This window comes from Lactobacillus sp. UBA5813 (genome assembly GCF_002417895.1).
Classification (GTDB): Bacteria; Bacillota; Bacilli; order Lactobacillales; family Lactobacillaceae; genus Lactobacillus; species Lactobacillus amylolyticus.
In genome coordinates this window covers 57672-115342 of record NZ_DICZ01000044.1, presented here as the reverse complement: position 1 = coordinate 115342, position 57671 = coordinate 57672, and the positions used below count along the sequence as shown (strand labels likewise).

52 protein-coding genes (2 of these 52 cut by a window edge) are annotated in these 57671 nt (G+C 38.3%); 11 read left to right on the top strand and 41 right to left on the bottom strand.

The window, feature by feature from the left end:
- From uvrB to B2008_RS07930, 11 genes are all read right to left on the bottom strand, one after another.
- Window positions 1-1808, bottom strand: partial view of an excinuclease ABC subunit UvrB gene (gene uvrB / locus B2008_RS07980; protein ID WP_281829844.1) — the 5' portion only. Its footprint begins 238 nt before the window's first position; only the first 1808 of its 2046 coding nucleotides appear in the window; it begins with the start codon at window positions 1806-1808; its stop codon lies beyond the left edge, outside the window.
- 104 nt (window positions 1809-1912) lie between these two features.
- On the bottom strand, window positions 1913-3637 hold the full coding sequence (locus B2008_RS07975) for a phospho-sugar mutase (RefSeq protein ID WP_281829845.1): 1725 nt from the start codon (window positions 3635-3637) through the stop codon (window positions 1913-1915).
- A 97-nt stretch (window positions 3638-3734) separates the two neighbouring features.
- Window positions 3735-4661 (bottom strand): thioredoxin-disulfide reductase, encoded by a 927-nt coding sequence (gene trxB / locus B2008_RS07970; RefSeq protein ID WP_006351855.1) that lies wholly within the window; start codon window positions 4659-4661, stop codon window positions 3735-3737.
- Window positions 4662-4793: 132 nt separating this feature from the next.
- Window positions 4794-5813: an NAD(P)H-dependent glycerol-3-phosphate dehydrogenase gene (locus B2008_RS07965; protein ID WP_281829846.1), complete on the bottom strand. Its 1020-nt coding sequence runs from the start codon at window positions 5811-5813 to the stop codon at window positions 4794-4796.
- Between the two features lie 32 nt (window positions 5814-5845).
- Window positions 5846-6682, bottom strand: coding sequence for a prolipoprotein diacylglyceryl transferase (gene lgt, locus B2008_RS07960; protein WP_281829847.1), 837 nt, complete (start codon window positions 6680-6682; stop codon window positions 5846-5848).
- Entirely contained in the window at window positions 6679-7644 is a 966-nt protein-coding gene (hprK, locus tag B2008_RS07955) for an HPr(Ser) kinase/phosphatase (protein ID WP_281829849.1), read from the bottom strand. The genes lgt and hprK overlap by 4 nt, the downstream gene beginning before the upstream one ends.
- Before the next feature lie 30 nt (window positions 7645-7674).
- Window positions 7675-8791 (bottom strand): peptide chain release factor 2 gene (gene prfB, locus B2008_RS07950; RefSeq protein WP_281829851.1). Its coding sequence is split into 2 segments (ribosomal slippage): window positions 7675-8718 and window positions 8720-8791, totalling 1116 coding nucleotides; the frame shifts between segments, so codons are not numbered across the junction.
- A 53-nt stretch (window positions 8792-8844) separates the two neighbouring features.
- Complete coding sequence (secA, locus tag B2008_RS07945; RefSeq protein ID WP_281829852.1) at window positions 8845-11250, bottom strand: preprotein translocase subunit SecA; 2406 nt, start codon at window positions 11248-11250, stop codon at window positions 8845-8847.
- A gap of 149 nt (window positions 11251-11399) precedes the next feature.
- Window positions 11400-11945: a ribosome hibernation-promoting factor, HPF/YfiA family gene (gene hpf / locus B2008_RS07940; protein ID WP_281829854.1), complete on the bottom strand. Its 546-nt coding sequence runs from the start codon at window positions 11943-11945 to the stop codon at window positions 11400-11402.
- Between the two features lie 93 nt (window positions 11946-12038).
- Window positions 12039-12734, bottom strand: a complete 696-nt coding sequence (locus tag B2008_RS07935) for a ComF family protein (RefSeq protein WP_281829856.1) — start codon at window positions 12732-12734, stop codon at window positions 12039-12041.
- On the bottom strand, window positions 12731-14017 hold the full coding sequence (locus B2008_RS07930; RefSeq protein WP_281829857.1) for a DEAD/DEAH box helicase: 1287 nt from the start codon (window positions 14015-14017) through the stop codon (window positions 12731-12733). The genes B2008_RS07935 and B2008_RS07930 overlap by 4 nt, the downstream gene beginning before the upstream one ends.
- A 44-nt stretch (window positions 14018-14061) precedes the next feature.
- Here B2008_RS07930 and B2008_RS07925 point away from each other — a divergent pair, with 44 nt between their 5' ends.
- Window positions 14062-14724: a YigZ family protein gene (locus tag B2008_RS07925; RefSeq protein ID WP_281829858.1), complete on the top strand. Its 663-nt coding sequence runs from the start codon at window positions 14062-14064 to the stop codon at window positions 14722-14724.
- A gap of 40 nt (window positions 14725-14764) precedes the next feature.
- Here the strand turns inward: B2008_RS07925 and B2008_RS07920 are convergent, their stop codons facing one another.
- From B2008_RS07920 to B2008_RS07855, 14 genes are all read right to left on the bottom strand, one after another.
- Window positions 14765-15949, bottom strand: a complete 1185-nt coding sequence (locus B2008_RS07920) for a glycosyltransferase family 4 protein (RefSeq protein ID WP_281829860.1) — start codon at window positions 15947-15949, stop codon at window positions 14765-14767.
- 105 nt (window positions 15950-16054) lie between these two features.
- Window positions 16055-17689 carry a ribonuclease Y gene (rny, locus tag B2008_RS07915; RefSeq protein WP_414672003.1) on the bottom strand — a complete coding sequence of 545 codons (1635 nt, stop codon included), beginning with the start codon at window positions 17687-17689 and terminating at the stop codon, window positions 16055-16057.
- Window positions 17690-17811: 122 nt separating this feature from the next.
- A complete protein-coding gene (gene recA, locus B2008_RS07910) occupies window positions 17812-18924 on the bottom strand; it encodes a recombinase RecA (RefSeq protein ID WP_281829861.1) in 1113 nt (370 codons plus the stop codon).
- A gap of 192 nt (window positions 18925-19116) precedes the next feature.
- Window positions 19117-19695: a CDP-diacylglycerol--glycerol-3-phosphate 3-phosphatidyltransferase gene (gene pgsA, locus B2008_RS07905; protein ID WP_281829862.1), complete on the bottom strand. Its 579-nt coding sequence runs from the start codon at window positions 19693-19695 to the stop codon at window positions 19117-19119.
- 33 nt (window positions 19696-19728) lie between these two features.
- Window positions 19729-20820, bottom strand: a complete 1092-nt coding sequence (locus B2008_RS07900; protein WP_281829863.1) for a helix-turn-helix domain-containing protein — start codon at window positions 20818-20820, stop codon at window positions 19729-19731.
- 67 nt (window positions 20821-20887) lie between these two features.
- Window positions 20888-21616, bottom strand: coding sequence for an elongation factor P 5-aminopentanone reductase (gene ymfI, locus B2008_RS07895; protein WP_281829864.1), 729 nt, complete (start codon window positions 21614-21616; stop codon window positions 20888-20890).
- Window positions 21613-22863: a M16 family metallopeptidase gene (locus B2008_RS07890; protein ID WP_281829865.1), complete on the bottom strand. Its 1251-nt coding sequence runs from the start codon at window positions 22861-22863 to the stop codon at window positions 21613-21615. The genes ymfI and B2008_RS07890 overlap by 4 nt, the downstream gene beginning before the upstream one ends.
- Window positions 22860-24074, bottom strand: a complete 1215-nt coding sequence (locus B2008_RS07885) for a M16 family metallopeptidase (RefSeq protein WP_281829866.1) — start codon at window positions 24072-24074, stop codon at window positions 22860-22862. Before B2008_RS07885 ends, B2008_RS07890 begins: the two co-directional genes overlap by 4 nt.
- Complete coding sequence (locus B2008_RS07880; protein ID WP_281829867.1) at window positions 24061-26556, bottom strand: DNA translocase FtsK; 2496 nt, start codon at window positions 26554-26556, stop codon at window positions 24061-24063. The genes B2008_RS07885 and B2008_RS07880 overlap by 14 nt, the downstream gene beginning before the upstream one ends.
- A 16-nt stretch (window positions 26557-26572) precedes the next feature.
- A complete protein-coding gene (locus B2008_RS07875; RefSeq protein WP_281829868.1) occupies window positions 26573-26965 on the bottom strand; it encodes a DUF1149 family protein in 393 nt (130 codons plus the stop codon).
- Between the two features lie 2 nt (window positions 26966-26967).
- Window positions 26968-27528 (bottom strand): tRNA (cytidine(34)-2'-O)-methyltransferase, encoded by a 561-nt coding sequence (locus B2008_RS07870; protein ID WP_006352645.1) that lies wholly within the window; start codon window positions 27526-27528, stop codon window positions 26968-26970.
- A 48-nt stretch (window positions 27529-27576) separates the two neighbouring features.
- The gene (locus tag B2008_RS07865; RefSeq protein WP_281829871.1) at window positions 27577-28791 is read right to left on the bottom strand and encodes an AI-2E family transporter; all 1215 of its coding nucleotides are present in this window, start codon (window positions 28789-28791) and stop codon (window positions 27577-27579) included.
- A 12-nt stretch (window positions 28792-28803) separates the two neighbouring features.
- A complete protein-coding gene (locus B2008_RS07860; protein ID WP_281829873.1) occupies window positions 28804-29184 on the bottom strand; it encodes a PTS glucitol/sorbitol transporter subunit IIA in 381 nt (126 codons plus the stop codon).
- Window positions 29185-29251: 67 nt separating this feature from the next.
- Window positions 29252-32011 (bottom strand): cation-translocating P-type ATPase, encoded by a 2760-nt coding sequence (locus tag B2008_RS07855; protein ID WP_281829875.1) that lies wholly within the window; start codon window positions 32009-32011, stop codon window positions 29252-29254.
- A 147-nt stretch (window positions 32012-32158) separates the two neighbouring features.
- Between B2008_RS07855 and B2008_RS07850 the strand changes: the two genes are divergently transcribed.
- The gene (locus B2008_RS07850) at window positions 32159-33190 is read left to right on the top strand and encodes a lactonase family protein (RefSeq protein ID WP_281829876.1); all 1032 of its coding nucleotides are present in this window, start codon (window positions 32159-32161) and stop codon (window positions 33188-33190) included.
- Between the two features lie 95 nt (window positions 33191-33285).
- Window positions 33286-33975 (top strand): TVP38/TMEM64 family protein, encoded by a 690-nt coding sequence (locus tag B2008_RS07845; protein ID WP_281829878.1) that lies wholly within the window; start codon window positions 33286-33288, stop codon window positions 33973-33975.
- 35 nt (window positions 33976-34010) lie between these two features.
- Here the strand turns inward: B2008_RS07845 and B2008_RS07840 are convergent, their stop codons facing one another.
- From B2008_RS07840 to B2008_RS07820, 5 genes are all read right to left on the bottom strand, one after another.
- On the bottom strand, window positions 34011-36299 hold the full coding sequence (locus tag B2008_RS07840) for a glycoside hydrolase family 31 protein (protein ID WP_281829880.1): 2289 nt from the start codon (window positions 36297-36299) through the stop codon (window positions 34011-34013).
- Window positions 36300-36422: 123 nt separating this feature from the next.
- The gene (locus B2008_RS07835) at window positions 36423-38198 is read right to left on the bottom strand and encodes an oleate hydratase (RefSeq protein ID WP_281829881.1); all 1776 of its coding nucleotides are present in this window, start codon (window positions 38196-38198) and stop codon (window positions 36423-36425) included.
- A gap of 142 nt (window positions 38199-38340) precedes the next feature.
- On the bottom strand, window positions 38341-39225 hold the full coding sequence (locus tag B2008_RS07830; protein ID WP_281829883.1) for an RluA family pseudouridine synthase: 885 nt from the start codon (window positions 39223-39225) through the stop codon (window positions 38341-38343).
- On the bottom strand, window positions 39218-40015 hold the full coding sequence (locus tag B2008_RS07825) for an NAD kinase (protein WP_281829884.1): 798 nt from the start codon (window positions 40013-40015) through the stop codon (window positions 39218-39220). Before B2008_RS07825 ends, B2008_RS07830 begins: the two co-directional genes overlap by 8 nt.
- Window positions 40012-40644, bottom strand: a complete 633-nt coding sequence (locus B2008_RS07820) for a GTP pyrophosphokinase (protein WP_281829886.1) — start codon at window positions 40642-40644, stop codon at window positions 40012-40014. The genes B2008_RS07825 and B2008_RS07820 overlap by 4 nt, the downstream gene beginning before the upstream one ends.
- Before the next feature lie 75 nt (window positions 40645-40719).
- On the opposite strand from B2008_RS07820, the gene B2008_RS07815 reads away from it, so the two are divergent.
- Window positions 40720-41340, top strand: coding sequence for a CYTH domain-containing protein (locus tag B2008_RS07815; RefSeq protein WP_281829888.1), 621 nt, complete (start codon window positions 40720-40722; stop codon window positions 41338-41340).
- Between the two features lie 88 nt (window positions 41341-41428).
- Window positions 41429-42058 (top strand): DsbA family protein, encoded by a 630-nt coding sequence (locus B2008_RS07810; protein WP_281829890.1) that lies wholly within the window; start codon window positions 41429-41431, stop codon window positions 42056-42058.
- On the opposite strand, the gene B2008_RS07805 is transcribed toward B2008_RS07810, so the two are convergent.
- The 6 genes from B2008_RS07805 to B2008_RS07780 form a co-directional block, all read right to left on the bottom strand.
- Window positions 42050-42916 carry a competence protein CoiA family protein gene (locus tag B2008_RS07805; RefSeq protein ID WP_281829892.1) on the bottom strand — a complete coding sequence of 289 codons (867 nt, stop codon included), beginning with the start codon at window positions 42914-42916 and terminating at the stop codon, window positions 42050-42052. The genes B2008_RS07810 and B2008_RS07805 overlap by 9 nt on opposite strands.
- Before the next feature lie 78 nt (window positions 42917-42994).
- Window positions 42995-43732 (bottom strand): adaptor protein MecA, encoded by a 738-nt coding sequence (locus B2008_RS07800; RefSeq protein WP_281829894.1) that lies wholly within the window; start codon window positions 43730-43732, stop codon window positions 42995-42997.
- A gap of 99 nt (window positions 43733-43831) precedes the next feature.
- Window positions 43832-44230, bottom strand: a complete 399-nt coding sequence (gene spxA / locus B2008_RS07795; protein WP_281829896.1) for a transcriptional regulator SpxA — start codon at window positions 44228-44230, stop codon at window positions 43832-43834.
- Window positions 44231-44470: 240 nt separating this feature from the next.
- A complete protein-coding gene (ptsP, locus tag B2008_RS07790) occupies window positions 44471-46204 on the bottom strand; it encodes a phosphoenolpyruvate--protein phosphotransferase (RefSeq protein WP_281829898.1) in 1734 nt (577 codons plus the stop codon).
- Entirely contained in the window at window positions 46204-46470 is a 267-nt protein-coding gene (locus tag B2008_RS07785; RefSeq protein ID WP_056939460.1) for a phosphocarrier protein HPr, read from the bottom strand. Before B2008_RS07785 ends, ptsP begins: the two co-directional genes overlap by 1 nt.
- A 113-nt stretch (window positions 46471-46583) precedes the next feature.
- Window positions 46584-46766, bottom strand: a complete 183-nt coding sequence (locus tag B2008_RS07780; protein WP_281829901.1) for a hypothetical protein — start codon at window positions 46764-46766, stop codon at window positions 46584-46586.
- A 223-nt stretch (window positions 46767-46989) separates the two neighbouring features.
- Here B2008_RS07780 and B2008_RS07775 point away from each other — a divergent pair, with 223 nt between their 5' ends.
- Both B2008_RS07775 and B2008_RS07770 read left to right on the top strand, forming a co-directional pair.
- On the top strand, window positions 46990-49203 hold the full coding sequence (locus B2008_RS07775) for an ATP-dependent Clp protease ATP-binding subunit (protein ID WP_281829903.1): 2214 nt from the start codon (window positions 46990-46992) through the stop codon (window positions 49201-49203).
- Between the two features lie 129 nt (window positions 49204-49332).
- On the top strand, window positions 49333-49614 hold the full coding sequence (locus tag B2008_RS07770; protein ID WP_281829905.1) for a DUF1827 family protein: 282 nt from the start codon (window positions 49333-49335) through the stop codon (window positions 49612-49614).
- 41 nt (window positions 49615-49655) lie between these two features.
- Here the strand turns inward: B2008_RS07770 and B2008_RS07765 are convergent, their stop codons facing one another.
- The gene (locus B2008_RS07765) at window positions 49656-51227 is read right to left on the bottom strand and encodes a peptide chain release factor 3 (RefSeq protein WP_281829906.1); all 1572 of its coding nucleotides are present in this window, start codon (window positions 51225-51227) and stop codon (window positions 49656-49658) included.
- Window positions 51227-52099: a hemolysin family protein gene (locus B2008_RS07760; protein WP_281829907.1), complete on the bottom strand. Its 873-nt coding sequence runs from the start codon at window positions 52097-52099 to the stop codon at window positions 51227-51229. The genes B2008_RS07765 and B2008_RS07760 overlap by 1 nt, the downstream gene beginning before the upstream one ends.
- A gap of 102 nt (window positions 52100-52201) precedes the next feature.
- On the opposite strand from B2008_RS07760, the gene B2008_RS07755 reads away from it, so the two are divergent.
- Window positions 52202-52663, top strand: a complete 462-nt coding sequence (locus B2008_RS07755) for a hypothetical protein (protein ID WP_281829908.1) — start codon at window positions 52202-52204, stop codon at window positions 52661-52663.
- 38 nt (window positions 52664-52701) lie between these two features.
- On the opposite strand, the gene B2008_RS07750 is transcribed toward B2008_RS07755, so the two are convergent.
- Both B2008_RS07750 and recX read right to left on the bottom strand, forming a co-directional pair.
- Window positions 52702-53178, bottom strand: coding sequence for a hypothetical protein (locus B2008_RS07750; RefSeq protein WP_281829909.1), 477 nt, complete (start codon window positions 53176-53178; stop codon window positions 52702-52704).
- Between the two features lie 9 nt (window positions 53179-53187).
- Window positions 53188-54003 (bottom strand): recombination regulator RecX, encoded by an 816-nt coding sequence (recX, locus tag B2008_RS07745; protein WP_281829910.1) that lies wholly within the window; start codon window positions 54001-54003, stop codon window positions 53188-53190.
- A 134-nt stretch (window positions 54004-54137) separates the two neighbouring features.
- Between recX and rlmD the strand changes: the two genes are divergently transcribed.
- Window positions 54138-55523, top strand: coding sequence for a 23S rRNA (uracil(1939)-C(5))-methyltransferase RlmD (rlmD, locus tag B2008_RS07740; RefSeq protein ID WP_281829911.1), 1386 nt, complete (start codon window positions 54138-54140; stop codon window positions 55521-55523).
- Between the two features lie 381 nt (window positions 55524-55904).
- Here rlmD and B2008_RS07735 read toward each other — a convergent pair whose 3' ends face one another.
- Entirely contained in the window at window positions 55905-56855 is a 951-nt protein-coding gene (locus tag B2008_RS07735; protein ID WP_281830076.1) for an alpha/beta hydrolase, read from the bottom strand.
- 72 nt (window positions 56856-56927) lie between these two features.
- Here B2008_RS07735 and B2008_RS07730 point away from each other — a divergent pair, with 72 nt between their 5' ends.
- Both B2008_RS07730 and yjeM read left to right on the top strand, forming a co-directional pair.
- Window positions 56928-57212: a hypothetical protein gene (locus tag B2008_RS07730; RefSeq protein ID WP_080881595.1), complete on the top strand. Its 285-nt coding sequence runs from the start codon at window positions 56928-56930 to the stop codon at window positions 57210-57212.
- Between the two features lie 76 nt (window positions 57213-57288).
- Window positions 57289-57671 carry the beginning of a glutamate/gamma-aminobutyrate family transporter YjeM gene (gene yjeM / locus B2008_RS07725; RefSeq protein ID WP_281829912.1) on the top strand. It continues 1117 nt past the right edge of the window, so the window shows 383 of its 1500 coding nt (coding positions 1-383); the start codon lies at window positions 57289-57291; the stop codon falls past the right edge of the window.

Sequence of the window (57671 nt, the reverse complement as noted above, 5' to 3'; positions counted from 1 at the left end):
GCTGAAATTGCTTGCCGAATTGGCTTGATAATTGTTTTTGGCGTTATGCCATGTTCTTTATTGAATTCCATCTGAATCTTGCGCCGACGGTTAGTTGCATCGATCGCTTCGCGCATTGAGTCGGTAATTGAATCAGCATACATGATTACTTCACCGTGAGCGTTACGAGCAGCCCGACCCATGGTCTGAACTAATGGCCGATATGCTCTTAAGAACCCCTCTTTATCCGCATCCAGAATTGCAACCAACGAAACTTCAGGAACGTCAATTCCTTCACGCAAAAGGTTAATTCCAATCAAAACGTCAAACTTGCCCAGTCGCAAATCGCGTAAAATTTGCATTCGTTCCAGCGTTTTAATATCGGAGTGAAGATAGCGAACCTTTATCCCAAGATCCTTCAAATAATCGGTTAAATCTTCAGCCATCTTTTTAGTAAGCGTAGTTACAAAAACACGCTCATTTCGTTCAATGCGTTTGTTGATTTCACCAACCAGATCATCGATCTGCCCTTCAATTGGGCGAACTTCTACTTTAGGATCCAGCAATCCGGTTGGTCGGATAATTTGTTCAACCTTATGATTGGTCCGTTCTAATTCATAATCTCCGGGTGTAGCGGAGACATATAAAATCTGGTTGACATGTTTTTCAAATTCAGAAAGCTTAAGTGGACGATTATCCAAAGCAGATGGCAAACGGAAACCATAATCAATCAACGTTTTCTTACGATTACGGTCACCATTGTACATCGCTCTTAATTCCGGCATTGTAGCATGGGATTCGTCGATTAAAATCAAAAAGTCATCTGGGAAGAAATCAAGCAAAGTATATGGTGGTTCACCGGCCTTCCGCCCTTCCATATGGCGAGAATAGTTTTCAATACCGTTAGTGTAGCCAACTTCACTCATCATTTCCATATCATAAGTCGTTCGCTGCTTAATCCTTTGCGCTTCAAGCAACTTGCCTTCGCCTTCGAATTTTTTGACTTGAACGTTCATTTCCTGAGAAATAGCTTGCAATGCACGCCGCATCTGTTCATCGTTAGTCATGAAGTGCGTAGCTGGGAATAATGAAATACTTTCCCGTTCACCAAAAATTTTACCAGTCAGAGAGTCGATTTCGACAATACGATCAATTTCATCGCCAAAAAATTCAATCCGATAAGCATGTTTGGAATTACCGGCTGGGAAGACTTCAACAACATCGCCTCGAACGCGGAAACGACCACGTCCAAAGTCGATATCGTTACGATCATATTGAATGTTGACGAGATCCCGCAATAAGACGTTTCGCTCAATCTCATCACCTTCATGCAAAGTCAAAACGCTTCTTGCGTATTCCCGTGGATCACCTAATCCATAAATACATGAAACAGAAGCCACGACAATAACATCGTTTCTTTCCATCAAGGCTGAGGTGGCAGCGTGACGAAGCTGATCGATTTCATCATTGATCGCAGAATCTTTTTCAATGTAAGTATCTGACTGCGGAACATAAGCTTCCGGCTGATAATAGTCATAGTAGGATACAAAATATTCAACAGCATTATGCGGAAAAAAGCTCTTAAATTCGCCATATAGTTGTCCAACCAAAGTTTTATTGTGCGATATTACCAAAGTTGGCTTATTTAATTTAGCAATGATATTGGCCATTGTGAAAGTTTTACCCGTTCCCGTGGCACCTTCAAGAATCTGTTCTTTATATTCTTTTTTAAAACCAGCGGTAAGTTTATCAATTGCTTGTTGCTGGTCACCAGCAGGACTGTATTTAGAAACTAGTTCGAATTTGCGATTTTCTTGTCGTTTAATCATTTGCCAAAGACTCCTCGTAAAAAAAGTTGGACTAAAAGCCCAACTTTCTTATTTTAACGTCTTCAATTTTACTACATCGAACGTGCTTTCGCACTAAATTTGCATTATTTTAACAGTTTTGACAAAGCATCTTGATAATCTTCAGCAGCTTTTTCTGCAGTTTCAATATCCTTCCGGTTAACGCCAACATATGCCTTAATAACAGGCTCGGTACCGGATGGACGTAAAGCCACCCAGGTTTCATCATCTAAGAAGTATTTCAAAACATTTGATTTTGGAAAACCAGTTAAGGCTTCTGAATTGCCATTTAAAGTCGTTGTTTGTTCTTCGAAGTCTTGAATTTTAACTACTTTGGCACCATTAATTTCAGACAAATGCTCTTGACGAAGACGACTCATTAATTCTGCCATCTTCTTTTGGCCACCGATTCCTGGCATTTCAATTGCTTTAGTAATTTCATAAGCAACGCCGTATTTCTTCCAGATTTCTTGCAAGCCATCAAAAACGGTCATGTTCTTAGAAGCATAATAGCTAGCTACTTCTGCAAACATTAAAGCTCCCTGCATAGCATCCTTATCACGAGCAAACGGCTTAAATAAGTAGCCATAGCTTTCTTCAAAGCCCATCAAGAATTTAGCATCCTGCGCTTTGTTCATACGATCGACTTCTTCGCCGATGTACTTGAATCCAGTTAAAACATGTTTGGTTTTAATTCCGAAATCCTTAGCAATCTTAAATGGCAAAGCACTTGAAACTACTGAAGTGACAATTTCATAATTTGCATCCAGCTTGCCGCTTTCTTTCAAGTGAACCAATAAGTAATATGCCATTAAGGTGGCAATTTGATTGCCAGTCAATACTTGGAAGTCGCCATTGCCTTTTCTAACTGCGGCACCCATACGATCGGCATCTGGGTCAGTAGCAATAATGACGTTGGCATTAACTTTATCGGCCAATTTGAAGCCTGGTTTGAAAACGTCACGGTATTCAGGATTAGGTTTGATTGTTGTCGGAAATTCTGGGTCAATAATTGATTGACTCGGAACAGGAATAATATTATCAAAGCCGCCTTGTCTAAATGCACGATCATACAGCATCTTGCCTGTACCATGAAGCGGAGTATAAATAATTTTTAGCTTATCGGCGTTTTGCTTGATCATTTCTGTATCAATGTTGACTTGTTTCAAGTGTTCAAGATAGGCTTCATCAACATCTTCACCAATTAATTGCAAAAGACCATCCGCACGGAGTTGTGGTACCGGAGCAGCCTTAACAGAAAAGATATCCTTTACCTTTTGTGCATATGCAAATAAACGATTAGCATGTTCTGGCGCAATCTGTGCACCATCTTCGCCATATGCCTTATAACCGTTGTATTGCTTGGCATTATGTGAAGCCGTGATATTAATACCTGCAAAAGTATGCAAATAACGAACGGCAAATGACAATTCTGGCGTTGGGCGCAAGTCATCAAACAAGTAGACGTGAATGCCATGGGCACCCAAAATTCTTGCAGCATGTTCTGCGAATTCTCTTGAGTGGTAACGTGAATCAAAAGAAATAGCAACACCACGCTTTTTAGCTTCTTCACCATTTTCATCGATTAAGCGGGCCCACCCCTCAGTCACGCGACCAATTGTAAACAAATTAATTCGATTAGTTCCAGGTTCTAGACGTCCACGCATTCCAGCCGTTCCGAAATTGATATCCTGACCAAATGCATCTTCAATCCATTTTTCATCTTTACCTAAAGTATTTAATTGATCTTGTAAATAATCTGGCAAATTAGTAGCAGCTTGCCATTGTTCATAAATTTCTTTTGCTAACATGAATGCCTCAATTCTTATCTAAAATTAAATTCTCAGTTAATATTGTACTATTTTTTGTAAAAAAAGAGACCCACTTAAGTTAAGTGAGTCTATAATGTTAGTCATCTAAATTTTGAAGATAATTATATGCTTCTTGACCTGCGATGCTGCCGTCTCCAACCGCATTTGCAATTTGACGCAAATCTTTGGCACGAACATCCCCTAAAGCTAAAATGCCAGGAACTTTTGTCCGCATATGATCATCCGTCTTAACCCAGCCATATTCATCCAAAATATCGAGATTCTTGAATGGAGCCGTTTGCGGAATTACACCAACATAGATGAAAACGCCGGCAACTTGCAATTTCTTTTCTTCACCGGTCTTCTTATCTTTATAAGCAATATCGGTAATTTTATTGCCATCACCTTCAATTGCTTGTGTTTGTGCGTTCCAGATAAATTTCATCTTTTTATTGGCAAAAGCCTTCTTTTGCAAATCAGGTTGGGCACGCAATTGATCTCTGCGGTGAATAACCGTCACGGATTTAGCTAATTGTGAAAGATAAATTCCTTCTTCAATTGCGGAATCTCCACCACCAATTACGGCAACGTCTTCATCCTTAAAGAAGGCTGCATCACAGACGGCACAATAGGAAACTCCTCTGCCAGAATATTCTTCTTCACCAGGAACATTAAGCTTTTTATGATCAGCACCCGAAGCAATGATGACAACCTTGGCCGTATATTCAGCTGTATCTGTCTTAACAATTTTATTCTCACCATCAAGACTCACAGCTTGTACATCACCGTATTCGAAATCAGGCTTGAATTTCATTGCTGACTGATACATTTTTTCTGCAAGTTCTGGTCCTTTAACTTCGGTAAAACCAGGATAATTATCAATTGCATCAGTATTATTCATTTGTCCGCCATAAGGTCCACGGTCTAAAATTAGAACATTTAAATTTGCTCGAGCTGCATAAAGTGCTGCAGTTAATCCACCGGGGCCGGCACCAATAATAATTACATCATATTCTTTTGCCATTTGTTATGCCCTTTCCTTACTTTTCATAAGTGTATTTTACTATGATTAAAACGTTCTGACAACAAATTTGATTATAAACAACTTTAAGATATAAAAAAGTGCCTGCATTAACAGACACTCCTTTCTCTTTTATTAAAGACGAATTTCAGGTTTAGGACTTCTGCCCATCATCTTTTTAATTTCTTCATCAATATCAGCATCTTCGTAAAGAACACGGTAAACTGCTTCACTAATTGGCATATCGATGTTCTTTTCTTGAGCTAATTCATGGACAGCTTTAACTGTAGTAGCACCTTCAACAACTTGGCCCATGTTCTTCAATACATAATCTAAGCTCTTGCCTTCACCAATTTGCTTTCCAGCACGCCAGTTTCTTGAGTTAACTGAAGTACAAGTTACAATCAAATCACCAATACCTGCTAAACCACTGAAGGTCATTGGCTTAGCACCAAAATAGTTAACACCCAAACGGGTAATTTCTGCAAGACCACGAGTCATTAAGGCAGCCTTAGCATCATCGCCGTATTTTTTACCAACTAAAATACCGGCAGCAATTGCAATTACGTTCTTCACGGCACCGCCAACTTCAACACCGATCAAATCATCATTGGTGTAGAAACGAACGTAGTTGTTAGAAAACTTCTTTTGCACAAACTTGGCATTTTCTTCATTTTCTGAAGCACAAGCAATCGCTGTCAAATCTTTTTGAGCAACGTTTTCTGCATGACTTGGGCCTGAAATAGCAACAATCTTGTCACTGTCGTTTGGATAAACCTCTTCAGTTAAAATTTCTGAAATCAGCTTCTTGCTTCCTGGTTCAATCCCTTTGGTAGCAGTCACAAGCAATGGCTTAGCACCCGTTTTATCAAAAACTTTGCGTACATTTTTAGCAACAATTCTAACAGCTTTGGTTGGTAATACGAATAAGACGATCTCTGCACCATCCAAAGCTTTTTCAAGGTCTCCAGTTGCTGAAGTGGTTGGATTTAGCTTCCAATTCTTCATGTAATGGCTGTTAGTATGAGTAGCATTGATTTCTTCATTTACTTTATCGATGTTACCGTAAAGAATTACGTCATTACCATTATCAGCGAGCATGGAACCCAACACCGAGCCCCATGAACCATTACCTAAAACTGCAATTTTTGTCATTTTGTCTCTCAATCTTTCTAACTGAATTTCTTCTATCTCGTATATGGATATTTTAAACCACTACCATCAAGATACCACTTTGGCTTAACTTTGACACGACGATAGATCAATAAAATCAATGTCACTATAAATAAAATTAAGCTCAAGGCCTGTGATGCTCGAATTATACCGAAAATATACAAACTATCCGTTCGCAATCTTTCAACAAAGAATCTGACTATCGAATACCATAATAAGTATGACATAAAAACTTCGCCCTGTTTATAAAAATGTTTTTTATGGCGCAAACTTAAGATAATTATTAATCCTATTAGATTAAAAAAGGATTCATAAAGAAACGTTGGCTGATAATAGACTCCACCGATTTTCATTTGTTGAATAATAAATTCTGGCAAGTGCAAGCTTTGTAGAAAATGCAAGGTAGTCGGTCCACCATGGGCTTCTTGATTAACAAAATTGCCCCAGCGACCCAAAATTTGAGCAGCCATGACTCCGGGAGCAATGATGTCCAACATCAAAAATGGCGGCAGCATTCTTTTATAGCAGAAGACAAGCAAAACGATCAGGCCGGCAATTAAACCGCCATAAATCGCTATTCCACCATTCCAGATCGCAATAATCTGATCAGGATGCTGTGAATAATAGCCCCATTCAAAAATAACATAATAAATCCGGGCACCGACATAGCCTAAAGGTACCGCCCATAGCAATAAGTCAACAAAGTCATCACTCATGATATGTCGCTTTTTGCCTTCGCTAATTGACATCCAAGTAGCCAGGACAATTGCTACTGCCATGATAACGCCATACCATTTGACGCTAAAATTGCCAATTTGGATGGCATTACGGTTTAGTACACAGAAAATCATTTTTGATTATTTTCTCTTTTCGTATCTTTTCTAGAATTGTCAGAAATCAAATTTGCTAAATTATCATCAAAGACTTGGGTGGCATCATAGCCCATTTTCTTAGCTCTGAAGTTCATTGCTGCAACTTCAATAATGATTTCAATATTGCGTCCAACCTTAACTGGAATCGTTACTTGTGGAATTGCAACATTGCATATTTCACGCGTGTCTTCATTAAAGCCCAGTCGGTCGTAATTGGCATTCTTATCCCAGTTGACCAAGTTGATCACTAATTGAATTTCCGTTCTGTCTTTTACAGCACCGGCACCAAAGAGGTTCATAACATCAATAATACCAATTCCACGAATTTCCATTAGGTGCTTCAAAATCTTAGGGGCTTCACCCATGACAGTTTCATGGTCTTTTTGATAAACGTCAACCCGATCGTCTGCGATTAAACGGTGGCCACGTTGAACCAGACCTAAGGCGGTTTCAGACTTACCAACACCAGATGCACCTGTCAAAAGCACACCCATACCTTTGATTTCAACCAAAACGCCGTGGATGCTGGTTCTAGCTGCCAATCTTTGCCGCAAATAATCCGTCAAAATACTTGATAAGTAGGTTGTGGAATTAGCCGATTGCAAAATAGGAATTTTAGCTTCATCGGTTGCTTGCTTTAATTCTTCAGGAATTGGCAAAGAACGTGAAATTAAAAAGCAAGGGGTATCAGGCGTACACATTTTTTTAAAAACATGCGTCCGAATATCATGATCAAGCCGAGCCGCATAAGAGATTTCAGTACGACCCAACAATTGAATTCGCTGCTTTGGATAAAAGTCAAAATAGCCGGTTAATTCAAGGCCAGGTCGATAAATATCTGAAACTTTAATCTCCTTATCGGCAACGTAGCTTTCTCCTTCATAGACATGAATAATGCTGATATCACGAATTAATTTAGTTAATTTTACTGATTCTACCATTTTTTTGCCTCATCTAATAATGGACTAATTCTAATCTGGGTTTTCTTGACTTAAGCGCCACTGCAAATAGGCATAAATAAACGGCTGCAATTTGCCATCCATTACCCCATTAACATCAGCTGTTTCATAGTTGGTGCGCAGATCTTTAACCAGATTATAAGGATGGAAAACATATGAACGAATCTGTGAACCCCAGCCGATTTCTTTTTGATCGCCCTTAAGTGCCTGCTTTTGCTTTCTCTTCTTTTCTTCTTCCAAATGGAAAAGCTTAGCTCGCAATTCATTCATCGCTGTCTCGCGGTTTTGCAATTGAGAACGCTGAGCCTGAGAAGTCGTTACAATTCCAGTAGGCAAGTGGGTAATTCTTACCGCACTTGAAGTTTTATTAATGTGCTGACCGCCAGCACCACTAGAACGATAAACATCAATTCGTAAATCTTTAGGATCAATATCAATTTTAATACTATCGTCTATTTCTGGAATAACTTCTACAGAGGCAAATGAAGTGTGCCTTCTTTTAGCAGAGTCGAATGGCGAAATTCTAACCAAACGGTGCACGCCATTTTCAGACTTCAGCATCCCATAGGCATTTTTGCCACTTACTCGAATGCTAACGCTCTTTACACCAGCTTCTTCACCTGGCTCATAGTCATTGATTTCAAACTTAAAGCCAACACTCTCGCAGTATCGCTGATACATTCTCAGTAGCATGCTAGCCCAATCCATTGCTTCCGTTCCACCTGCACCAGGATGAATTTCAACCAAGGCATTATGACTGTCATATTTGCCCGACAGAAGCAAGTCTAGCTCATAATTATGAAAAGCAGACTGCAGATGAGTTAAATTGTTTTCAACTTCTTCCTGCAGCTCCTTATCTGGCTCTTCTTTGATTAATTCAAGAGCTGTCGTTTCATCTTCATATTCCTTTTTCAATTCAAGAAAGGAATCTCTTTTTTCTTTTAAAAGATTAATTTCACTAATTAATTTTTGAGCCTGATCCTGATCATTCCAAAAGTTCGGCTCTGCCATTTTTTGTTCATTGATTCCGATGCTTTCGTCAATTGCATCTAAGTCAAAGAGACCCCCTAAAGTGATCTAAACGCTTCTTCAAATCGTCTAGCACACTTTGAATTTCACTAATTTCCATTGCTTCCCTTTTCAAAAAAAGAGGAGAAAACTCATTGCTTTCTCCCTCTTTCATTATCTACTTAAGTTTTGTCTGATTTCTGCTTTCATGAACAAACGAGTTACATCAAATTCAATGTTTGAAATCATTTCTTCAAACATTCTGTAACCAGAATCTTGGTATTCAACCAATGGGTTCAATTGACCATAACCACGAAGACCAATTGATTGCCGCAATTGATCCATTGCATCAATATGATCAGTCCAATGATCGTCAACCACCCGTAAGATGACTACCTTTTCAAACTCAAGCATTTGTGATGGATCGCCAAGAGCTTTTTCTTTTTCTTCGAAGTTCTTTTCTACGATATCATAAAGTTTTTGCTTTAAATCCTTAACGCTAATCGTCTTGTAATCAATTGAATCAGCAACTTCTTCATTGGTTAAACTTGAAACGATAAAGTCACGCAGTGAGTCAACACGCCAATCTTTATGATCACCTTGAGTAAACATGTTGATTTGGTGGTCAATTGTTCGGTGAATCATTGGAATAAGAACATCTTTCAATGATTTGTCAGCTTCAATGACTTGCATTCTTTCACCGTAAATGATTTCACGCTGAATTCTCATAACATCATCGTATTGCAGTGTTTGTTTACGAGTATCGTAGTTGTTACCTTCAACACGTTTTTGAGCTGATTCAACTTGACGCGTGATCAAACGACTTTCAATAACTTTATCATCATCATTATCAGATAGACGGTCCAAGAAGTCCTTTACTCTATCTCCACCAAAACGCTTCATCAAATCGTCTTCAAGTGAAAGGTAGAACCGAGAATAACCAGGGTCACCTTGACGACCAGAACGTCCACGAAGCTGGTTATCGATACGACGTGACTCGTGTCTTTCAGTACCAATAACGGCTAAACCGCCAAGTTCTTTAACACCAGGCCCTAATTTAATATCAGTACCACGACCAGCCATGTTAGTGGCAATCGTCACTGCTCCACGTTGACCAGCATTCATAATAATTGCGGCTTCCTTAGCGTGGTTTTTAGCGTTCAAAACTGCGTGAGGAATACCTGCTTGATCAAGCATCTTGCTCAAACGTTCTGAGCTTTCAATTGCAACCGTACCAACCAAAACAGGTTGTCCCTTAGCGTGACGATTTTTAATTTCTTCAACAACAGCATGGAATTTTGAATCCAAAGTTGGGTAAAGAATATCAGGCATATCTTTTCTGATAATTGGCCGGTTTGTAGGAATAGTGATTACCTGCATGTTGTAAATTTCACGGAATTCTTCTTCTTCAGTTTTTGCAGTACCAGTCATCCCTGACAATTTCTTATACATTCTGAAGAAGTTCTGGTAGGTAATCGTTGCTTGAGTCTTAGATTCCTCTTGAATCCTAACTCCTTCTTTTGCTTCAATAGCTTGGTGCAAACCGTCTGAATAACGACGGCCTTCCATTACACGTCCAGTAAATGAATCAACGATCATTACTTCGCCGTTTTGAACAACGTAGTCAATATCCTTCTGCATAATGTAATTTGCACGCAAAGCTTGATCAATGTGGTGAACAAGTTTTTGGTTTTCAACATCGTACAGGTTCTTCAAGCCAAAGTGCTTGCAGGCCTTTTCAATTCCAGTTCTTGTCAATGAAATGGTCTTAGTTGGCCAGTCGATCTTGTAATCGCCTTGATCTACATCTGAAGCTTCATCTTCTTCGTCATCGCTCTTGTCTTCAAGCAAAGTCTTAACAAAGCGGTCAGCACGAATATAGTCACTATTAGCTTGTTCAGCTTGACCAGAAATAATCAATGGCGTTCTCGCTTCATCAATCAAAATTGAGTCAACCTCATCGATGATGGCATAGTTTAAAGGACGTTGAACCATTTGTTCCTTATAAACAACCATGTTATCACGCAAGTAATCAAAACCAAGTTCTGAGTTGGTTGAATAAGTAACATCACAGTTATATGCTTCACGCTTTTCATCAGGTGACATTGAGTTTAAGTTTAAGCCAACAGTTAAGCCAAGCCACTTGTATAGCTGACCCATTTCGCTTTCGTCACGGCTTGCTAAATATTCGTTAACCGTAACAACGTGAACCCCTTTACCTTCAAGGGCATTCAAATAAACTGGCATTGTGGCAGTCAAAGTCTTACCTTCACCAGTCATCATTTCAGCAATATTACCAAAGTGTAAAGCAATCCCACCTAAGATTTGAACATGGAATGGATATAAGCCTAAAACACGCTTTGCTCCTTCACGAGAAACAGCAAAAGCTTCTGGCAAAATGTCATCCAAAGTTTCACCGTTCTTTAAACGTTTACGAAATTCTGGTGTTTTTGCTTTTAATTCTTCATCGGAAAGCTTGCTCATTTCGTCAGCATAGCTTTCAACTTTTTTTGCAATCTTTTCAAATTTTTTCAATTCACGCTTATCAGCGTTATAAAGTTTCTTTAAAATATTTGCCATTAAATCGGTCCCTTATATGTCGAAAGTCTAATAATACAGTTTAATTTTACCATAATTGCGATCAAATTAAAAATATTCGTTTCATTAAATATCAAAGCAATAAAAAAGTCTGGAAAAACCAGACTCAAAAAACTATTACTAAGTTTTTGTTATTCATTAGTTTCGATTAAGCCGTAACGGCCATCGTTTCTGCGGTAAACAACGCTTGTACCATTAGTTTCAGCGTCTTGGAATACAAAGAAGTCGTGTTCCAACATATTCATTTGCAAAATAGCTTCTTCTGGATCCATTGGTTTCAAGCTAACACGCTTGTTACGAACAATATCAAATTCAGCTGGCTTCTTTTCTTCTTCTTCAGGAGCTTCAACAAAGAAGTCGTGCAAACCTTTTTCACGGCTCTTTCTGTTTACACGTGTCTTGTACTTTCTGATTTGACGTTCCAATTTTTCTGAAACGAAGTCAATACTGCGATACATATCGTCCGTGGTTTCTTCAGCTCTCAAAACTAAGTAAGGTAATGGAATAGTTACTTCTACTTTTGCTGAGTGATCACGGTAAACCTTTAAGTTAACGTGGGCAATCACATCTTGAGATAATTCAAAGTATTTCTCCAATTTATTCAAACGTTTTTCAACGTAGTTTCTTAAGGCATCAGTAACTTCAATATTTTCACCACGAACATTGTATTTTAACATATAAGATTCTCCTTTCACCGCTATGCGATTTTTCTTTACAATTTCATTATACCAAAAAATGTAAGCGTTTAGCATTAATTTAATAACAATTGATTAATGACAAATTGCAAAGCTTTCAATTTTTGCTTGTGGAAACACTTCTAAAAGCTTGTCTCGCGCATTATATAAGGTTCTTCCCGTGGTATAAATGTCATCTAATAATAAAAATCTGTCATTACTAATATTATCGTTGATTGGGGCATCTTTAGCAACAAAAAAGCCTTGTGGCGTTAGCAGCCGTTGACGCTTATTCTTTTCACCCTGTGCTCCTGTGCCTTCTTTCTTTTTTAGAAAATAGCTAAGCGGCAGCAAATCTGCAAAGATTGCACTAACTGTATCAAATTGTCTTCGTTTTTGATGCTCCGGTGATGTAGGTACTGGTACGTAATAATCAAAATGGTATTCTTGAATTTCTTTTCGAATCAACTCTTGCAAAATTTCTCGAAGACAGTAATCGCCGTAACTTTTATAATTCACCATTAAGTCATGAAAAGCATCACTGTAACGGTAAACAGCATGATTTTTAAGCAAATTATCGGGATAAATCTTTTGCCAATCTTTACAGTCCAAACATAGTCCGCTTTTTCCCACATTTTTATCACAATTTGGACAGCGTGTTTTGCCTAATCTTGGAAAACGTTTAAGACATTGCCGACAAAGACGAACCTGTCTCTTTTTTTGCGGTGATAAAAGATCCAGCAAGTTGAAATCAGCAGCGAAATACTGACCACAGAGCAGACATTCAATCATCGATTCATCTCCTTAATTTGCTTGACTGCTAAATCAATCTTGGCCGTATATTTGTGATAGCAATAAAGCACTAGCCCATCTTGATCGTTTTTATCTCTACCAACTCTGCCGGCAATTTGAACTAAACTCGCTGTAGTATAGATTGGATCATCAGCCGCAACAATAATAACCCACACATGTTTGAAAGTTACGCCTCGTTCTAAGATAGTCGTTGTGATCAATAAATCTAGTTGTCCTTCACGAAACTGCTGGACTTTCTTAATTCTTTTGCTATCTGCAGCATGGACGCCGGCAATGTGCACTTTTTTCAAAGCAGGGTCGGTCCTTAGTGCCTGCAAATAAATATTAACTTCATCTATTCGCGGAACAAATAAAAGCAAAGGATGGCCCGTCGCTAAAACTTTTTTTACTTCCCGCAATAGATTTGGATTAATTTTATTCTTTTTCAGAAATGGTCGTAAAAACAATTTTTCTTTAGGTACAGGCAACAATCCACCATGAAACCGGCGATTTAATTTGACGATTTCTAATTCGTCGCTTTTTGCCTCTAAGAGCAGGTCTTCCGTTGGCGTAGCTGTTAAATAAACACGAACTCCCGTCTTTTTTACTGCATTCTTAGCCGCAAAGTGCAACTGACTGTTTCCTACATAAGGAAATGAGTCAACTTCATCAATAACTAAAAGGTCAAATGCCTGATAAAACTTTAGCAATTGGTGCGTTGTGCAAATCGTCAATTGATCGTTTTCCGGATCATGATATTCACGGCCATGATATTTGCCAATTTTAATTTTGGCAAAGGCTGCTTCAAAACGAGGATAGAGCTCATTTACAACGTCAATTCGCGGCGTCGCTATACAAGCTCGTTTTCCCTCTTTCATGCAAGCAGCAATCAATTCAAACAGCATTTCTGTTTTACCGGCCCCTGTAACAGCGTGAACCAAAGTATTCTTCTTTTTGTTAAAATTTTCCAGCAAGGCCGTCGACACTTTTTGCTGCTGCGATGTTAATTCTCCTTGCCAAGTCATTCCGCCATTTTTTAATTTTGGAAAAAGCCGATTATCTGCTGGCAGGCGAATCAAACTGTCTCCTTCACAGATTCGTCCCAGACCAATACAGGCACGACAATATTTTTTACCTGATGGCAATTCTCCTGAAACACGGCTGCCACAACGATTGCAATAAAAGTTTTCAATTGCTGGAATTTTATTAGTATCTGCACTTATGCTAAAATCCTGTTGATTGCTCGTCCATTGTCGACCAGCTAATTGGGGTGAATTTTCCATTTTTTGTCCTCCTAAAATATATATACGTAAAAAGAGGCGATTTTTTGTCAAAAAATGAAAATTTCTTAACTATCAAAGAAAATGGCACTAATGAGATTATTATTAAAAAAAGCAGATTCATTGCCAGCATAGCACGCAGCAATACGGTTGAAGAAGCAATGGCATTTATTAAAAAAATAAGCAAAAAGTACCATGATGCAAATCACAATACTTATGCTTACACGATTGGTCTCAATGATGATCAAGTAAAGGCTAGCGACAACGGTGAGCCTTCAGGTACGGCTGGCATCCCTGAATTGAGAGCACTCCAACTGATGAAGCTTAAAAACGTGACTGTGGTCGTTACCAGATATTTTGGTGGCATTAAGCTGGGTGCCGGCGGATTAATCAGAGCCTATTCAAACAGCGTAACCCAAGTTGCCGAAAAGATTGGCGTCATTAAACGGGGTCTACAGCAAGAACTGATCTTTTCTGTTGCCTATAATCGCTTTGATGAAGTTAACCACTACCTTAAAGAAAAACAAATTTTCATTGCAGATACCAATTATGCAACTGATGTTCAAATTAAAGTTTTTCTGGATGAAGAAAACCAAAAGCAATTCGAAGACGATTTAACTAATTTGTTGGCTGGCAAAGTAAAGTTCACGTTAGGCGAAAAGCGCTACAATGAAATACCCGTGACGCAAAACAATTTTCATGAACAATAAAAATGAGCTTGAGAAAAATTATCTCAAACTCATTTTTGTTTTACTTATTTTTCTTATCGTCTTGAACTTTAAATTGCTTATCCGGACGTTTTAATTGATTTGGCTTTTCCTCACCCAAATGCCAAACCTCAACTTTTGGATCCCTCGTACTTCGAGAATTGATAACTTTCTGCATCAAATGCATGAGCGGTTTGTATTTTTCACCCAAAAGTCCAATTGATTCAACAAATAATTCAAGGGCAAACAACAATGCCAGAATTAATGGCCAAATTCCCCAAGCTGGTGAAAGCAGGAACAACAATGAAATAAAAGAAAAAATTAAAGATAAAGCATAAATTGTCAAAACTGTTTGTCGATGAGTCAATCCCATCTTCATTAATTGGTGGTGCAAGTGATGCTTATCGGCCTGCGAAACTGGGTGCTTGTTCAGCTTCCGCCGAATCATCGCATAAATGGTATCAGTAATTGGAATCCCTAAAATTATAATTGGGACCAGCAATGAAATGAAAGTAACGTTTTTCAGGCCTTTAAGCGAGAAAATCGAAATCATGAACCCAATATACAATGCTCCCGTATCACCCAAGAAAATTTTGGCTGGATGAAAATTGTACGGTAAAAAGCCCAATAAACAGGCCGCCAGCATAAAGCAAGCAATTGGAACATACAGTTCATGGGTATGTAAAAAGAAGTAGCCGACGATTCCCATCGTAGTTAGAGAAATCATCGATACGCCATCAGCTAAACCATCAAGCCCGTCAATCAGATTGACGGCATTAGTCAAAGCCAGAATCCAAAAAATGGTGATTGGCATGCTCCACCAGCCTAAAGTTATTTCATGGTGAACGAACGGCAGATTAATAACATTCATTCGGATGCCTGCCAAGAAATAAACCACCAGGGATGCGATAAAGATGCCAAACATCTTCTGTCGAGGCTTTAATTCAAGAATATCATCAATCATACCGGTCAAGACAATAACGCTTGAGGCAAGCAAAATTGAAAATAATTCATGGGTTGGAAATTGCTCACGCAAAAGAATAAAGCAACCGATATTAAAAGTCACGAAAATACTCAAGCCACCAATTGTCGGCATTGGCTTTTTGTTAACTCTTCTTGCATTAGGATTATCTACGGCTCCTAAAACAAAGGCCAATCTTCGAATAAACGGCGTGATGGCCGCCTGGATAATGACCAGAAAGAATAAATCAACAATAATTTTAAACATTTTTGACTGCTTTCTTTAAGAAGTTTTCCTCTCATTATACAAGGACTTTGAGATAACAATCAAGTTTAAGTAAAGCAAAAAGCGCTCAGCTCTTATGCCGAACGCTTATTTAGCAATTGCAAACACTCGTTTTTCACGAATAACCGTAATCTTAATATTACCTGGGTAATCAAGTTCTTTTTCAACTTGGTTCTTAATGTCCCGTGCCAATACAGTGATACGATCGTCTGAAATTTCATCAGGCTCAACCATAACCCGGACTTCACGTCCTGCTTGAATCGCATAAGCCTGCTTTACTCCTTGGTAGCTCTTGGCTATGTCTTCAAGTTCAGTCAGCCGTCTAATGTAGTTTTCAAGACTTTCGCTTCTTGCACCCGGACGAGCTGAAGAAATCGTATCTGCCGCTACTACAAGTTCAGCAATAAACGATAACTTCGGTACATCTCCGTGGTGAGCCGCAATCGCATTAACTACTATATCTGATTCATGATATTTACGAGTCAATTCAACCCCAATCTCAACGTGTGAGCCTTCAATATCATGATCAATTGCTTTACCAATATCGTGTAATAATCCCGCGCGAACTGCTAGTTTTTCATCTAGACCAAGTTCTGCAGCCATTGTACCTGCTAATTTTGCAACTTCAATTGAGTGTGCTAAAACATTTTGACCATAAGAAGTACGATATTTAAGTCGGCCTAAAGTCTTCACTAATTCAGGATTCATCCGGTGAATTCCCAAATCCATCAAAGCACTTTCACCTGCTTCATAAATATCGTCATTTACTTCTTTACGGGCCTTATCAACCATCTCTTCAATGCGAGCTGGATGAATTCGACCATCCTTAATCAAACGCTGCATTGCTCTTTTGGCAATTTCTCGTCTGATTGGATCAAAACCGCTCAAAGTAACGACCTTCGGCGTGTCATCAATAATTAAGTCGATTCCTGTCAAAGCTTCAAAGGAACGAATATTGCGTCCCTCACGGCCGATAATTCTGCCCTTCATTTCTTCATTTGGCAAATCAACTACAGAAACCGTGGTTTCTGCAACTGTATCAGCTGCCGAGCTTTGAATCGCATCAACCAATATTTGATGAGCAAAACGATCAGCTCTAGCTTGAACTTCTTCATTGCTATTTCTAATCATTTCAGCTCGTTCTTTAACCAATTCATCTGAGAGCTGACTCAAAACAAGCTTCTTAGCTTGTTCCTTATCCAGATCAGCCACCTCATAAAGTTTTTGTCGACGTTTTTCGACTAACTCATTGGCATCTTCTAGCTTTTTGTTTAAATTAGCTTCTTGCTGCTTTAATTGATCTTCTTTTTGTGAGAGGCCAGATTCTTTTTCCTCCAATAAAGATTTTTGATGATCAAGAGTATCTTCACGCTGTCCTAGACGATTCTGCAAACGTAAAATTTCATCACGTTTTTGATTCAAACTGTCTTCGGTTTTTTGTCGATATTCTTGAATTTCTTCTTGTGCTTCAAGAATTTTTTCTTTTTTGGTGTTTTCTGCACTTTGTTTAACTGCTTCCGCAGCCTGTTTTTGTGCATTTACTTCAGCTTCAGCAGCAGTAACCCGTGCCTTGGCATCAGCAAGAATGTGGTCAGCATCATTCTGTGCATTTTGGGCTTTCTTTTCCCAAGAATTTTTTCGAATTGCATAGCCTGCGCCTAATCCCACTAAAAGTGAAACAATAGCAACCACGGCGGGAATTAGAATTTCATTTACCATCATTACTATCGCCTTTTTTTAGAATTATTCACACAGTCTTATGATAAAGAACTGGAATGCACATGTCAATCAACAAGAAAAAACCTTGGAATTAAAATCCAAGGTCAAGGTTGATTTCTTCAACTTTATTTGCTTTTACTGGCTGCTTCTTTTTTCTCGGCAGTTTCTTTTGCTTCTTCGCTCTTTTCAGCGGCTTCACGTTTTTCTTTTATCTTTTCAGGATTTTCACGGTCGGCAATGGATTTTTCATCAATACCATAAGCTTGACGAACTTGAGTTTCAATCTCTTGATAAATATCTGGGTGATCTTCCAAGTATTTCTTAGCATTTTCACGTCCCTGTCCAATTCGATCAGACTTATATGAATACCATGATCCAGCTTTATCGATAATATTCTTATCAGCTGCCATATCCAAAAGTTCACCACTTTGTGAGATGCCTTTGCCATACATCATATCTACTTCGGCAACCTTAAATGGTGGGGCAACTTTGTTCTTAACAACCTTAATCTTAACGCGGTTACCTAAAACATCACCAGACTGCTTAATTTGTTCAGCTCTTCTTACTTCAAGTCTAATCGTTGAGTAGAACTTCAAAGCACGACCACCTGGCGTAGTTTCAGGGTTACCAAACATGACACCGACCTTTTCGCGAATCTGGTTAATGAAGATTGCAATGGTTTTTGTCCTAGAAATTGTTCCTGAAAGCTTTCTAAGAGCCTGGCTCATAAGACGAGCCTGCAAACCAACATGGGCATCACCCATTTCACCTTCAATTTCTGCTCGTGGAACCAAGGCAGCAACTGAATCGACAACTACAATGTCGATAGCACCACTGGAAATTAAAGTATCAGCGATCTGCAGACCTTCTTCACCAGTATTTGGTTGTGACAAAATCAAAGAATCAATATCAACGCCTAAAGCTTCCGCATAAGCTGGATCCATAGCGTTTTCGGAATCGATATAAGCAGCCGTACCACCGCGCTTTTGTACTTCAGCTACGGCATGCAAAGCAACCGTCGTCTTACCTGAAGATTCAGGACCATATACTTCAATAATTCTCCCACGTGGATAGCCACCAACACCAAGGGCTGCATCCAATGCAATTGAACCGGTTGGGACAGTTGAAATTTGCGTATCGGCTTTTTCACCCATCCGCATAACAGCGCCCTTACCAAAGTTCTTTTCAATCTTTTTGAGGGCCGCATCTAAGGCAGCCTTTTTTTCATCTTTGGCCAAACTATTTACCTCCTATGGAAATTACATATTAATTATACTTTGACTCTTTAGCAGATTGCAAGGAAAAAGCGAACGAGCGTTCAAGCATTTTATCCTCTATATTATAAATACGAAAAAAATTGCTATTTTACTGTAGAAAATAAAAAAGATTGGATAAATCCAATCTTTTTTATGATTTATTTGATTATCAAACTACATTGAGCCCTTGAATACGCCCCATGATGAATGAAAATAATCGTAACCGGAGTAAACGGCAAAGATTAAAGCGATGTAAAGCAAAACAGTTCCGATATAGAATGGATCACCTAAAAGCAAGAAAATAATTGAAAGCATTTGTGCTGTGGTCTTGATCTTGCCTGGCATTTTAGCAGCGATAACTTCACCATCATTTTCAACAACGATTAAACGTAAACCAGTTACTGCAAGTTCACGACAAACAATAATTGCAACTACCCATGCTGGAGCTAAATTAAGTGAAACCAAGAAAATGAAGGCAGTCATTGTCAACATCTTATCAGCAAGTGGGTCAGCAAACTTACCGAAGTTGGTAACCAAATTGCGTGAACGAGCAATATGACCATCAAGCCAGTCAGTAGCAGAAGCTACTGCAAATACTACAACAGCAATCACTTGAAGCCAAGAAATTACTGTTCCGTGTGCTACACCGACTGTAGCAGTATAGCCGCCTGTTGCTCCTCTAAAAATAATAAGCAACATAAATACTGGAATCATAAAGATTCTAAACATTGTTAATTTATTAGGTAAATTCATTTTTATCTCCTCTAAAATACCACTCTAATCAAACTAACGGTTACCAGCGTCATTGCCTTTATCGTTATTGTTTTGACTGCTTTGTTGGCCTTGACCGCTTTTACCTTGATTGTTTTGACTGCTTTGTTGGCCTTGACCGCTTTTACCTTGGTTGTTTTGGTCATTTTTAGTCTGGTTGCTCCGCGTAGTTGAAGATTGCGTTTGACTTGATTGAGTCTGACTCTGATGACTGCTGCTTTGTTGCTTGTTGTATGAGTTAGTAGTTGAACTGCTCTGTGTACTGCTTTGCGTGCTTGAGCTAGAAGAACTGATTTGTGAACTTGCTTTACCAATCAACAAGGTAATTGTTCTAGATTGACCAGTGGTAGTATATGGAACTTTTTTACCGGCAATCTTAATTGAAGTATCAGTATCATTACTCAAAGTAATAGCAACAGTTTTGGCACCGCTTGACAAGTTCAAGCTATCTTTGCTGTTTGCAGCAATGGCCTTACGTTGCACTGTAGCCCCATTAACAGTAACTGTAGCAGTTACGGCTTGAGAACCAGCTTTAATAGTCAACTTGCGGTTATTCTTAAGCCCGGTAACACGATATTTGTTGTTGCCCAAAGAAGTTACCTTAACATTGCTCTTCCTAACAGCCGAAGATGAGCTTGACTTAGAAGAAGTTTGTGAAGAAACAGCCACATTGTTATCATTATTACTGCTTTGTCCACTTGAAGAAAGACGCGCATATAAGAAGTAGACTACTAAGACGACGATGATTACGCCTAAGCAAATAGCAATCCGTGGCAAATAGTTCTTCCACATATTCTTCTTATTATCTGTGGTCTCACGAACTTCCTCACTCTTGTTGTCAATTGAATTTTCAACATATTCATCTGGATCTGACTTCGGTACATCTTGTTGATAATCACTCAACAATTCCTTACCATCTAATCCGACGATTTGAGCATATTGTCTAATAAATGCTCTGACATAAAAATCACCAGGAAGCTTATCAAAATCGTTCTGTTCGATTGCCTCCAAATATCTGCTTTGAATCTTTGTTGCCTTTTCAATATCCGCAATCGAAAGACCTTTAGCTTCTCTAGCACTGCGTAATTTATCTCCGATATCAGCCATATTTACCTCTTCAAATTTTAGATTAACAAATTGAGTATATCATAAATTTTTATGACAAACTTGGATGTTATAAAAGCCAGCCTCCGCTAATATAAATTGTTTGCCCAGTACAATAAGAACTATTTTTATCTAGCAAGCATTTTACCCAATAAGAAATATCCTTTCCTTGAGCCAAACGTCCTGCCGGAATCTCACTTTCAACTTCTTGCATTGTTTCTTTGGAAAACATTGCATTCATCGGTGTGTTTACGGCTCCTGGTGCAACCACATTAACCGTCAGGTTTGTCGAAGCCACTTCACGCGCATAGGCTTGACTAAAACGGCTAAGTCCCGCTTTGGTCGCACTATAGACAGATTCCAGCGCACTTCCCTGACCACCGTAAACTGATCCTAAGTAGACGATGCGACTATATTCTTGTTTAATTAAAATTGGTTCAAGCAATTTAGTTAATTCAATGGGAACCGTCAGATTGACTTGAATAACTTTTTCAATATCAGCAATTTTTTGTTTGGTCAAAAAATCATATTTAGTGATTCCCTGTGCAAAAACCGCTGCATTAACCGGTAAGAGTGAATTAACAAACTTGGAAAGCTGCTCTTTTTCAGATAAAAAATCAAATTTTATCGGCATAAAATCCTGCTGTGGATAAATTGTCATCAGCTTTTGCGCCTGCTCACTAGCTCCATCCACATTGTTATTGCAATGCAAATAAAGTGACCAGCCATCGGCTGCCAAAGTCTGACAGATTGCTTGTCCAATTCCGCCAGTTGCGCCAAAAACAATTACACGTTTCACTGCTCTGCCTCTCCCTTCTCAAGTCTAACAGCACAAAATTGATAGTCTTTCATCAAACTTGCACAATAGCTTGCAAAATCATCAAAACTAAGCAGCTGCAGCTTCTGGATATTTTCAAACGAGTTCACGCCATCAAGGCTTTCCTCAGCACACTCCACAGCTAAGTAGTATAAATCATCTGAACTGCGAATTGTCTGTGCAAGCCATTCTTTTTTCTTCAAATCATAGAACTTATGCAGATAAACTCTATCCAAAGCCTGCAATGGTTTGTTTAACTCATCCTTAATTTCTTGAATGACCATCTTGCTTTGCCCACTAATTCCAAAAATAGTCGCAAAATTGCCCTCTCGTGTGTAATTAACCGAAATTTGGAGCGAATTGCTTAACAAATTGCGTTTTCTCATTCTTTCAAACCACGGACTTGTTACACTTAATTTTGATTCTAACATCATTTCAAGCATAATTTGAGACAAATCACGACTTGATAATACTTTCTTAAAATTTGGCAAGCGTAAGCCGATTCCAAAAAGGTTGGATTCACTTTTATTGACTAGGACCTTGCTTTGCAATTGCCCTTTAGCACAAGCAATCTTGCACTTATTAGCTGCTTGTTTCTTAAAATATTGTTCGGATAATTTACCCACTAAGCGCAAGAGCGTTTTTACCTGATAATCTGAAAAATCTCCGCAGGCAATAAAATGCATTTTTGATGCAACATAATTTTGCTGATAGCATTCCAATAGATCCTGAGCGGTGATTGCTGCAATTGTTTCTTTGGTACCAGCAACATCAATTCCTAGATTTGAATCGCCGAACATTTGCTTCATCAAAGTATTATTGACGGCCCAATTAGGCTCATCTTGATACATAGCTAATTCCTGCTGAATAATTGGCTCTTCTTGGGCAACATTTTTTTCGGTAAAATACGGCTCGCCAACCAGCCTGAATAAAAGCTTGATCAAAGTTTGGTTATTACTGATGCCACTGCAGTAAAACATCGTCTCATTAAAAGAAGTAAAAGCATTAACATCAGCACCAATTTTTTCAAATTCATGCGATAGATCTCCGCTCTCTTTAGCGAATAATTTATGCTCTAAAAAGTGCGCCGTTCCTGCATGTCTTTGGGGATCACTGCTGCCAAAATCAACGATTATCCCAAAAAAACGTTGATTAAAATTCGGTCTCAATACAAATTCCGCCTCAAAGCCGGAATCATACTTTCGTTTAATGATTTGTGGTGCTCTCATTTTAAAATATAGCTTTCATTTAAAAATAGATTTTGAACAAATTTTTGCAATTGATGAGCTGTAACTTTTTTAAGCGCAGCCAGACGATCAAAATTCTCGTATTCAGGGAAAAGATTTTCTCTGAGCATTTGAGCCAGTTGCCAATTAGGTTGATCCTGGCCAATTTTTTGAACGGTTACTAACGCTCTTTTTGCCTTTTTCAGCAAGTCATCATCAATCTTGCCCTCACCAATTTGGGCCATCTCATTTCGAATGATCTTTTCTGCCTGACCGCTTTTATCAGGGGCGATGCCAGCATTAATTAAAAACAATGAATTATTAGCAAAATTATTTGCTTCAACGTCATATGCTGCACCTAATTCTTCACGAATTCCCGTAAATAGTTTTGAAGAAGGGTCACCAGCAAGATATTGTGCTAACACCATTCCAATAACTTGCTCATAATAATCAATCTTTTGCCGGTAACCATATCCCAGCATTAATTGGGCTTGCAAATTGCCTTTTTCTTCTGTTTTATTAACTAAACGCTTAGGCGTAATAATCGTTGCATCTTCTGTCATGAATTTCTTTAAAAGACCAGCTTGTTTAAACTCTTCTCTAATCAATCTATTCATTGATTTAGGGTCTCGAGCCAAGCCAATAATCGTCGTTGGCACGCTGCGCAAACTATCACTGAAACGCTGAATTTGTCCAGAAGTGGCAGCCGTAATTTCTTCAATCGGCCCCATAAAGTTTTCTGCATAATCAGGCTCATCTTGATACCAGATATTGAAAAAACGATCCAGAGCATAATTGGATGGCTCTGCGACAATTTCTTTATAATCAGCCAACAATTGTTTTTGACTAACTGAAACCAGGGCTGGATCAAAACTTGGATGCTGAACAATTAAAGCCAGATCTTCAACAATTTTGGCATAACTATAATCTGGATCCAGCAGCTCAAGCGGCTCGACGAAATTAGCAACATATGAAAGAAGCAGCTCTTTACCAAACAACTGCGGCATAATTTCTAATTGCAGATCATACAACTGAGATAATTCCTCTTGTTGAGCTCTAATTGAAGGAAAATAAAGACTTGCGTTCGTCTGCATTCTTGAAAGCAAGCTAGCATACGCTAAATTATGCTTAGTCAGCGGCAAGCGTAAAAAACAGCCTAGAGAGGCTGTTGTAAATTTTTCGTTTGATTTAATTGAAGTATTAACCGTTAGCATTTTGACTATCATCTTTCTTTGGTGGAATTAATACTTGACGAGGTTTGGATCCTTCTGATGGACCAACAATTCCTTTTGCTTCCATCTCATCAATAATTCTTGCGGCACGATTGTAGCCAATTCTAAAACGTCTTTGCAACATGGAAACACTGGCAGTTTGTTGTTTTCTTACCAAGTCAACTGCTGGAGCATAAAACTCATCATCAGGATCATCATTCGCGTTTTCAGCTGAACTGCTTGCACCCTTTTGTGGGATCATCGTTTGATCATATTCAGCCTTCTGCTGCTTTTTGACCCAGTCGATAATTCTTTCAACTTCATCACTCGCAATGTAAGCTCCTTGAATTCTTTCGGGTTTAGAAGCTCCGATAGGCATATAAAGCATATCACCGCGACCCAGCAACTTTTCAGCACCAGTCTGATCCAAAATAGTTCTGGAATCAACACCACTTGAAACAGCGAAGGAAATTCGCGATGGAACATTGGCTTTGATTAAACCAGTAATAACATCAACACTCGGACGCTGAGTTGCCAAAATCATATGAATTCCGGCAGCACGTGCCATTTGACCCAAACGAACAATTGCTTCTTCCACATCATGGCCACCGACCATCATCAAGTCACTCAATTCATCAACTACGACTAAAATATATGGTAAAGACTGCATAACTGGCTTAGTCTTATCTTGATTGTTTTCCACAACTTTTTGATTGTATTCCTTCATATTGCGGCAGCCACTAGAAGCAAATAGCTTATAGCGGCGCTCCATCTCTTTAACAACTTTGTGAAGCGCGTTGGAGGCCAATTTTGCATCGGTTACCACTGGAATCAGCAGATGCGGTACATCATTATAAACTGACAGTTCTACCATTTTAGGATCAATCAGCACCAGCTTAACTTCTTCTGGACGTGCCTTCATTAAGATGCTGCTCAAAATCGTGTTAATCGCAACTGATTTACCAGAACCAGTTGAGCCGGCAATCAGGAGGTGCGGCATTTTACTCAAATTAGCAGAGATAATTTTACCAGCGACATCTTTGCCTAATGGTACCTCCATTGGATCCTTTTTTGCTTTAGGATCTTGGTGCTCCATCACATCCTTAAAGGATACAGTTGAGGTCGTCCGATTTGGAACTTCAATTCCAATAAACGGCTTGCCCGGAATTGGTGCTTCAATTCTGATATCCTTAGCAGCAAGTGCCAAAGCAAGATCATCAGCCAAATTGACAATCCGACTAACCTTCACGCCGACTGCGGGTTGCACTTCATAGCGCGTAATCGTTGGTCCTAAAATTGCTTTTTTAATGATTACTTTAACGCCAAAACTCTTAAACGTGGACTGCAAAATTTGCGTGTTCTTTTGAATCAACTGCTTATCAGTGCTCTGATCGGCATTTTTTATTGGATCAAGCAGAGACAATGGTGGCTTCTTGTAGCTTGAATTAATTTTAGTATCTGTCTTTAACTCGCCGTGATCCACGCTGCCTAATTCTTGCATCATCTTTTGATCGTCATCGGCAAAAGAATGAGATTTAGGCAAATTATCTTCACTATGATTTACGCTAGTATTAGCAATATTTTGTGGATAATCATCAGAATAGAAACTTGGCTTGTGCTCATCAGTCTCATCTTCTGCTGGCGTATCTGGCGTAATGACTTCCGGCATTGGTGTTTCAACTTCTTCTGGTTGGCTGCTTGTGCTGCTTGCTGGTTCTGAGTCTTGCTTTTGTTCTTGCTCATCAAAATCTTCAACATCAGGAAAAACAGAGCTTTCCTTTTGTAATGGATCAGTTAATTTATCGCGATTGGATTTCTTTTGCTGGCGACGTTCTTCTTGTTTTTCGCGAATTTCCGCATATTTGTCTTTTAGTTTGTCGCTGGCTTCTTTATTTTTCTTAATAAAGCCTTGGCTGACAGCTTGAAATTTTTCAACAATTGTCCGGTACTTAACGTCAAAGAACATCAAAACGCCAATCGGGATCAATAAAACAGCAATAACTCTTAAACCAATCTGACCTAAAAGCGGATAAAACAACTGAAAACCTAAAGTACCGAATAAACCGCCACCAACGTCTTCAGTTACAGCAGCTCGACCGAATTCAGCACCCATTTCATGCCAAAAAGAATTCATGAAACCACTGTTAACCAGTCCACGTCCAAAAAACAATCCACTCTGAATAAGCAAGATGCCAAAAATGGATAAACACAGACCAATACTGCGTTTAACCTTTAAATGAGCTGGCTGACCATAAATTACCATAATTAAGCCGAATAAAGCTAATAAACCACTAGCCAACAAATATGAATCACCGAAGAAAAGTCGAACTAAGTTAGCAGTTTGATTGCCAAGCCATCCTACTTTTGCAAATGACAAAATTGCAATCAAAATCTGTAAAATTCCAGCTGTTACACAGTATAAAGATGCCTTTTGTTTATTCTTATTTACTTTTTTACTTGTTTTTCTTTTCTTGCGTTTAGGCATGTTTTCACCTAATTAACTAGAAATTGGCTTGGAAGTTCAAGTTAACCGGCTTATCAAGGGTTACTTGAGTAACTTCATAAGTTAAAGTTTCAATATATTCGACCAAAGGTCTGCTTAAAAGGCGGTAGTCATCTTTTGACAAGTCCTGACCATCACCGTAGTAATCCTTCAATTTTATAATTTGACTAATGCGGCCGCTAACAGAAAAATCACCAGGTTCTGGAGCAACATCAAAAACAACAGCTACTTCAAAATAGCTTCCGCCTTGTCCTTCATCTGTCGTTCCGTCTTCATTTTGACGAGCAGCTTTTCTAAAAGCAACATTGACCTCATTTTTTACTCTTGGTTCTTCATTTAAATCATAGTGAAATGAGTGTACTAAAATTGGTGTTTCTTTTTCAAATTCCATAATTATTTTTTATCTCCTAAATTACGTTCATAGCGTTCTGGACGATTATAATCATCCTTCAATTTATCATTTTCATAATGGTGACTTGTTTCCATATTAGGAAATCCTTGTTGACGCAATGCTTCTAGCAAAACCATAGCTACTGAGTTAGCCAAATTGTAGCAACGAATGTTGTTAGACATCGGAATCCGCAAATTACGATCATAATATTCGCGCATAAAGGTTTCTGGCAAACCAGTTGTTTCTTTTCCAAATACAAAATAATAATTCTTGTTTGGATCTGTGTAATCCACCTGGGCATAATTTTTGGATGAAAATTTGGAAATTAGATACATTTCATCATTTGGTCCCAACGTCTTCAAAAAGGCCTCAAGATCATCATGCATATGAATTTCAACTTTATCCCAGTAATCCAAGCCTGCTCGTTTCATTTTTTTATTATCGATTTGAAAACCAAGTGGTTCAATTAAGTCCAAAACCGTATTGGTACCGGCACAAGTACGGGCAATGTTACCGGTATTGGCAGGCATTAATGGTTCATACAATACAACGTGATTTGTCATTTTTACCTCCAAATCAGCAAAAAACGTGGCTATAACACCACGTTTTGCTTAGTTATCATTTGAGTTTGTTTTTACTTGCTTATTTTTATCCGAAGATGCATCTCCCGTGGCTGAATCTGCGTCATCATCAAAAACATCGGATACTTTTCGATAATAATTGTAAACACGAGACACAATAATCTTCAAGACGGCGTAAATCGGAATTCCGAAAACAACGCCCCATAAGCCCCACACTGCACTGGCTCCAATTAACAGCAAAATAGTCGTAATTGGGTACATTTCAAGCTTATTCCCCATTACCAATGGACTGATTACACGCCCTTCAATCGTCTGCTCGATTGCAAAAACAATTAAGACTTTAATCAGCATCGGCAATGAGGTCATAATTCCAATTACTAAAGCTGGAATAAATGCAATGAACGTTCCGAAATATGGAATCAAATTCAAGAATCCAGCAAGAATTGCTAGAGCATAACCATAAGGCAAACCAACAATAGTATAGCCAATAGCGAACATCACGCCAACCCAGAAGGCAACGGTAATTTGTCCTCTGATGTAAGAAGAAATCGCATTGTTGATATCCCAAAGCAATTTGCCAAAACTCTTTTGCCAACGCTGTGGAGCGAACTTAGTAATGTAAGGACGCAAATTGTGTCCATCTTTTAACATGAAGAAAAGCAAGAAAGGTGCTGTCATTAACGTCATTATGGTCATAGTAATGATACTTACAGCTGAAGAAATATTGGTCAAAGCTGCATTGACAGTTGTCTGTCCTGACTTGAACAGGGTCTTTTGCGTATTATCAATTATTTTGTCAATATTGCTGCGAACGCTGTTAAGTCTTGGATCACGCAAAGCATTTTGCGTAGCATTAACAGCATCGTCCCAAATTTTTGGCCAATTCTTGACCAATGAATTGATTTGTCCTTGTACAATTGGAATAATCGTATTAATTATCCAGATTAAAGCTACAACTACAATTAAGAATAAAACAATAATCGTTAATACCCGTGGAACGCGCCACTTTTTTTCAAGCCAATCAACTACCGGATTCATAACATAAAACTGAATTGTGGCTAATAAAACCGGCGGTAAGATTGCACTGAAAAACATCCATGCTGGATTCAGGACAAATGAAATCTTATTGAAAACCCAAATAATCATGAAAAACAGTAAGAGATTAAATAATATTACACTAAAACGATTATCTAAAAACCATTTTTCAAAGAAATTGGCTTTTTTACGACTCTTTTTTTGCTCCATCAATAATTCCCGTTAAATGTGTTCATAAACAATGTCATCATCTAGCTTGAATTGTGGCAAAGCTTGACTTTCATCAGGGTCAAAATAAATAGCGTTAGCTAATGGTGCCTTAGGTACTTTACGGTTAAAGAATAAAGTAGCGTGACCTAAAGCCTTCATATTGCTTTCAACCATTGGGCCAACATAATCAGCAATATAGGTCGTGCCATCAACTGTGAGTGTATCGCCTTTCTTGAAAACAAAGCCACTTACTGGTGTTTCAGAATCAAATTTTTGAATAACTGAAACATCTTCCAAATCTTGGTTAGTGCCCTCGCCAAAAAGAATAACCATTTGGTCGCGAGCATCAACCGCCTTTTTACCTATTTTTTCAATCGTTGCTGTCCATTTCATAATTATTAACTCCTTGTATTTAATTTTAGCATAAGAAAACCGCTTAAGTCGTTAAGCGGTTCACATTTTAATTATTTTTTCGATGAAACATCAACCATTTTCTAGCCTCATCAATTAAGACTAGTGGTATTGGCAATGAGAACAAGAAAATCCAGTCGCTAGCATTTAAAATTGTCGTGTGGAACAATTGCTGAATTCCTGGTGTCACAGTTAAGAATAAGAATAGCAAAATTTCAAAAATAATTCCGAACCAAATATTCTTATTGCTAAACAGGCCTTTCTTGAAGATCGAAATCTTATTTGTCCGGCAATTCAGAACGTTGGCAATCTGAGTAAAGACAATTGCTCCCAAAAACATCGTCGTTGCTCTCATATAAACGGGACCACTCGCAGCCAATGCTTGAATTGGCCAACCATTTTGGTAGTTGACGAAGAAATAAGCTCCGGTTGAAATGATGCTTGATAGCAAGCCATACCAAACAAAGGCACGTAAAATAACCTGCTTGTTCAATAAGTGATCGCTGCGCTTTCTTGGTGGTTGATTCATAACATCTGGATCAGCTGCTTCAACACCTAAACCCAAAGCTGGCAGAATATCAGTCCCCAAGTCAATGGTCAACATCTGCATGGCCGTCATTGGCAATGGGATAAGGCCACCTGAAAACAGGAAGAGAATAGATGGGAAAGCTTCTGCTACATTGGCAATCAAAACATAAGTCAAAAACTTGCGGATATTGCTGTACACTGCACGACCTTCCTCAATCGCAGCCACAATTGAAGCAAAGTTATCGTCAGTCAAAATCATATTGGCAGCATCTTTAGCAACATCTGTTCCGCTTAAGCCCATCGCAATACCAATATCAGCTTGCTTTAAGGCAGGGGCATCATTGACGCCGTCACCAGTTGAGGCAACAATTTCGCCATTTGCCTGACAGTTTTTAACGATACGATATTTTTGTTCAGGAGCAACCCGGGCAAAAATAACTTCCTCTTTCAGTGCCTTACGGAGCTCTTCATCACTCATCTGATCAAGTTCATTGCCGGAAATCACCCTGGCTTTATCTGAAGTTAAGCCAATTTGAACAGCGACAGACTTAGCGGTTAATTTTGAGTCACCGGTAACCATGATAATTCTGATTTTTGCTTTGTGACATTTTTTGACGGCGTTATAAACTTCAGGCCTTGGTGGATCGCTCATCGTAACCAATCCAATGAAAATCAAATGATTTTCAGCATCATCAACAGTCAAATTATTTATTTTTTCATTCTTAGGAATAATTCGATAAGCAAGTGCCATGCTTCTTAAGCCGCGAGCAGCATAATCAGCATTCACCTTTTTAACGCGAAGACGATCATCATCAGTCATCGCTCTGACTTGTCCATTAACCTGAATTTGATCACATCGACCAATCGTATCGCTAAATGATCCTTTGGTAAGAACAATCGCCTGTGTATCGTTCCAGCGATTGATCGTGGACATCCGTTTACGATCCGAATCAAAAGGCAATTCCTTTAAGCGAGGATATTTTACTAAAACCCGTTGCTTATCAAAACCGGCTTTTTCAGCCATGATGATTAATGAAGCTTCTGTCGGCGTTCCTAAAATCTTAGGCTTGCCGCCCTTTTTCTTGCTTGGCACAACGCTAGTATCATTATCCAAAGCAGCAATTTGCACCAACTTGTGCAAATCTGGGTTTTCTTCGTACCAAAGCTGCTTATTATTTAATTCAATTTGACCATTGTTAACATAGCCATTACCAGTGACATGATATTCATTGGCTGGTGTCCAAATATAATGGATCGTCATCTGGTTTTGTGTTAATGTTCCTGTTTTATCAGAACAAATAACCGTAGTTTCACCTAGAGTTTCAACAGAGTTAAGCTCTTTAACCAAACCATGCTTTTTAGCAATTCGCTGTACACCTTGAGCCAAACTCAAAGTCACCGTTGGCAAAAGTCCTTCAGGAATAAAGGCGACAATCATCCCTAAACCAAAAATGAAGGCTTTGGCAAAAGGATATTTTACAACGAAAATAGCTAAGAACAAGAAAGTAACCCCACTTGTAACCGCGATGATTGAAATTTGCTTAGTCAAGCGACTAAGTTCATTGGTCAATGGACTTTCAGTCTTTTCTTCTTTTTGGGTCAACTGGGCAATTCGGCCAAATTCTGTTTGCATCCCTGTGGCAAACGCAATTGCACGTCCATTTCCTGCGCCGATGGTAGTACCAGAATAAATCAAATTGCTTTCCGCATAGCTGCCTTCACCAGGTTTATATTTTGTAGTCTTTGATTCAGGTACGGATTCGCCGTTTAGCGCACTTTGATCTACCTGCATTGAAGTAGCTGTAATAATTCTGGCATCAGCTGGAACTCTATTGCCTGCCTGTAAAACAAACACATCGCCTGGAACCAGCTGTTTGCTATCAATTTGCTTTTTCTTGCCATCTCTAATTACTTGGACATAGGTAGGCAGCATGCTGTTCAAAGCATCTGTTGCTCTCTTAGCTGCCCGCTCTTGCCAAAAGCTGAATAAACCGTTAATGATGTTAACGAGCCAAATCGCAATTCCTAGTTCTAGCGTTCCTGAAAAAATCGCAATGACGCCTGAAATCCAAAGCAAAATCGCCATCATGCTGGTAAAGTTTTTAAAAAAGTTCTTCCACATTGATTCGGCTTCTGCTTTTTTAATTTCATTTGGGCCATACTTTTGCAATCTTTTTTCAGCTTCTGCCTCACTTAAGCCATTTGCTGAAGATTTAAGATTGGTAAAAACTTCTGAAATATCATTCTGAGCATACAGGGCTCGAATTTTTTTTTCATCCATCTTAATTTTCTCCTTCTTTTTCCTATCGTCATTTGGTAGTTAATATAGCACACTTTAAATTCTTTTACAATCAGTTAATATTTTAATCCTATTTAAAAACTTAGGTATAAAATAATACTTGAGACTAATTTTATACGGAGATATTCTATGAAAGTTCTGATTGGCGGTTATACAAAAAACAGTTCTAAAGGTATTTACGAATTGCCTTTTACCGGCACTGATCAAACGGCTCGTCTTGGCGAAGCTGAAAACATTATCCAAGTCAGTGGCCCTACTTATTTCCAAAAAGACGGTGCTTTAATTTTTACCATCAATAAACCAAATAATGATGAAGGTGGTATTAGCGTCTTTAAACTTGAAGATGGACAATACCATGAAGTCGACACTTATTTAACCCCTGGCTCTTCTCCAGCATACGTGGGAATTAATCGCGATAAGCATCTGCTTTACACAGCTAACTACCATACCGGCATTATTTCCGTCTTTAAGTATGATGAAAACGGTGAATTGACTTTACTTGATAAAGACAAACATGAAGCTCGGACTTTAGGACCTCGTCCTGAACAAGACAGCGCTCACCCCCACTTCTTTGATGAAACACCTGCAGGTAATTTAGTTTGCTGCGACTTAGGAAACGATACTGTTGAGTTTTATCATCTGAATAAGCAAAACAAATTGGAACACTTGGCAACCTTTAAGAGTGAAGCAGGTTTTGGCGATCGTCACATTGTCTTTAATAAAAAAGGCGATTGCTTCTACGTAGCCGGTGAATTATCAAGCAAAATTACGGCGGTCAAATTTAATGAAGATGACTGGAAGTTTGAAGAAATTGCTACTTATTCAACTATTCCAGCCGACTGGACCGAACATAACGGAGCTGCAGCAATCAGAATTTCCAAAGACGGCAAATTCATTTACGTCTCCAACCGTGGAAATGACTCAATCGCTGTTTTCGCCGTTAACGATGATGACACCTTAAAACTGGTCCAACGTATTTCAGTTGAAGGTTCCTTCCCACGCGATTTCAACTGGGACGAAAGTGAAAAATATGTTGTTGTTACCAATCAAAATACTGACAATGCCACCCTTTATTTGCGCAATGCTGAAACAGGTGCATTGACCACTATTCAAAAAGACATCAAAGTTCCTGAAGGAACCAGAGTCGAATTTGAAGAGTAACAATATAAATAGTGTGAAAAAATGAAGCTATGACAGTTGGTCATAGCTTTTTTCTTAAGGTAAAATAGAATACAGGAAACAAAAAGGAGGTCAAAATGAAAAGAAAAACCTTTCGAATAATGCTATTTATTCTGGGCGGCTTACTTGGCCTCCTTGTTCTATATTACTTATACTTGAGTTATTTGCCAGAAATCAAATTACTCCTTCATTTTGACAGCCACAATGAAGAATTGTTACTTAAGATTGTTCGCAGTCATGGCTGGGAAGATTTGATTTTCTTATTCATCCTCAATGCTTTGTGTGTAGCAATTCCTGGTCTATCAAATGGTATCTTCTGTGTCTTGAACGGTATTTTATATGGACCGGCGACAGGTTTTATCATCAATTGGATCAGTGACATCTTGGGACAAATTATCTTGCTGTTTCTTTTGCAGCGTTTGTATAATCCAAAAAAGCTTGAAAACAGCAAGTTATACAAATTGATGATGAACCAGACTTATCCCCAAATAAGTTTAACCATTGGTTATATGATCCCATTTATCCCCCGTGCAACGATTGCTTATGCTAATGCACTGATTAATAAAGATTTTAAAAAGCGAATTATTCCTATTTCTCTCGGTTCAATTCCAATGGCCTATATATACGCTTATGGTGGCGACTCCATCCTGCACTTAGATGAGCAAAGAATTATCAAGGCAGTCGTTGGCTTTATCATCATCGCTGCTATTGCACTTTTACTTCTATTAGTAATGCGCCAAATTAAAAAGTACGCAAAAAAAGCTTAGTCTTGTGACTAAGCTTTTTCTTTGATTTTGCTTGTCTATTTCTTTAACTGATAGCTTTCGCTTTCAGGATCAAAGAAGTAGACTTCTTTTTTATCCTCATATTCCAAATTAATTTGTGCATAAGGCTTGTCATAACCGAAATGACTTAATTTAATTTCGGAATGATCCGCACCCATTCTTACTTCGTACAAATTGTATTGACCATTTTCATATTCAAAGTCTGTCCCATTATCTTGATAATGAACATAATCTCCACGGTCGCCAAATAATCTGAAAGTCATTAAAGCATTGCTTTCAACTGCAACATGATCCCGGCTTTGATCCCATGGCAAAATCGTATTCTTCTTAATGAATAATGGCAATTTATCAAGAGGAGCATCTGCCAATATGGTAGTCTTGCCGCAATATTCTGCGCCAGTCCAGAAGTCGAGCCATTCACCTTCTGGCAAGTAAACTTGACGGCTGGTTTGACCTTCCATAACAATTGGTGCTACCAATAAATCAGTTCCGACCATGTATTCATCGTTCATCTTTTGCACCTTGCGATCGGCAGGATAGTTCAAAACAAGTGGCCGCATTACTGGCAAGCCTGTTTTGCTTTCATAATAGAAACGATCATAAAGGTAAGAAATCAAATGATACCGCAATTTCAAATACTTGCGATAAATTGAAAGAGTTGGTTCGCCAAATGCCCAAGGTTCCTGTGCTCGTGTTCCAGCTGCTGCATGGTTTCTAAACAGTGGGCTAAAGACAGCTGCTTCAATCCAACGAGTCAAAAGCTCAGCAGTACAATCAGCACCGAATCCGCCGATATCGGTACCAGCAAAACTGAAGCCGCTCATACCTAAATTGCAGAGTTGTGAAATCATCATTTGCAAGTGAGGCCATAAGCTTTGATTATCACCGGTCCAAATAGTGGAATACTTTTGTGTTCCGGCATAACAAGCACGAGTAATTACGTATGGGCGTTTGCCCGTATCCTTCTTTAAGCCTTCATAAGTTGCTTTTGCCATGCAATGACCATAAACATTGTGAATCTTTGCATGGGTTGATTCCTTTTTGCCATCTGAAAAGACAACATCATTTGGAAGCGGACCGTTAAATGATGCAGGTTCATTCATGTCATCCCAGACGCCGCAAGCGCCGAGATCAACCAGGTATTTAATATTCTTACCCCACCAGTCGCGTACTTCTTTGCGTGCAAAATCTGGAAAGACTGCATCCCCTGGCCAAACCTTGTTGACATAGATCGTACCATCTGGACTCTTGGCAAAATAACCGTTTTTGACGCCTTCTTGATATACCCAGTAATTTTCGTCTACCTTAACACCGGGATCAATAATCGTCATTACTCTAAAGCCTTTTTTACGCAGATCTGCAATAAACTTTTTAGGATCATCATAGCTGTCTTTACGCCAAGTGAAGACTCTAAAGCCATCCATATAATCAATGTCAAAGTGGATGACATCACAAGGCAAGTCATTAGCCCGCAATTTTTCGGCAATTTTTGCAACATCTTTTTGACTGACTGAATAGCCCCAACGTGATTGTTGATAACCCAGCATCCACTTTTGTGGCAATGGAACGCGACCAGTTAAATAAGTGTAGTTGGTGATGACCTCTTTTAAAGTTTTGCATCCGATAATGTAGTAGTCCAAATTACCGTTAGATGCTGAATAATAGTAATAGTCTTGACTTTCTTTGCCTAAATCAAAGTGACTCTTATAAGTATTGTCAAAGAAAAGGCCGTATGGATGTCCTTGCTTAACCCCAATTAAAAATGGAATTGACTTATACAAAGCCTTCATGCTCTCAACATGCGGTTCAGGAACATCACTGGTCCAGTTGTCATATTCATAACCGCGTTTATCAAGATAACCGGTTTTATCGCCTAAACCATAAAATTGTTCGTCACTGGCTAATTTCTTAATAACTAAAACTCCATTAGCAGCTTCATTGATTAAAACATCATGTCCTTCTGAAGCAGCTAGCTTTTCCTGTTCAGGGTTAACGCTGCGATCAAGTGGTGTTCGTTTCCCAGCATAATCCAGTACAAGCGGATGCTGATGATTGTCATAAACGTTTAACCGTAAATCAGAATTAACAGTCAATCTTAATGAAGCAGTTTTTAATTCAATCTGATCATTATTTTGAGTGACATTAACACTGGTTTGAATTTGTTTATTACCTTCAATTGCAAATGAGTCACCGCTTTCGCCGTGATCTTCAAAAACTCGAACGATTTCCGGCGTTAAAACGGTCAACACGATTTTGCGCTGATCATTGCTAAAAGTAAAAGTTTGCTCATCTTGTTTAAAATCCATTTTATTTATCCTTGAAATCATTTTACTACAATCACTATGGTAAAACATGTCAGTACAAATTTCTAGACGAACAAAAAAACAATTTGAAAAAATCCAAATTGTTTTTCAATAATTGCCTATTCTTTAAATCAGGTTGGCTTCTTTCAGCAACTGAGCAACCCATGTCTTTTTAATCTTCTTCATCCCTGTCTTTAAAGCAAGCTTTTCTGGCAATGGCATTTCTTGATCAAGCAGTTTCTTCTTATCTGACATGTAGTACATTGCTCTAAGAAGCTGACGCAAATCATAAATTGAATCATAAACTTCAGGCACGCCACGATCAACATTCAGCATTGTGTAAACTGCCTCCATCGCAGTTCTGACTGAATATTCAGTTGTGAAGACCGTATCTCTTGTTGGACTTTCAGCAAAGTTGCCGATAAAGGCTAAGTTGACAGAACCTTCAGGAACAACTGCTGGACGGTCACCGTCATGACGAGGCATGAAGTAACTAGTAATATATGGCATGTAAACAGGAACAGTGTTCATGTTTTCTTCACTGGCATCCTGTTCAATTTCGTTTTCAGGTACGCCTAAGTGGTAAAGCAACTCTTCACAAATTTCCTTACCAGTACATTCAGTGACTCTCTTCTTAATGTAATTGCCTTCAGTATCAGAGTACAAAGCATAGATCCAAATTACAATTTCATTTGGTTTTTGGCTCTTAAAGTGTGGTTGACGGTGAATAGTAAAGCTTAAGCCCCAGTTTGAATCAGTAACGGTAATAATACCACCGGTGTTAACACGACCGTCGTAAAGGCTACGCTTGGTTAGTCTTTCAAAATATGGGGCAAGCTTCTTAGTCTTCATTGTTGTAGTTGCAGAAACAAACCAGCTGCGTTCTGGAATGTTTTCACAGAAGACATCAGGATGGCCAAAAGCAGGATCCTGTGCTGCCAAGTTTTCCCATAATTTCCATGAACTGCCTTTTGCGTGACTAATTGGAGCTGGCGTGTTTTGATCACCATAAGTTGATGATTCGGTAATTGAACCATTAGTTACGAAGACAAGATCATCTTGGGTTAAATCAATATCGCTTTGTTTATCATCTTTGGTCATTACGATCTTCTTGGCAATCTTTTTATCACCTTCATGATCAACTAAAATATTTTGAACATGCACATCGTATTGAATATCAACTTTATGTTCTTTAAGGTAAGCTAAAACAGGTTTAACCATTGATTCATACTGGTTGTATTTGTTGAACTTCAAAGCGGTAAAGTTTGGCAAACCATCAATATGGTGAATAAAGCGCATTGCGTAACGGCGCATTTCAGCTAATGAGTGCCATTTTTCAAAGGCAAACATCGTTGACCAGTATGCCCAGAAATTAGTCTTGAAGAAGTCATCAGAGAAGTAATCTTCGATAGTTTCACCTTCAATTTCACTTTCTGGCGTCATAATCAATTTCACGATTTCATTAGCACATTTGCCCAATCCATATTGACCATCACTTGGCAAACGCTCGCCGCGCTTATGAATTAACCGGCAGTTAGAAGAGTTCGGATCCTTCTTATCGAGCCAGTAATATTCGTCCAAATAAGAAGCACCAGGAATTTCCAAACTAGGAATTGAACGATACATATCCCATAAGCATTCAAAGTGGTTTTCCATTTCACGTCCGCCACGAACAACAAAGCCGGCATCAGGACGATCCGTACCATCAAGTGAACCACCGGCAACTGGCAATTCCTCTAAAATATGAATCTTTTCGCCCTTCATCTTAGCATCACGAATCAAGAAGACGGCGGCAGCAAGGCCAGCTAAGCCGCTACCGATAATATAAGCAGATTTGTTATCAACGCCTGCTGGTTTTTGTGCGTCAGCAAAGGCCTCATAATTACCATTAGAATAATACATGTTTGTCCTCTTTTCTGTATTAGTATAGTTTAAGATCTCACCTTTTATTGTATTAAAAGCGGTTTCAAATGGCAATGATTTTGCAAAATTATTAAGGAAATTAAATAATTGGATAACACAGACATAATAAAAAAACAGTCCTTTAAAGACTGTTCCATAACTTCTGCATATCTGCAGGATCAGAGATTTTTTTCTCTACTTGTTCTTGATCAAAGGGATCTGTAAAAGCCAAATAAAAGCAATTTAACGCCTGTCTAGAAAAAATATTGCTGCCACCGTATAATTTATCACCTAGCAAAGGATGACCGATATAAGCCATATGAACCCGAATTTGGTGCGTTCGTCCGGTCAACAAACGAAGCTCAACTAAACTAGCATTAATTTTTTGTGCTAAAACCTGATACTCAGTTTGTGCTTTTTGTCCGGTTGACATTACTTGTCTCTTGACCCCGCTGCCTTCTTTACCAATCGGTTGATCAATCAACCCTTTTAATTCATTTGAAGAAAAATTGCCGGCAACGATGACATGATATTTTTTGACAAAATTTTCTTTATCCATCTTGCTAAAACGCGCATGTGCCACCGCATTTTTACCAATTAAAACCAAACCAGAGGTATCTCTATCTAAGCGAGTAACGACATGTGGCTTTAGACCTGCTTCATTTTGTTTTTCAAAATAACACATTGCACGATTAACCAAAGCATCGGAGTCTTCATAGCGCGATGGAATCGATAAAACCCCAGCTTCTTTGTTCACAATCAGGTAATTTGGAGTCTCTTTGACGATTTTTATTGGCTCCTCTGAAGGCCTCAACCAATGATTTTCTTTTTCATGACCAGGAATAAAAATCACTTCATCCCCTGCCTTTAGATGAAAACTATTGTAGCGTCGTTTATGATTAACCAGCACTAATCCGCCATGATGTCGCGCTTTAATCAAAGCCTGATGAGAAAAGCCGTTTTTAAGCAAAAAAGAACCCAGCTTTTTAGGGTCTTTTTCTTGAACGAATAATTTAAAACTAGTCATTGTTATCACTGATAAAGGCTGTTTTAACTCTCGACCAAAAATGGTGGTGACCAAAACGATCAAACTGAATTGAGTGTTTGGAAATGCGGTAAACGATCTTTTTAGCATTGCGAACAGCCTTGCGCTCACCATCAATTGTCATAACAAAATGGTCTGTATTAGGAATAATCGTAATCCACTGACTGGGTGCAATAACGATTGGTGACGACAAAGTTCTGAAGACTCGATTGTTGATCGAAGCAATTTCCGTCATCTGCAAAGCTTTTAATTCAGGGTGAATAACCGCTCCACCCAATGATTTGCTATAAGCCGTCGACCCAGTGGGCGTTGAAATACAGAGACCGTCGCCACGGAATTTTTCAAAAGGCTGATCATCGATGTAAATATCAGCTTCCAAAGTATGAGAAACTCGTTTAATCGCCGATTCATTCAAGGCCAAATAGTGGCTCTTTTCACCAGCCTCGGTGATCATTTCAATATCAAGCAAGGGATACTTGGCAGCTTCTGCCTTTTGCAAAGTCAAAGCTTCTACCATTTTATCCACGTCATAATTGCGCCAGTCGGTATAAAAGCCCAGGTGCCCAGTATGCACACCGATAAAACGAATCGAATCAACTTGATTAGCATAACGATGAAAAGCATTGATCAGCGTTCCATCGCCGCCGACAGTGATAACAATATCTGGATATTTAGCGTCATATATCAAATTGCACTCTTTTAGTTTTTCTTTTAAATGAGCTACAACCTTTAAAGTTTCCGGATTATTATTGTGGGCAATCGCTACTTTCATGATTTTTCCTTGCCTTTATTTTTCGTAAAAATCTTCTGTGCTTCTTGTACTTCATCCTTAATCGAAGACATTTCCTGATCAAGTTTGTAAGCAGCTTCTGCTGTTGACTTCAGTCTCTCTGAAACGTCATCCGGATATTCGCCCTGATATTTGTAGTTAAGCGTATGCTCGACCGTAGCCCAAAAGTTCATTGCCAAAGTTCTGATCTGAATTTCGGCAATCAGTTTTTTTGGACCTTCAGGCAAGTAAACAGTATATGAAATGACCATATGATATGAACGGTAGCCAGACGGCTTCGCATTTTGAATATAATCGCGTTCTTCAACAACTTCCATATCATCACGAGCATGAATCAAATCGACAACATTATAAATATCATCCACGAATTGCGTTACGATTCTGATGCCTGCAATGTCCTGCATATCGGTTTCAATTGCTTCGGGACTGATAACTCGGCGGGTCATCTTTTCTTTAATTGAATCGATCGTTTTTACTCTTCCAATTACAAATTCAATTGGTGAATGTTCTCCCTTGGTTAAAAAACTTTGTCTTAAGGAACGAAACTTAACTTTTAATTCACGTACTGCCTCATCATAAGGCCATAAGAAGTTATCCCAATCTATGTCCATGAAAAATTTCCTTTCTTACAACAAACATCTAAATTTTAACATATAATCGTATAAGAGAGATTGGAGTGAACTTATTTGAGTAAAAATCGTGAAATCGAAGCAAAAACCATTTTAAAACGTGAAGTCTACGATGATCTAGTTACAGACTTCGACCACAAGGCTGATTTTAAGCAGGAAAACTATTATTTTGACACCCCTGATTGGTTATTAAAAACGCACAACATCGGTCTCAGAATTCGCATATTTAGCGATCACGCCGAACAGACAATGAAAGTGCCTGATCCTCGTCCTGTTCAAACAGACTTTCATGAAGTAATTGAAATTAACGATGATTTGTCTGTTCAAGAAGCAAAAAAGATGGTACAGCAAGCTAAAGATGGGCAAATGTTTACTTTTGCCGGCAATGTTGGCAGCTATCTTCAAGAGCATTTTGCCAAAGAAAGCAGCAAATTAGTCTTATTTACCTGGAGCAAAACGCGGCGTATTTTAGCAGATGGTCCACAAAATTGTGAATTAACGCTTGATTCTACCAGTTATCCAGATAACTTTTGTGACTATGAATTAGAGATTGAAGATACTAATCCTGCTTTAATCAAAAAAGTCCAAGAAAAGTTGGAAAGAAAATATCACTTTAAACAAACAGCAGCCAGTACCAATCAAAATAAAATTGCGCGTGCAACCGCTCACCGAAAATAACATATAGAAAATAAAGCGTATTTTTTGTATGAGTTTTTATTTCTTGTTAAAGTAAATACTGAGAATTTTAGCAAGAGGGGTTAAAGCTATGTTTGAGATTTTTCTCTTCATAAATCCAATTGGCTTGTATTGTTACAATATTGAGAATAAAGTCAAAAAAGTAATTGATAATTTAGAAATAGATGCCTGCTGCCACTTCATTCCAATTGCAAATGTGAATGTCATTCAGGACGATATGATTCGCCGTCGTATGGTGGCACAAAAACTTGGCAGTTTTTCTTATTGCACTGTGGCTACCAACCGTGCATTAGAGGAATATCATGCAATCAAAATTGCATATGGCAATAAGAAAGCTCGTCGTTTTCTGCGGGAATTGCAGCAGAAGTTGAATGAAGAAGCAGTTTTTTGTCCGCTTGAATTGTCAGAAAAAGTAATTCAAAAGCTAAATTTAAATGTTGAAAAGATCAATCAATTGCGTTCTAGTGACTACGTCAAGGATTCAATTACACAAGATCGTAATTTAGCAGCTCAATGGAATATTAAGAAAACCCCGACAACGGTCATTTTTAATGAAAATGATGCTTCGGAAAGCGGAATTTTATTAGAAGGATTAATTAACGAAGATGAATTAGCTAATATCTTCAGACCTCAGCCTTCTATTCAACCCAAAAATTCATTTACAGAATTATTTTCAGCCAACCATTTGCGTTTAATCTAGCGCGGTTGGCTTTTTTTGTAGATAAAAACTGACGGCATCAATCTGTCCTGGTTTGCGCCATTTTTGAAAAATCTCTGCTGGCAAGTCTTCTAGAGTAAAATGATGATCATACAACTGGACCGCAATTCTTAAGCCAAATTCAGTTTTGGTACGCACCTGCTGTCTCAAATATTCCTCCTGCTTTTGAGAATTAACAGTAAATTTTTTAAAAACAGGTTTAAAATCCCAAAATTTTTTGACGCCAAATTCATCTAAACTAAATCTAGCTTGTTGATAACGAAGTTTCCTAGTAACTGGTTCTTGCCAGATATTATATTTTAGGCACAATTGATTTTTCTGCGGGTCAACTTCCAAATAGTAGCAACCCCAGCGTTGACTTTCACGGAAAAAGATCAATTGCTTCTTTTTTATTCGCTGCTTCAAATAATGTCGGCTACCAACAATCCACAAATCCAGTACATTAATTTTTTGATATAGCCGATGTCGCTTGTTAAATTCGGCATCAGACAGAGGCGCACACTGAACTTCAAGTGCGAGTTTGCTTGACACAAGCACATCCGCTCTAAGCTGCCCATCAGCGAGCGGAATTTCTGTTTGCGCAGGAAAGCCTGCCGCTGTAAAGGCTGCTTTTAACAGCATTTTGGAATTATGATGCTCTTCTTTTTCACCTTGCCCGTCCTGATAGTGAATCCAATGTTTAAAAAATGCCGCCTTCGATTGGGAGACAATCAGTATCACCCCTTTTTGACAATGCGGACAACGATATTCGTCACTATTTAATTTTTTTATTTTCAGACGAACCAGTCCCGCCTCTTCTATGGCTAAAACAAGTTTTTCATTCAGTAATGCTGCATACAAATTAATCACCCATTTATTAAATACGAAAAAAAGAGCAGAATTTTTCTGCTCTTTTTCTTCTTTAATAATTCTTAATTTTTAACGACTTTGTTGTTTAAAATAATGACGCAAATTGCCTAACGCATCTCGTTCAATAATGCATTTGCCTTCATCCTGCACCATTTTCATTTGATCATCAGTGATTTTAATGCCATATTCATTCGCAATTGCCCAAGCATCTGCTGGATTTAATTCAGTATAATCTTCATTTAAAAATGATAATTTGATGAAATAAGATCCTTTGAAGAAATAAAGGCTTGAAGCCAGATCACTGGCATGCAAACTGTCAGCCAATTCAACGGCTTCGCCTAAATCCTTGAATTGGTAGCAATGACTGCTTTGAAACTTCCAGTAGGCGTTTTTGGCCTGTGGTGAGACAAAACTGTCATTTTCAACGCTTACGGGATCAACTTCTGTTTTTGCATCATCATCAGGATTTAAATCAAAGAAGCTTCTTCTAAGTTCATCATGATTTTCACTTGTTTCAGGTTGCGGATTATTGTCCCCGAGCATTTTTTGCAAATCGTTGTTATTTGCGTTTTTGACTTTGCTGATTAACAAATCTAATCCACTATTATTAGGCATTATTTGAAAAGAAACAGGCGTATCTTTAGCAAAAGTGTGATCGGTATCAACTTCTGACAAAATTGAATAGAAGAAATGCTGAATCATTTCTTTATTGCCTAGCAAATCTAAAACTTTTAAACCGCGTGCGACAAGTTCTTCCTTATCAATTCGAACACGAATTGTATTTTCATCAATATGTTCAACTTGCATTTAATTCACCTCCGGTTTTTCGTTAGTTATATAGTACTATACTACAATATTTTTTAAATAAAACAAAAGCGTTAGTTAATCAAAACTAGCGCTTAAAAATTATAAATCAGCAATTTTTTGGGCTTCAGCTAGTTCTAAACGACGAACCTTACGAGGCAAGAAACGACGAATTTCATCTTCATTGTAACCAACTTGAAGTCGACGATCATCCATAATAATTGGTCTTCTTAATAAACTTGGATTCTTTTCTAGCAAGTCAAGCAACTTATCAATAGATAAATCATCCAAATTAATTTTCAATTGTTGAAAGGCTCTTGAGCGAGTCGAAATAATTTCTTCAGTTCCATTTTCAGTCATGCGCAAGATTTGAAGAAGCTCACGTTTGGTTAATGGCTCAGAAAAAATATTTCTTTCCTTGTATGGAATGTTGTGCTTCTCAAGCCAAGCCTTTGCTTTGCGACATGAAGTACAACTAGGAGATACATATAAATCTACCATTTTTTCACGCTCCTCAGAACAAATAATCGTATACGCTTTTTCGTGTTTTATTAAGTATAACACATTTACTTTCTTTTTGTAAGTCACAATTAATTTATTTTTAACAAATTATGTTTAATCAATTGTATGTTCTAAGAATACCTGGATTTCGTGAAGAAAGTGTGAATTTTTATATAAGAGCAGCTTAAAAAAGACATAAAAAAAGCATTTGAGTATAAAACTCGAATGCTTTTCGCTTTATTATTTGTTAAGCCTTGCCATAAAGTCATTAACCAACTTTTCGTTATCTTCAGCAGTTTCTGAAACATAACATGCTTTGTTAGCTAATTCCTTAAGATCAGCAGTACTTAACTTTTTCATTAAGCTTCTGATTCTCAAGATTGAAGTTGCACTCATTGAATATTCATCAAGTCCCATTGAAAGCAAAATTGGGAACATGGTGTTATCACCAGCAGCTTCACCACACATACCACACCAAATACCATTTTCGTGGGCACTATCAATAGTGTGCTTAATCAAGCGTAATACTGATGGGTTGCATGGTTGGTACAAGTAATAAACGTTATCGTTACCACGGTCAGCAGCCATAGTGTATTGGATAAGGTCGTTAGTACCAATTGAGAAGAAGTCAACTTCTTTAGCAAATTGATCAGCCAAAATAGCAGCAGCAGGAACTTCGATCATCATACCAACTTGTAAGTCGTCTCCGATCTTAACGCCCTTCTTGATCAATTTGTCTTTTTCTTCATTCAAGATGCCTTTAGCTTGACGTAATTCTGCTAAGGTACCAATCATTGGGAACATAATACCCAACTTGCCGTAAGCAGATGCACGAAGCAAAGCTCTTAATTGCGTACGGAAAATGTTCTCGTTCTTAAGTGAAAGTCTAATAGCACGAACACCTAAGAATGGGTTCATTTCTTGTGGCAAATCCCAGTAATCAAGGTGCTTGTCACCACCAATATCCATAGTTCTGATGATAACTTGCTTGCCCTTCATACCTTCGATAACAGCCTTGTAAGCTTCAAATTGGTCATCTTCGGTTGGAAAGTCTGAAGAATCCATGTACAAGAATTCAGTTCTGTACAAACCAACAGCTTCAGCACCGTTTTCATGAACGCCAGGCATATCATTTGGAGTACCAATGTTGGCTGCAATAGTAAATTTCTTACCATCAGCAGTAACTGAAGGTTCATCCTTCAATTTAGCCCATTCAGCCTTTTGTTTAAGGAAGTCTTCACCTTTTTGCTTGTATTCAGCAACTTGGTCATCGCTTGGTTCAACGATTGCAACACCGTCTAAGCCATCAGCGATCATGTTTTGACCATCCTTAATATCTTTGGTAATTGAACCAGTACCAACTACGGCTGGCAATTCCAATGAACGAGCCATGATTGCTGAGTGAGCGGTACGACCACCAACATCAGTAACAAAGCCCTTAACGTATTTCTTGTTAAGTTGTGCAGTATCACTTGGAGTCAAGTCATGAGCAACAACGATTACTTCGTGATCAATTGAAGCAGGGTTTGGTAACTTCTTACCAAGAAGGTGTGCCATGATACGCTTTGAAACATCACGTACATCGGCAGCACGTTCTTGCATATAAGGGTTATCAGTCATACCCTCAAAAATCTTGATAAATTTTTGAGCAGTTTCGTCCAATGCAGCTTCAGCATTAATGCTGGAGTTCTTAATTTCAGTTTCAATAGCACCAGTGAATTCTGGGTCATTCAAAATCATTAAGTGAGCCTCAAAAACTTGAGCTCCTTTTTCACCTAAACTCTTCTTAGCTACATCACGGATTTTTTCCACTTCAGCAGTTGAATCAGAAACAGCCTTCTTGTAACGACTTACTTCTGAATCAACATCATTAATTGAATATTTAGTGAATGAAAGATCAGGCTCAACAAGAAGATAAGCTGGAGCAACAGCAATACCGTCACTTGCAGCAATTCCTTTTAAAGTCTTGGTCATTATTCAGCTAAACCTTCTTTTTTCATAGTATCTGCAATTGCGTCTAATGCGTCTTTTTCATCGTCACCTTCAGCAGTGATAGTAACATCAGCGTTTTTACCAACACCAAGTGACATAACACCCATGATTGACTTTAAGTTTACAGACTTGCCGTTGTATTCCAAGTTAACGTCTGAACCAAACTTTGAAGCAGCTTGCACCAACAAAGTAGCTGGACGTGCATGAATACCAGTTTCTGCAATAATGTGAAAATCGCGTTTTTCCATTTTGAATATCTCCTTTAATTTTAAACAAATTAATCGGTAATAAATACCCATCCGAATGATAGGTTATCATTTTTTTGCCGTTAGCACAACAATTATGTAACAGTTTACATTATTTAGTCATCGCTCTTGTTGGCGGTATATATAATTGTACCGCCTCTTTCAGCACGACCAGTAATATTTTGTCTTTTTCCATAGTTTCGCAATGCTGCTTGAAAGTCGAAAGCATCTTTTGGCTCTACTTTATATTCTTTCAATTCGCCGCTGACTATTTGGTCAAGAATCTTTTGATAGTCCATTTACATCACCGCTCTCAATCTTGAGTTTATAATTTCCGACCTTTTTATTCTACTTCATTCAAAATGACTAATGCAATAATCTTATTTTCAGGTAAAAATCACTTTCTTTATTAATAAGGTATATTTTTCTTTTTTAATATTCGATTGTAATGCTTAGCACTTGACTTTAAAGAGTGCTAATTTTACAATTTGTGTATGTTTAAAGCGAAAGGCGGTAATATTATTGCTTTGTCAAAACTGTCACAAGCGGCTAGCCTCCATCCATCTTTATGCAAAGGTAAATGGTCAGAGCCGTGAAATTGATTTATGTCAACACTGTTATCAAGAATTAAGAAATGAACAAGGAAATTTAAGTAATTTAGGTAATATCAATATGAATAACGATAATAATGAATTCTTTGGCGACTTTGATGACCTATTCAATGCCATTAATGGCAATAACTCAAATGCCGCAAACAATAATAATATGAATAATCAAGGACCCGAAATGCAAATGGGCGGTGGAAATGCCGGAAACGGTGGTCGTTCTCTGCTTGATCAATATGGTACTGATCTTACTGCCCTTGCTAAAAAAGGAAAAATTGACCCAGTAATCGGACGTGATCAAGAAATTTCACGTGTTATTGAGATTTTAAACAGAAGAACCAAAAACAACCCTGTTTTAATCGGTGAAGCCGGTGTCGGTAAGACCGCTGTTGTTGAAGGATTAGCTCAACAAATTGTTGATGGTTCCGTCCCTGCTAAATTGCAAGATAAGAAAATTATTTCATTAAATGTTGTTTCATTAGTACAAGGAACTGGCTTTCGTGGTCAATTCGAACAAAGAATGGAACAATTAATCAAAGAATTGGAATCTAGAAAAGATGTTATTCTCTTCATTGATGAAATTCATGAAATCGTTGGTGCAGGTAATGCTGAAGGCGGAATGGATGCCGGCAACATTATTAAGCCAGCTTTAGCTCGTGGCGAACTACAATTAGTTGGTGCAACTACGATTAAAGAATACCGTGAAATTGAAAAGGATTCTGCTTTGGCACGTCGTTTCCAACCTGTAGAAGTTAAAGAGCCTTCAATTGATGAAACGATCAGAATCTTAAAAGGCATTCAAAAGCGCTACGAAGATTATCACCACGTTAAATATACCGATAAGGCCATTGAAGCAGCTGTCAAGCTTTCTGCTCGCTACATTCAAGACCGTTTCTTGCCAGACAAAGCCATTGACCTTCTTGATGAAGCTGGTTCAAGAATGAATTTGACTATTCCTTACATTGATCAAGATAAGATGAAGGAAAGAATTAAAGTAGCAGAAGAATTAAAGCAAGAAGCTTTAAAGAATGAAGATTATGAAAAGGCTGCCTACTACCGCGATCAAATCGAAAAGTATGACAAGATGAAGGATCAAAAGGTTGACCCTGATAAAGCTCCTATCATTACTGATAAGATCATGGACAAGATTGTTGAGGAAAAGACTAACATTCCAGTTGGCGATATTCAAAAGCAAGAAGAAAACCAATTGAAAAACTTGGCCAGTGATTTGAAGAGTAAAGTTATCGGACAAGACGAGGCCGTTGATCAAGTTGCTCGGGCAATTCGTCGTAACAGAATTGGTTTCAACAAGTCCGGCAGACCAATCGGCTCCTTCCTCTTCGTAGGACCTACTGGTGTTGGGAAGACTGAACTTGCCAAACAACTTGCTAAGCAAATGTTTGGTTCTGAAGATGCGATGATTCGTTTCGACATGTCCGAATACATGGAACAATATTCAGTTTCTAAATTGATCGGTTCAGCTCCTGGTTATGTAGGCTACGAAGAAGCTGGTCAATTAACTGAACAAGTTCGGCACAATCCATATAGCTTGATTTTGCTTGATGAAATTGAAAAGGCAAATCCTGATGTCATGAACCTCTTCTTGCAAATTCTTGACGATGGTCGTTTAACCGACTCACAAGGCAGAACTGTTTCCTTTAAAGATACAATCATCATCATGACCTCTAATGCTGGTCAAGGAATCAGTACTGCCAGTGTTGGTTTTGCTGCTGAAAACAGTGATGAAGATCAAGATTCTGCGAGAAGCGCAATGACGCAATACTTCAAGCCAGAGTTTTTGAACCGGCTTGATGATGTCATTGAATTTAATAAATTAACTAAGAAGGACTTGATCAAAATCGTCAACTTGATGCTCAACAACACCAACAACATGGTTAAGGATCAAGGCTTGCATATTGATGTCACTGACAAGGCAAAGGAAAAGCTTGTTGACGATGGCTTCAATCCTACTATGGGTGCTCGTCCGCTTCGCAGAACCATCCAAGAAGAAATCGAAGACAATGTTGCCGAATTCAAGCTTGATCATCCAAGCAGCAAGAATCTTTTGGCAGATGTCAAAGACAACAAGATTGTTATCAGTGATGAAGATCAAGCTGCCGAAGATAAGTAAAAAGGCACTTTAACGCGTAAAAAAGGAGAACAGATTGTTCTCCTTTTTTTCATGTATTTTTGTAAATAAAGTATCAAAATTAGTTTATACTATAGATGATGAAAGTTTGAACAGAAACGGGTGAAATCCATGCATTTAATAGATGTAACCAACAGTTATGCAGAATTAGTTCACAGTCAGCTTAATACTACTGATGCAACTTATGTAAAGGTTTACTCTTTAGGAAATACTTCGGTTATCTACACAGAGAGCCAAGATTCAATCGGTATTGCTTTGGAAAACCACGATCGTCGCATCCTTGAAAAAGAAGTTGAATTTGTGATCAATCGGTTAGTTAAAGACCCAAACGTCAGTTATACATTAACCGTAGACAAAAGTCGGCATGTTATCGAAATTCATATCGATAAATAAATGCAAAAACCTGGAAGCTGAGCTTCCAGGTTTTTTCTTTCCTATAATTTTTCTGTTAGTTTAACATCTGGATATTTATCCTTAAAGAATCTTTCGGCAAATTTATTTTCAAACAGGAATAAAGGATTGCCATATCGGTCCTTAACTAGCAAATTACGCATGTTAGACATTGATGGATCCAATTGATCCGGATCAATCCAACGAGCAACACGGTGACCAATACTTGTCATTTCAACTTCAGAATTATATTCATTTTGCATTCTGAATTTAAAAACTTCAAATTGCAATTGACCAACTGCCCCAAGAATATATTCATCCGTCTGATAATTACGATAAAGCTGAATTGTTCCTTCTTGAACCAGTTGATTCATCCCTTTGTGGAAAGATTTTTGCTTCATCACGTTTTTGGCAGTTACACGCATGAATAATTCAGGTGTAAATTCCGGCAATGGTGGATAAACAATTTTACGCTTTCCAGAATAAATACTATCGCCAATCTGGAAATTGCCAGTGTCATATAAACCAACAATATCACCAGCTACCGCATCGCTAACTTGTACTCGTTCACTGGACATGAATTCAGTTGCGTTATTTAAGCGAATTGGCTTACCCGTTCTAGCTAAAGTTACATCCAAGCCCTTCTTAAACTCGCCGCTGCCGACACGAACAAAAGCAATTCGATCGCGGTGATGCGGATTCATATTAGCCTGTATCTTAAAGACGAAGCCTGAAAACTGTGGATCATCAGGTTCTAATTCTTCATCCTCGTTTACCGTATGGCTCTCTGGAGCTGGAGCTAAGTTTACGAAACTGTTTAAGAAAGTTTCAACCCCAAAATTAGTTAAAGCTGAGCCGAAGAAGACTGGCGTTTGATCGCCTAATGCAATCTTTTCACGATCGAACTTATTGCCAGCTTCCTTAATCAAATCAATTTCATCTAAAGTTTCTTGGAATTGCTGATCTTGACTTAATGGTTCGCTATCTGGCAATTTTCCATCTTTATCTAGGGCAATAAAACGATCGGCACCGTCCTTGTGATACAGCTCTACTCGGTTATTAGCGATATCATAAAGGCCCTTAAGTGTTTGTCCTGAGCCGATTGGCCAGTCCATTGCTACTCCTTCGATGCCAAGCAGATCTTCAAGTTCAGCAATCAAATCCAAAGGTGGTCGGCCATCACGATCGAGCTTGTTCATAAAGGTAAAAATTGGAATACCACGCTGTTTAACAACTTTAAACAGTTTTTTAGTCTGTGGCTCGATACCCTTAGCTGAGTCAATTACCATAACGGCAGCATCAACTGCCATCAAGGTCCGGTAGGTATCTTCAGAGAAGTCCTGGTGTCCTGGCGTATCCAAAATATTGATCCGCTTGCCTTGGTATTCAAATTGCATTACTGAACTAGTAACGGAAATCCCACGCTTCTTTTCAATTTCCATCCAGTCACTAGTAGCATAATTACCGGTCTTACGTGCCTTAACAGTACCGGCCTTTCTAATTACACCACCAAAGAGCAGCATTTGTTCGGTAATTGTTGTTTTACCGGCATCCGGGTGGGAAATAATCGCAAAAGTTCTTCTCTTCTTAACTTTATCTTCTAACTCTTTATCCATTAATCCTTATTGTCTTCTTCCTTTTGTTCACTCTGATCTGGAATGGTTAATAAAATCGTTAACAATCTTGAGCCCTTCATGCGCCCAGTTGTCAAAATCATTCCATTCTCCAATGTAATACTGAGCTTCTCACCTTTTGCAGGAATGACTCCTAGACGAGTAATTAAATAGCCTGCTACAGTGTCAACATCAGTCATCTCAAGCTTAGTATCAAACTGCTCATTAAAATCATCCAGCGGCATCTTGCCATAAATGACGTACTTGTTAGTGCTTAATTTGTTAAACAAAATTTCAGCGTGATCAACTTCATCGTCAATGTCGCCCACAATTTCTTCAATTAGGTCTTCGATCGTGGCTAAGCCCACTACCCCGCCATATTCATCCAGCAAAATTGCCAATTGGCGCTGGGTTTGCTGCATTTCGACCAGCAACTCGCCTAGCTCCGCAGTTTCAGGCGCAAAAAGCGGCTCATACATGACGTCTTGATAATCCAAATGATCAAAGCCTTTTCTTCTTGCTTCACGCAGCACCGTTCTAATATGAATTATCCCAATAACCTTATCTTTATCCTGTTGATAAACTGGGATTCGAGAATACGGCTGTCGCAGAATTTCATCCAAGTTATCCCTAAAAGGAATCGTGGCATCAACCATAAATGCATCAGGACGAGGAACCATCACTTCACGAGCTGTTTTTGATTGGAAATTCTGAATTCCTTCAAGCATTGAAAATTCGGTATCATTAATTTGATGATGATCATGCAGCTGCTCTACTTCTTTGGCTAAATGATCTTTATTATTTTCTCCCTTGTCACTAGAAAATTTACTCTTTAAGCGATAGAATAAATTTTCAGCTGCGGGGTCGCTACTCATAGTTGGCTCTCCTTCTTTAAAACTTGTCTCTAAATAATCATATTATAGCATAGCGCAACCGTTAATATGCTAAAATAGCAATTAAGAAGCGAGGTTTATATTATGAAGAAAAGTCATGTTTTATTAGTATTCTTCTTTTTGCTGCTAATTCCATACATCTGCAGTCTGACAATCATCGGAATCGGCTACAACGCACTGGTTTTGCACTCAGGCAATTTATTCAGAAGTTTGATCGGTGCTTTTGTCGGTTCATTAGTTATGTTTGGGATTAAAGCCACGATTCAAAGACCGGTTGACTTATTGGCAATGCAAACCAACGATGGTTTGTTAAAACAGCTTTTACGTTTCTTCAGTATCCGCCGGCGCTACTTTTTACTAACTGCAAATGTCATTTTGGATTTTGTTCTCTGCTTTGGTGCAATGTCATTAGTAAGATATTACCTCACGCTTGATGATATCGTAGGCAATGCTACTGGCGTTGTTTTGCTAGTAATGTTTGTCTCCACCTGCTTAGGAGCCTACATTGAATACGACAATTTATCGATTGATCCGCAACAACATTAAAGATAATAAAAAAGGTCTAGCCCACAAGAGCTAGACTTTTATTTTGCGGATAAATACCAGAATTGCTTTAATTTTTTGCTATCTAAATTAATATCTTGAACAAGATATGGCGTATCGCTGTCGCCAGGGTTTTGGAAAACGGAAATATTTTCTTTCATTAGCTTCTTAAAGAAAGTTTCTACAAGATAGTGTGCTGGCAAACTGAAATAATTCAGTTGGGCATCGCTTTCTTCCTCTGCAATTTCACCTTTAGGAAAAACATACTTCATCATGCTTTTTGGAGTTTCAATGTCTTTATTGGTGACGATCCCATACCAATACATGAAGCTTTCCGGTCCAAAAACAAACATGCTGGAGCGCTGATTTTCAAAGCCATTCTCTTTTAGAAACTTTTGGAAATCCTCATCGTTTTCCATTTGCATGTTAACTTTGCCAAAAGTTTTTTGATCATCCATCATTGTATAAGGAAAAGGACGACCAATAAAAGTTAAACTATCAATCTCTTTTTTTGCCATTTTTTCTCCTTAATATTCTGCTAATTCGTCTAAATCAATAACCTCACCATTTAAGAAGGCATCGATTTCGCCACTACAAAAGCCATGACTGAACAGATAACGTTTTATCTTAAACTTGCGTTCTTGCTCATCAAAACGACGGAATTTTTTATAGGCCTTAATTCCTTGCTTCTTTAATGCTTCATCTTGCTCTTCTTCACTAGGCTTCAAATCCAATCGATCAATCACGCCTGCTGCCAAATCAGCATTAAAGCCATGACTAATTAGCTTAGTTTTAATTTTAAGCTCTAATTCTCGCTCAGACAATTTTCCCACCTGATGTCGCATTGATTTCACAACACGCTCAGCTATTTCAAGCCAATCTTCTTCAGCAACCTCATCAAGCTGGTTTTGAACTATTTCTGGATCCACGCCTTTTTGTGCCAATTTTCGTTTTAAAGATTTTGGCCCATCTGAACCAACCTGCAGATTATTTTTCAAAAACAAAGCTACATACTGCTGATCATCCAAATAGCCCAATTCAGTTAATTCTGCAACTGCATTGGAAACAGCTTCATTTGAAATTTTGTGTTTGGCTAAATACTGCAGAACTTCATAAACGGTTCGCGGCTCATAGCTCAAAAAACGAGCCGCCAAATCACTGGCCTTGGCATCAGCATCAAACTGCTTTACTTTTTCAACTTGTGAATCGCTCAGTTCCTTGCCCTTGAGTAAAACAAACTCAGCTAATGTCTTCTCACTAGCTGAAAGAGCATACTTGCCATCTAAAAAAATATTATAGCGTCCCGGCCTTCTTTGAGCGCTAACTTTAGTGATTATCGCCATTTTGTCAGCCTTTCTACTTCTTTTTCCGCCTTTAATCTTAGCAGAAAATAATATTTCTTGCTAAGAACTTTTTTCAGGGAGTAAAATAGAAGTCAAACCAAATTATTAATAGTTTATTGTAGAAAGAATTAGCAATGCACAAAAATTTTAGAAAAAATAAAAAACAAGAAAAAGAAAAAGACGTTATTATTACCATAAAACGCCTAGGAATCAATGGTGAAGGAATTGGGTACTACCGCAAGAAAATTATCTTTATTCCCGGAGCCTTGCCAAACGAAGTTGTTGTAGCAAAAATCGTTAAAGAATATCCTCATTATATCCAAGGCGAACTCGTACGGGTCAAAGAGAAAAGTCCAGATCGGGTTGACTTTCCTAAGGACGTTGATCCAGAAATCGGTGGCCTAGAATTAGCTCATCTTAGTTATGCCAAGCAATTAGAGTTCAAAAAAGCGAATGTAATTGAGGCTTTGCAAAAATTTCACCCTCGCAATTACGACAAATATAAGGTTAAGAACACGATTCCAGCTCCTGATCAATGGCATTATCGTGCTAAAGCTTCATATCAAATTGAACGCGACCATGGCAAGAACAAATTGGGCTTATACGCTCCCAACTCACATCGTTTAATCGATTTGCCCGTTATGCCTACCCAAAGTGAGGGTACGCAAAAAACGGAACGCGACATTAAGCATTTGATTGAGAAAAACCACGTCTTCATTGCTGACCGACGCAAGCATTTAGATGGCATCAAGACAATTGTCGTCCGTCAATCCGAAGCTACTAAAGAAATTCAAGTAACTTTAATTACAGTTGGCCATCAGATCAAGAATCTAATGAACTTAGCAAAAGAGATTATGAATCTGCCTAATGTGGTCAGTGTCTATCAAAATGAAACCGATTGGCGCAATCCACAAGTGTGGGGTAATAAAACGGAGAAGCTTTTGGGCAAAAATCAAATTACTGAAGTCATTTTAGGTAAAAAATTCGAATTGTCACCAAGAGCATTTTTCCAATTAAATCCTGTGCAAACAGAAACTCTTTATTCCGAAGCATTAAAATTCTTGGATCTCACTCCTGATCAAACTTTAATTGATGCTTATAGTGGCGTCGGTACATTGGGAATCTTGGCTGCTGATCAGGTCAAACAAGTAGTTGGCATCGAAACTATCCCAGAGGCTGTAGAAGATGCTAAGCACAACGTGCAAATCAACCACATCAAAAATGCTGATTATTTCCAAGGCAGCGTTGAAAAAGTTCTGCCTGAACTGCAAAAAGGTGGTTTGCCAATCGATGCTTTGATCGTGGATCCACCAAGAACTGGCCTGGCTAAAAGCTTAATCAAGACTTTATTACGCGTTAAGCCACAAACTTTCGTCTACATTTCCTGCAACCCATCAACTTTAGCACAAGATTTAATTCTTTTGACTGAATCTTATGATGTTCGCTTAATCGAAAACGTAGACATGCTGCCACAAACACCTCGCTGCGAATGTGTTGTTAAATTGGTTCTTAGAAAATAAAACAAATAAAAAAACGATTGTCGGGCTTTTCGTCTTTTGGCAATCGTTTTTTTAATGCAGTGGACGAGGTAAACTCATCAATTGATAGTCACGATTTTTCTAATGTTTATTAAGCGTATAAACATTGGCTGGTCGCGACCTACATTAACATTCACTTGTTCGGGTCATTACGTAAAACACGTAACTTTTATTAAATTGGAATCATCGCGTCTCACCATTGAACAGATCTGTAAATCTATAATAGCTGACACCTCTCTATAATTAGAGATTTTTCCAACAATAATACAATTCTTTCTGGAGATAAAAACTTACTTATATTGTTAAACTTTATTTCTACCTCTTCCACGCTTTAATTATACCGCAAATGTAAGCGTTTACAAGCTATTTAACATATTTAGCAAGAAACTTTTTAACGTGTTCATAATAGGCCTTAGGATGCGTAGCAAAAGATTTTGCATGCTTAGCTCCTGGAACCACCCATAATTCTTTAGGGCCGTTTCTTGCTTTGTAATTTGCATAAACCATTTTTGTCGGTACAAAAGTATCTTTATTTCCGTGGATAAATAAAGTCGGAAGCTTATTTTTCTTCAATTGATTGACTGAGGAAGCATCCCCCATAAAGTAGCCAACTTTTATTCGGTTGATCCCACTCAGAATTTCAACTAATGGAAAACGCGGAACTGCCGGCATGCTATATAAGTCCTGAGCTTCGTGCTCAATCTCAGCCTTAACATTGCTGTAGCCACAGTCTTCAATAATTGCTTTTACTTGATGCGGCAGTTTTTCACCAGCAGTCATCATTGCAGTAGCACCACCCATGCTGACGCCAAAAATTACAATCTGCTTGGCTCTCGTCTTTTTGATGATCTTCTTAATCCACTTTTTAACGTCCGCCTTTTCAACCCAGCCATAGCCGATATACTTGCCTTGACTCTGACCATGTGCACGAGCATCTGGCTGCAATGTATTATAGCCTAACTTATGAAAAAGAGCAGCGTAAGAGCCGACTGTATCCTTATTATTCATATAGCCATGCAAAATAATTACTGTCTTTTTTGACTTGCCATCGGGAATATAATTAGCATCCAAACGATAATTGCCACCAGCCGACTGCATATACCATTTTTGCTTTTTAGCTGCGGCATACCATTTCTTCTCTTTATATAATGGATCTGTCTTTTTAATCTGGGTCGTATTCGCAGCAATAAAACTTTTTTGACCAGGAACACAGCCAACCTTGAAAAAGTAAAAACCTGCCCCAACTAGTGCAAGACAAATTACTGTTATAATAGTAGCAATTGAAAGCCAAATTTTTTTGTGCTTCATAACTATCCTCTTTAATTCTATTCGATACTTAATATCAACAAGTATAGCACTTAGCATTACGTATAGAAAAGAATAATTATGACCTTTAGCAACTTTCTAGAATTAATTGATAATTTGAATGAAAATCTCCATTTTTATATAAGAATCGAGCAACAAACTTTTCCTTTAAGCAAAATAACTGTCGCTCATAATGAATTCTTGGCAAATCCAGGCAAACGCAGCATGACCAAGAAACAGATCGTGCAGCTCTTTGGTAAGATGCATCAACGCGGACTCACTTTACGAATTGACAATGACGGACAAAAACTACCAGTTTATGGCTTGCAAATTTCAATTGAAAAAGGAACTGCTACTTTAATGTGAAACCGCTTTTATAGAATGATACTTTTATAGAATGATACAATGAACATGCTAGAACTATTTAGAAAGTAGGCATGTTTTGGAAAATAATAAACAACAGAAAAATATAACGATCTTTAGTTTAGTTCTAATGATCATTACGACCGTTTACGGTTTCGGAAATGTTTCTGTTTCTTATGAGCAGATGACCTATGCCGGAATTATTTGGTTTGTCTTAGCTGGCATTTGCTTCTTCTTCCCGGCTGGTTTAATGATGGCGGAATATGGTTCTGCTTTTCACGACGCTCAAGGTGGCATTTATTCATGGTTAGCCGGTTCAATCGGAGAAAAATGGGCCTTTATCGGTACTTTCGTTTGGCTGGCAAACTGGGTATTATGGTTAGTCGCTAGTGCTTCCAGATTATGGATTTCCATTTCAGCTTTGCTCTTTGGAAAAGACACTACACAAAGCTGGAGCATTTT

Bases quoted from the DNA above. Each gene is read 5' to 3' on its own strand.
- B2008_RS07975 (WP_281829845.1), bottom strand. From the start codon at position 3,637: ATGTTAGCAAAAGAAATTTATGAACAATGGCAAGCTGCTACTAATTTG.
- trxB (WP_006351855.1), bottom strand. From the start codon at position 4,661: ATGGCAAAAGAATATGATGTAATTATTATTGGTGCCGGCCCCGGTGGA.
- B2008_RS07965 (WP_281829846.1), bottom strand. From the start codon at position 5,813: ATGACAAAAATTGCAGTTTTAGGTAATGGTTCATGGGGCTCGGTGTTG.
- lgt (WP_281829847.1), bottom strand. From the start codon at position 6,682: ATGATTTTCTGTGTACTAAACCGTAATGCCATCCAAATTGGCAATTTT.
- hprK (WP_281829849.1), bottom strand. From the start codon at position 7,644: ATGGTAGAATCAGTAAAATTAACTAAATTAATTCGTGATATCAGCATT.
- secA (WP_281829852.1), bottom strand. From the start codon at position 11,250: ATGGCAAATATTTTAAAGAAACTTTATAACGCTGATAAGCGTGAATTG.
- hpf (WP_281829854.1), bottom strand. From the start codon at position 11,945: ATGTTAAAATACAATGTTCGTGGTGAAAATATTGAAGTTACTGATGCC.
- B2008_RS07935 (WP_281829856.1), bottom strand. From the start codon at position 12,734: ATGATTGAATGTCTGCTCTGTGGTCAGTATTTCGCTGCTGATTTCAAC.
- B2008_RS07930 (WP_281829857.1), bottom strand. From the start codon at position 14,017: ATGGAAAATTCACCCCAATTAGCTGGTCGACAATGGACGAGCAATCAA.
- B2008_RS07920 (WP_281829860.1), bottom strand. From the start codon at position 15,949: ATGTTTAAAATTATTGTTGATTTATTCTTTCTGGTCATTATCCAGGCG.
- rny (WP_414672003.1), bottom strand. From the start codon at position 17,689: ATGATGGTAAATGAAATTCTAATTCCCGCCGTGGTTGCTATTGTTTCA.
- pgsA (WP_281829862.1), bottom strand. From the start codon at position 19,695: ATGAATTTACCTAATAAATTAACAATGTTTAGAATCTTTATGATTCCA.
- B2008_RS07900 (WP_281829863.1), bottom strand. From the start codon at position 20,820: ATGGCTGATATCGGAGATAAATTACGCAGTGCTAGAGAAGCTAAAGGT.
- B2008_RS07890 (WP_281829865.1), bottom strand. From the start codon at position 22,863: ATGAGAGCACCACAAATCATTAAACGAAAGTATGATTCCGGCTTTGAG.
- B2008_RS07885 (WP_281829866.1), bottom strand. From the start codon at position 24,074: ATGCTAACGGTTAATACTTCAATTAAATCAAACGAAAAATTTACAACA.
- B2008_RS07880 (WP_281829867.1), bottom strand. From the start codon at position 26,556: ATGCCTAAACGCAAGAAAAGAAAAACAAGTAAAAAAGTAAATAAGAAT.
- B2008_RS07875 (WP_281829868.1), bottom strand. From the start codon at position 26,965: ATGGAATTTGAAAAAGAAACACCAATTTTAGTACACTCATTTCACTAT.
- B2008_RS07870 (WP_006352645.1), bottom strand. From the start codon at position 27,528: ATGACAAATCACGTTGTATTGTATGAACCATTAATGCCTGCCAATACC.
- B2008_RS07865 (WP_281829871.1), bottom strand. From the start codon at position 28,791: ATGGAGCAAAAAAAGAGTCGTAAAAAAGCCAATTTCTTTGAAAAATGG.
- B2008_RS07860 (WP_281829873.1), bottom strand. From the start codon at position 29,184: ATGAAATGGACAGCAACGATTGAAAAAATAGGTAAAAAGGCGGTTGAT.
- B2008_RS07855 (WP_281829875.1), bottom strand. From the start codon at position 32,011: ATGGATGAAAAAAAAATTCGAGCCCTGTATGCTCAGAATGATATTTCA.
- B2008_RS07850 (WP_281829876.1), top strand. From the start codon at position 32,159: ATGAAAGTTCTGATTGGCGGTTATACAAAAAACAGTTCTAAAGGTATT.
- B2008_RS07845 (WP_281829878.1), top strand. From the start codon at position 33,286: ATGAAAAGAAAAACCTTTCGAATAATGCTATTTATTCTGGGCGGCTTA.
- B2008_RS07840 (WP_281829880.1), bottom strand. From the start codon at position 36,299: ATGGATTTTAAACAAGATGAGCAAACTTTTACTTTTAGCAATGATCAG.
- B2008_RS07835 (WP_281829881.1), bottom strand. From the start codon at position 38,198: ATGTATTATTCTAATGGTAATTATGAGGCCTTTGCTGACGCACAAAAA.
- B2008_RS07830 (WP_281829883.1), bottom strand. From the start codon at position 39,225: ATGACTAGTTTTAAATTATTCGTTCAAGAAAAAGACCCTAAAAAGCTG.
- B2008_RS07825 (WP_281829884.1), bottom strand. From the start codon at position 40,015: ATGAAAGTAGCGATTGCCCACAATAATAATCCGGAAACTTTAAAGGTT.
- B2008_RS07820 (WP_281829886.1), bottom strand. From the start codon at position 40,644: ATGGACATAGATTGGGATAACTTCTTATGGCCTTATGATGAGGCAGTA.
- B2008_RS07810 (WP_281829890.1), top strand. From the start codon at position 41,429: ATGTTTGAGATTTTTCTCTTCATAAATCCAATTGGCTTGTATTGTTAC.
- B2008_RS07800 (WP_281829894.1), bottom strand. From the start codon at position 43,732: ATGCAAGTTGAACATATTGATGAAAATACAATTCGTGTTCGAATTGAT.
- spxA (WP_281829896.1), bottom strand. From the start codon at position 44,230: ATGGTAGATTTATATGTATCTCCTAGTTGTACTTCATGTCGCAAAGCA.
- ptsP (WP_281829898.1), bottom strand. From the start codon at position 46,204: ATGACCAAGACTTTAAAAGGAATTGCTGCAAGTGACGGTATTGCTGTT.
- B2008_RS07785 (WP_056939460.1), bottom strand. From the start codon at position 46,470: ATGGAAAAACGCGATTTTCACATTATTGCAGAAACTGGTATTCATGCA.
- B2008_RS07780 (WP_281829901.1), bottom strand. From the start codon at position 46,766: ATGGACTATCAAAAGATTCTTGACCAAATAGTCAGCGGCGAATTGAAA.
- B2008_RS07770 (WP_281829905.1), top strand. From the start codon at position 49,333: ATGCATTTAATAGATGTAACCAACAGTTATGCAGAATTAGTTCACAGT.
- B2008_RS07765 (WP_281829906.1), bottom strand. From the start codon at position 51,227: ATGGATAAAGAGTTAGAAGATAAAGTTAAGAAGAGAAGAACTTTTGCG.
- B2008_RS07760 (WP_281829907.1), bottom strand. From the start codon at position 52,099: ATGAGTAGCGACCCCGCAGCTGAAAATTTATTCTATCGCTTAAAGAGT.
- B2008_RS07755 (WP_281829908.1), top strand. From the start codon at position 52,202: ATGAAGAAAAGTCATGTTTTATTAGTATTCTTCTTTTTGCTGCTAATT.
- B2008_RS07750 (WP_281829909.1), bottom strand. From the start codon at position 53,178: ATGGCAAAAAAAGAGATTGATAGTTTAACTTTTATTGGTCGTCCTTTT.
- recX (WP_281829910.1), bottom strand. From the start codon at position 54,003: ATGGCGATAATCACTAAAGTTAGCGCTCAAAGAAGGCCGGGACGCTAT.
- rlmD (WP_281829911.1), top strand. From the start codon at position 54,138: ATGCACAAAAATTTTAGAAAAAATAAAAAACAAGAAAAAGAAAAAGAC.
- B2008_RS07730 (WP_080881595.1), top strand. From the start codon at position 56,928: ATGACCTTTAGCAACTTTCTAGAATTAATTGATAATTTGAATGAAAAT.